Here is a 50,931-nt window from a genome sequence, read left to right on the forward strand (position 1 = left end):
CACAGGAACACCGGAAGAATTGGCAAAAAATAAAAAATCTCATACAGCAAAGTATATTAAAGAAAAGCTGGAGTAGTAAATATTAAATAGAGCGTCGAATTGACGCTCTATTTTTTTTGGCTTAAACACTAATGGCACAAATATTTTTCACTAATATTCACGAATTGATTATTGCGTTTTAAAAATAAAAATCATTTTCTCAAAGCTTTAAAATTGTGTTATTTGTGAAAGTATTAGTGAAATTTGTATTTAAAAAATTAAATATTATACAAAAACGGACTCTGTTTAATAAAAGTTGTATCCTCGATCTGAGAAACCAGAAATTCAGATAAATCTGTAGCACTGATTTTTTCTCCTTTACAATCTTCTAAACTTGTTTCTACAGGGAAACTCTCAGAAGTCGGGATGATTAATGGAAGTCTTACCAACGTCCAGTCTACATTAGAATTTACGAGAATTTCGTATTCGTCCTGTTTGTCTTTTGTTGTTTTTGGATAGTTTTCATACATCCAGTTTGTTGCCATTTTTACCCTGTCATTTTTATGATCAAAAGGAGTGTCAACATTCAAACCTGTGATGGCGATATATCTTGTGATTCCGTGTGAATTCATCGACTGTATCACATTTTTTGTAGCATCAGTGAATATTGACTTCTCTCCTACCGGCTGTCCAATTTTGCTGATCACAGCACTGCAATCTTTGATAAGACGGTCAACCGTATCAAAATCTCTTGCATCACCTTTTACGATTTCAATTAAAGGATTTTCTAAGGTGAAATTTTCAGGAGTTCGAAGTAATAATTTGATGGGATATCCTTTTTCCAAAAGATTTTGAACAAGATATTTTCCGGATTTTCCTGTTCCGCCAATAACGGCAATTTTATTTGTTTTCATAATGATCTCTTTATTTGTGGTAAATAACAAGCCGTAAAAAAGCAATATGCTTTCACCTTTTGATTTTAATGTAATAGATTATTTGGGTTCAGAAAATTTGAACCTTAAAGTTTCAAGGCAAAAGAAATTGCACTTGAATAAATGGTAATATTTATAAAGAGATATTAATGGAATAAAATTAGACCTTTTTTTGTGATGCACAAAGTTTTATCTTTGATTTATATAATCTTTTAACTTAATCATGAAATATAAAGCCATCTCCTTTCTGTTATTAAGCTTATTTTTATTGAACTGTTCTACAAAAAAGACCACACATTCATTCTCGAATTACGAAATAAAGCTAGATACTTTGACGATGTTTGATAAAAATAGAAATCGTAAAATTCCTGTTGCTTTTTATCATCCTGAAAAAGGAATTAAAAATCAACAGGTTGTAATTTTCAGTCATGGTTATGGAGCCAACAAAGGCGGCGACTATTTTGTTTATTCTTATCTGACCGAAAAACTGGCTTATTCCGGATATTTTGTCGTTAGTATTCAGCATGAATTACCAACCGATGAATTAATTCCGACAGATGGGAAGCCACAAATCGTAAGAATGCCTTTCTGGGAAAGGGGTGCCAGTAATATTTTATTTGTTTTGAATGAATTAAAGAAGTCTAAACCCGAACTGGATTATCAACATATAACCTTAATTGGCCACTCCAACGGAGGTGATATGACTGCTTTATTCGCCAATAAACATCCGGATCTGATCTATAAAATCATTACGATGGATAACAGAAGAATGTATCTTCCCAGGACTTCAACTCCAAAAGTTTATACGTTGCGTTCTAATGATTATCCTGCTGACGAAGGCGTTTTGCCTACAAAAGAAGAACAGGAAAAATACCATATTACAGTACAACCTACCGATATCAACCATGGAAAAATGGACGATAAAGGAAGTGACGAAGACAAGCAAACATTATCAGATTTAATTATAAAGTATCTTAATGAAAACTAACAAACAAGTTATCCACAAAAAATTGTTGATAACTTGTGAATTTTAACATTAAATTTACACTTCGTATTAAAATAATAGCTAAATTTACTATGTAATAAAACTGAAATGAATTCTTTTTTTGCCTTTTTCAGCTTTGGAATTGCAATTAAATTTGAAATAAAAATTTAAGCACAGCATTGTCGGCTGTGCTTTTTTATTGTTGTCTAATTAAAAAAATGAGATGTATTTATCTACTGAATCCGCTTCTAAAGAGCGGATTCTTTTATGTTGAATATTTAAATTAAAAAATAAAAAAGAATAACAGGGACTTGGGAATTATTCGTCCCTGCATTCTTCAACACAAACACTAATGAAATTATTTGTCAAAAACTAAATTTGCAGTTAAGCTTTTCTATTTTACTGTTCCTATTGAATGACACATGTTTTTGAAACATTATCAAACAATGATCCTTGAGGACAAGTGAATACATAATAATACATTATACCATTTTGTCTTATACACAAGTAATAGTTTTGAGGATTATTAGGATCAATAAAAGTACCCTCAGTTTTACAAACATATGATGTGATTTCTACCGGTACAGAAAGCGTACATGTTTTTCCACCAATATTGATGGCAAAATTTGCAGGTCCTGCCGAAGTAGGAGTTCCTGTAATTGTATAGGTAAGTGTACCGTTTCCGTTTGCAAAGCTTCCACCTGTTACAGTAGCGGTTAATCCTGCAACTCCTGTAGAAAGTACTGTCTGCCCAGCATGAGAACCACCGTTTCCTCCTGTATAAGATATCGTAGATGCTACTCCTGATGCTGAACTTCCTGCTAATAATGTACCCGTAGTAATAGCTCCTGCACAGTTTATTCCTGAAACAGAACCGACCGGTGCATTCACATTTCTTGTAAGTGTACATATTTTTCCGCCAATATTGATGGCGAAATTAGCCGTTCCGGCAGATGAAGGAGTTCCTGTAATCGTATACATAACAGTTCCGTTACCGTTGGCAAAGTTACCTGCTGATAAAGTTGCTGTCAACCCGGTAACACCTGTTGAAGTTACTGTTTGTCCTGAATGTGAACCTGCGTTTCCTCCTGTATAAGAAATTGTAGATGTTACTCCTGAAGCTGCCGTTCCTCCTGTTAAAGTACCAGCATGAGTGGCACCTGCACAATTCAGAGTTGAAATAACTCCTTCTGCTGCAACTACAGGGCGTGTTAAAGTACATGTTTTACCTCCTATATTAATTGCAAAACTAGCTGTCCCAATTCCTGAAGGAATTCCTGTGATGGCATAGGTAAGCGTACCATTACCATTAACAAAACTTCCTGCCGATAATGTGGCTGTTAATCCGGTTACTCCTGTTGAAGAGACTGCCTGACCTCCATGGGAGCCGCCATTTCCTCCCGTGTAAGGAATAGTTGAAGTTACCCCTGAAGCAGCTGTTCCGTTGGCTAAATTACCAGTATTCGTAGCTGATGCACAGGTTAAACTTAAAACAGTTCCTGGAATAGTTGTGCCGGAACAGTCACCTTTCCATTGGCTTGTATTCCAGTATTGCATACAGTTCAGATCGGTATTATAAATCATCAAACCTGCAGGTTTAGGATTTAGAGCATCTCTCTGTGCAGTTGTCATCCTTGGAGGAAGAAAACCTTTGTTTGTAGAATTAAGATCTAATATTGCAGTGGCAGCAGGTGTTTCCGTACCTATACCTACATTTCCTGTAGGTGTCATTGTAGCTACAGTTGTTATAACTTGGCCAGCATCTCCATAAGTCCCGGAAGCATTAGCTCCAACTTTAAATTGTAATCCTCTTTCTGCTCCTGCAGCATTGATTGACGGAGCAGATGTATTACTTACATCTAACCACATATTATCCCAACTTCCAGAATCAAGCTGTCTTCTGATACCTAATGTATTTCCTACAATATCTACAGTAGATTTTGGGGCACCTGTATTAATACCAACACTATTTCCTGATCTTACCGATACTACTCCGGCAGCAGAATTTGCACTGATTGAGCCTCCTAATGTTACATCACCATTATCATTAAATATCATTCTTCTGATACTTTTTACACGATCTATAATCTCAAAAGAGTTTGAGGCACTTGTTGTTCCCCCTAAACTCGGAGATAATGCCCACACAGAAGTACCTGAACTGAAACGGGATTCACCGCCGTCAACATGTAATTTGGAAGCCGGGTTTACGGTGCCTATTCCCACTCTGTTGTTGGTACCATCTACAGAAAAATTATTGCCCCCCACAGAGAAGCCGTTTGCTGATGTAGAATTAAAGGCTAATGTATTACCATCTTGATTTACAACACGGTTTCCTGTAAGCGTCCCGTTTGAGTTGTAAATATTTGTAGAACCGAATGCCGGTATATTCTTCCAGGTAGCTACACCATTAGCATCTGAAGTTAAGACTTTGTTTTCACCCTGACTTCCGTCAACAATTTTCAAAGCACCTTCTGTAGCAGAGCGAATATCAAGCTTATTTGCTGGTACATTTGTTCCAATACCTATATTTCCGTTGGGGTCAATTCGCATTCTTTCAGCATTTGACGTTTTAAATATAAGGTCTGTAAGTAATGAACTACCATCTCCACGATAATAAGAATTAATGGCAGAACCAGTGGCAACATTAAAAATGTCATTCGACCTCGGACTAAAATAAATTGAACCAATATTATCTCCATTTGCTAAATTAGAAGGAATTGCTGCTGTACCATTAGCCGAAGCTAAAATAAGCGCAGGTTCTTTTGAGCTTCCATATCCTTTAAAATAAAAATTATTTTCAGCATTACTTCCTTTATTATCAGCTACAATTTCAAATAGAGACTGTGGTGTTTTAGTACCAAATCCTACTCTGTTATTTCTTGCATCTACAGAAAATGTAGTGCCGTCTACAGAAAAAGCATCAACGCTATTTCCTGTGAAAGCAAGTACTTTATCATTTTGGGCAACGGTTCTGTTATCGGAAAGAATTCCGTCTGAATTATAGAGATTAATATTTCTCCCTCCGGAATTCAATTTCATCCATACAGAGCCATCAAAATAATAATATCCATTTTCATCGATATTTATTGCTTGCCCTGTTTGTGTTCCTGAAGCAAAATTGTTTATGTAAACTAGATTGGAAACCGGTATGCCGGTCATACTCTGTGCTCTCTCTCTGTCTATTCGGGGAATTAATAGACCATCTATATTATTGGATTTTCCTGTTGCATTTTTGGCGGAAATATCCATTGTTGAAGTTGGTGTCGGGGTATTAATACCTACTTGACTAAAAACTAGTGATGATGTGGTCAACGCTAGTAAAGCGATCATGTTTTTTTTCATTCCTTTCCTTTTAAGTGAATTTTAATTTTTTTTTGTTGAGTGTGTTCTTAGAATCGTATCCCAAATGACTAGTCTGATTGCGGATTGTAGTTGATCAATTACTTTGCAAATTTAGCCCCGAAATAGCCGGATTATAACTACTGCAATGCTACTTTAATTTTTCAACTGATTGATTTTTAGTTATTTGAAAATTAATTTGTGATAAAATGGTTATTCCCTTTATTGTGGTTGTGTAAATTTGTGTATGCTAATTATTCAATATCGAAAGGATTATAAATAATTCGTTTTGGCTTTTAAGCTGCATCTTTTTATTGATTCTATATTTCCTGGCTTCGGCAGCTCTTAAACTTGAATTTGTAAGCTGTGAAATTTCTTTAATGCTAAAATTCAGCTTGATTAATGAACAAAAATTGATATCGGAAACATTAAGTTCGGAATAATTGTCTTTGAGGGTTTTATAAAATGAAGGATACTGCTTTTGAAATTCCAGATAAAAAGTATTGATGTCTTTTTTGGCAAGAAAAACAAGTTCTTTTGTGTCTTCTACTCCATATTCAGACGGAATTTCAGTTTCGTGAAGAGTTTCCGATATTGAAAGATTTAAATTCTGTTTATTTTTGATCTTAATTTTCAACAAAATAATTATCGATATGATTCCAAAAATAACACTGAAAATTATAAGAGAGCATCTTTCTGTTATTTTTTGTTTATTTTTATTGAGAACTTTATATCGTATGCTGTCAATATAATTGATCTCACTTGTTTTATCTTTTACAGTATCAACGCTGTCAAGGATCTGGGCATAGGCATGAGAATAAATTTTTGCTTTTTCAGGAGAATTCAGACCTTCATATGACTCGGAAATCAGCGGATAGATTTCGTAGAGTATATAAGCATTTTTGCTTTCTTTTGCTTTTGAAATGGCAAGAGAAAAATACTTTATAGCCTGATCATAATTTTCATCTGTATTTTCGGCATTCCCCTTTATCACTAAATTTTGAATCACCAAACCTTCACTGGGATAAGCCTTTAAAAGTGTATCAGTACTATTTATATACTTTTTGGCTTCTTTTGTTTTCCCAAATTTCACGAGAGATTCAGTAAGAGATTCGAGGGTATAGATCAGCGTAAGCCTTTTAAGCTTATTGGAGTCTTTAATTTTTAAAGCTTCTGCGTAGGCCTGTTTTTTTAATCTTATGATTTGATTAATGCTGATCATATTTTCATTCAATGCCAATAGATCTGCCTTTCCCAAAAGAATATAAATATCATTAATATTTTTTTCTTCCTGTGAACTTACAAGGTCATTATATTCTTCCGCCTTTGCTAAGATTTGTTTTGAAATGTTTAAATAATCAATTTTAAAAAGCAAATCCTGATATATGAGCAGAAAGCGACACAGTGAATTGTAGTCTTTCTGTGATTTTGCCAGATCAATACCTTCATTAATTTTCACTAAAGTCTTATTTAGATCACCATTAATGAAGTATATCTTTGCCTGCTCAAAAAGTGAAATGATCTGACCTTCCTTGCAACTATTTTCACGTGATAAATAATAAAGATCTGTAAGATTTTTTAGAATAATATTCTCATCAAAGTTACCTTCTATATAACTTTTTTCTATTAAACCGTTAATGCTGTCAATTTTCTTTTTATAATCTTTCTGAGCATAAAAGCAATTGTAAAAAAGAAAAAATATAATAGTAAAAAATGTTCTTTTTACCCTTTTAATCCTTTGCATTTGAGTTGTTTTTTAAGTGGTGTGTGATTAAACTCCTTTTTAAAAGGAATTTTGAATTGTGATATGTGAAGACATGATTGTTCATCCTAAGTATTTTTCATCATAGGATTTTTAAGCCGACGGAAAATTTTAATTAATTTTTTAAACTAAGAATTCAAAAAAATAGAATCTGATTTCTCTTGAAGATATGCAGAAAGTCTTTTTTTTAACTGTCTATAACAGAATAATAAGAATACAGGCGGTTAGATTTCAGGTATTTTGCTTCCGATCAAATAATTTTCATTTCTTCTAATTTTGGGGTGTGTGTATTTTGAATAATACAGTAAAAATTCAGTAGAAAAAATAATGTTTCATTTGAATAATTCACTGCAACTTCTGGTACAAAATTATTGATAGCATAAAAAAACTATGCTACTGCATTTATACTCCAAATTTGAAACAATTTGATTATCAATACCATATACTTATACAGCCATGAAAATGTGATATTTTGGTAAGAACTTGTGTAAATTTGTGCTTCTTTTTTTAATTAATTATTGAAAGAATAATGAAGAGTTCATTTTGATTTTTCAACTGCATTTTTTTATTTATTCTGTATTTCCTTGCTTCAACGGCTCTTACGCTTGATTTTGTAAACTGAGCGATCTCTTTAATTCCGAAATTCATTTTTATAAGCGAGCAAAAATTAATATCAGATATGTTAAGCTCAGGGTATTTCTCCTGGAGCGTCTTATAAAATGTAGGATACGCTTTTCTAAATTCTACGTGAAATGTATTGATATCATCTTTTGCCAGTTCAACTAATTTTTTCGTGACCGCAGAATCATCATTCAATTCATTTGTGTTGCTTTCAGAAATAATATTATTTTCATGAGTTTCTACCCTATCAATTTCCTTCTTTTTAGTTTTTTTTCTGTAAAAAATAAATGCAATTATACCCAACAAAACGATTAAAATTGAAATTATTATATATTTTATCGAGATTTTACTGTCTGCCGGACTTAAAACTTTTGCATTAATTCTATTTACCACCGTTACATCTCCCGCATTTTTCTTCACAATATTAATACTGTCAACCAGGATTTTATATGATTTTGAATAAAATGAAGATCTTTCGTAATCCTTTAATCCATTGTAGGATTCAGAAATTAAGGGATAGGCTTCATATAATTTAAAATAGTTTTTATTTTTCTTTGCAATTGCTGCTGCCTGAGTATAAATTTCTATTGCCGCAACATATTCTTTTTCAGCATTTGCTATTTTTCCCTTTATAATAAAATTTTGAAACCTTAATGCATCACTTGGATAATGTATAAGAATATCATCAATAATTTTAGAATATTTTTTAGCCTCATCCGTCATTCCATAAGAAACAAGTGATAAAGCGAAGGATTCTGATGAAAAAATTACTGTAATAGTCTTTAAAATGTTAGAACTTTTAAGATTCTGAGCATCGGTATAAGCCTGTTTTTTTAGAGCAATAATCTGGTTTTTATCTTTTTTGGCATCATTTATTGCAAGAATATCAGCTTTTGCCAGAAGAATATAAACATTATTTGTTACTTTATCTTCCGTCAACTCTACTAAACCGTTGTATTCTATAGCTTTATATAAAATATCTTTTGATGCCTGAAGATGATCAAGTTCTAAAAGTAATCTTTGATAGATCAGCAGAAAACGACAAAGAAAATTATATTTCTTTTCTGATTTTGCCAGATCAATACCTTCACTTATTTTCAAAAGGGCCGTATCGATGCTGCCATTAATATAATATACTTTGGCTTCCTCAAAAAGAGAAAGAAGCTGAGCATCAACATTTTTATTTTCCTTAGAAATATAATATAATTCTGTCGTATTCTGTAAAATAGCATATTGATTGAAGTTACCCTCAACATACGTTTTCATTATCAAATGAGAAAGACTATCAATCTTTTTTTTCTGATCTGTTTGTGCAAAAGAATACACATGAAAGGTCAAAAAGACAATAATGAAAAAATATTTTATTTTAAAGTTCTGCATTTGAGGATTATTAAAAATAATATACATTTAATACTTTTATTGTCATTTATAACAATAAATCTAAGTTATCAATTAATAATTTGAAATTTAATATTAATACTGATTAATTAAAAAAAATAAAGTACAGTATTGCTGCTGTACTTTATTTTTTTTAATTAATTAATAACTTTGAGTATATAAAGGCCTCATAATTCAATGGATAGAATAGAAGTTTCCTAAACTTTAGATCTTGCTTCGATTCCTGGTGGGGCTGCAAAACAGATAAATATGGGTGTAGCTTATTCAGATTTTTTCTTCTTTTTATAGATTGGTTTTTCTTGAGAAATCCAAAGTCCGCCAATAACATTTTTATCGTGATATACCCAAGTGCTTAAATATTTGTGGGTGGGAATTTTTCATCACTGATATCGTAAACAAACAGCTCAACAGGATCATAATCTTTAGTATAATCCTGAATATAGACTGAATTTAATCCTAAAATTTTTATATTTTCTGTATCTAAACATGCTTTTTCTCTATCTTGGTTTATCTCCTTTTCTATTCTTTTAGAAATAATAAAACCTTTAAATTCTGTATAATCTTTATTTTTACATTTATCCAAGTACTGATTAATAAAACTTTGTGCAACCTGAAGTCTTTCAGGATTTATTTTAGAATCACTAATTTTTGTATAAATTTTTTGTGCGAAACCGAGAGTTGAGAGATTAAGTAATCCCAATGCTATAATTTTTTTCATGCAATTGTTTTTTTTGAACTGCAAAAATAAAATTTTAGCTCAATAAAAAGCAAAATGCCTATACAATTTATAGGCACTTGATTTTAAATCTGAATATTTTTTAATTAAACGACTGCCTGTAAATCAAAGGCGTTGTATCCGTTTTCTTTTTAAATAATTTATTGAAAGATTGCGAATGTTCGAAACCTAATTGATAAGCAACTTCTGCAACAGAGAAATTGGTTGTTGTGAGATATTCTTTTGCTTTTTCGATCAGTTTTTCATGAATATGTTGCTGAGCATTTTGCCCTGTCAAATTACGAAGCATATCACTCAGATAATGTGGCGAAAGATTAAGCTCGGAAGCCAGAAATTCCACCGTTGGAAGACCTTTTGTTAAGGTTTCTTGTTGGTTAAAATAGTTATCCAACAAATCCTCCATTTTAGTAAGAAGATCATTACTGAAACTCTTTCTGGTGATAAATTGTCTCTTGTAAAATCGGTTGCTGTAATTCAATAAAACTTCGACATAAGATACAATTACATCCTGACTGATCTCGTCGATGGCTGTATTTAATTCACCCAAAATATTGTTTAATAATCCAACAACAATTGTTTTTTCCTTGTCTGATAAATGCAAGGCTTCATTGGTGTCATAAGAAAAGAAGCCAAATTTTTTAATGGTTTTCGCTAACGGATAATTTCTTAAAAAATCAGGATGAATTAGCAATGTATAGCCATGATAATACGCCTCTTCATCCGTCGATAAGATCTGATTGGGAGCTGTAAACATCATTCCGCCCTCGTTGAAATCGTAATAACCCTGCCCGTATCCCATTTTTCCGTTCTCAGAAAATTTGTAAGAAATTTTATAAAATTCCATTATAAAATTACGTTTGAGCATGTCTTTATTAATGACCATTTGCGTATTATCTATCAAACTGATCATCGGATGCAAAGGTTTCGGAAGCTGTAATATCTGATGCAATTCCCAGATGGATGAAATTTTTAACGGAGCATTTTCTTTCTTTTCCATAATTTAAAGTTACAAAATTATGTTTGAGAGTTTTAGGGCAATAGTGTTTAAGTGTAAATTACTCATAAATTGAATAAGAACAAGCCCTAAAACTCGTCTACACTTAAACACTCACACCCTATTCACTTAAATAAACTGTTTCCCGAACTGCTCTCTGAAAGCTTCGGCTCCCAATTCCTGACGTTGTGCATATATTGCATTGGCATCTTCTCCAGCTACATATCTCAATTTATTTTTCCCGTCTGTTGCAGCTTCGTAAACAACTTCTGCAATCTGTACTGGTTCAGAAGCTGCTTCCATCATTCCATCCATGCTGGAAAATAGCTTATCTACCATTTCCTGATATTCCGGCTGAGTTCCTACGTCTAAAGAACGGCTTACAAAATCTGTTTTAATTCCTCCAGGAGATACCGTTTTTACATCAATTCCAAATGTATTAAGTTCGTAAGCTAAACTCTCGCTCCAGCCTTCCAATGCCCATTTTGTTGCGTGATAGGTTGATCCTAATGGAAATGCGATCAATCCACCGATAGATGTTGTTGTAATGAACATTCCTTTTCTTTTTTCTCTGAAATAGGGAATAAATGCCTGAGTTACACGAATAACACCTAATAAATTGGTATTCAGTTGTTTTACGATCTGATCATCGTTTAAAGCTTCCAACGGGCCAATCAAACCATATCCTGCATTATTGAAAACCAAATCAATATCACTGATTTCCAATGCTTTTTTTACAGTCGACTGAATCTGTCCAAAATTGGTAACATCTAACGGAAGAACAGATACATTTTCAAGTTGTGTAAGTTCTGTTTCCGATTCCGGATTTCTCATTGTTGCGATAACGTTCCAGCCATTGCTTTGAAATAATTTTGCTGTTGCTTTTCCTAATCCTGTAGAGGCACCTGTTATAAAAATTGTTTTCATTTTTTTTGTTTGTTTAAATTTTACATGACAAAGGTCTGCATTCAGTGAAAGGCTGAAGTTGCCAAATTGGATAAAGATGTAGCCAAAACGGAAATTGATTTTGTAATGAATGAAATCATCAAATATGATTTTCAAAACTGACAATTTGACTCTTTTTGTGTCAAACTCCAGCCTAAAAGAATCAACGTTGAGGTTAAAAGGTTCTTCTTTGAGTATAAAAACCTCAAATTCCAATCAAAAAGACTCAACCGCGACACTAAAAGAGTCGTCATTGAGTATAAAAGGCTCGCGTGAGATATTTTTTGTATGGTTGTTGAGATAAAAAGACTCAACGATGAGGTTAAAAGACTGGCTATTGAAGTTTAAAGTTTCGTTTATAAATAAAAAACCGGAGATTATCAACACCATAATCTCCGGTTAACACTAAAACAAATTTAATCTAAGTAAATATTAGGATTTTTTATCTTTTGTATGATTTTTAAATTTCTTTACCATCATTTTTTTATAAATTTCTCAGAAGTAATACCTTGTAATGTTTCTATTGAAATGATATAGTTTCCGGGTTGCAGGTTTCGAACATCTATTTTGTTATCGTTAAAATGGGTGCTTATTTTTCGTCCCATCATATCAAATATTTCTGCTTTGGATATTTTTGATGCAGATTGTATGGTAAGATAATCTGTAACAGAGTTCGGATAAATACCTATTTTACGTTTGCTCGTTTCCTGAGATCCTAAAACATTAGATTGGGTAATTTTTACATCATCCATAATTAAATAATCCTGTTCACAATCAAAATGCCTGAAATAGATTTTCACGTTTTGTCCTGCAAATGATGATAGATCTATTGTTTTCAATGAAGCTTTTTCGGTATCTGCTACGGTTAATGTTTCTTCAAAAAGAGGAATTTCATTCCCTGTAAAATTTACCGTTGAAGGCAATACATAGACAGCATAATGTTCTGCCGGCACATCTGATCTGGACGTTACAGCATACGATAACGACAGCTGATTGACCAATGGAAGATCAATAGCGGGAGAAACTAGCAAGTTATCTACATTTCCGAATGCGCTGTAAGAAATAGCAACTCTTCCGGAAAATCCCCAATAGACCAATGTTGGTGTCGTATTTGTAAAAAACCACTCTCCTGTATCGCCGTCACGGTCGATCATTTCCCAGCTTGAAACTGTGGGAGAATTATTATCAAATGTTTCCTGAAACACAACCGTTTGTGCGTGAGATATAAAGGGGAGCATTACAAATACTCCTAGTAATAGATTTTTTTTCATAAAATTGATTTTAGTAGTCTAATATGAATTAATATAAAATTGATTTTTTAGTTTCGCCAAAGGTTTTAAATAATAAAGACCTTTGGCGAGGGTACTAAAATGGAAAATCAAGTATTTTTAATATTTTCTTTTATTGATTAATAGGTATTCCCTACACATAATGCTACAGCAGAACCATTCCCAGCACCGTTTGTATTTATTGAGATTTCATCAAACCAAACGCTTCCTAAATTAACTATTATAGAAGAACCTGCTCTCTGGCCTATAAAAATAGGATTAGGTGGATTATTACAGTATACTGATGAACTATATATATTAAAATCACCTGAGCAGTTTCCAGCAGTAATTGTATTTGTTGAAGTAACAATAACATTATTCTTTTTCAATGTAAAGCTAAAATTTTCGTTTCTATTTGCCCCATAAATTGTTATTGCTAGATTGCTTACTTTTCGGCTAAACTTCATCGTTAAAGATGAGGGATTATTATTTCTTCCAAACCAATAATAGTTAGAAGGATAGGAAATACCACAATTTGTTGCATTGGCAGAGGCAATTCCTTGAGTATTGTTTTCAGCAATTAGTGTAGCTGTTACTGATTTATTATTTATGTTTCCTGTAGAAAATTGGTTATATCCTAGCTTTGGTATATTCCATGAACAACCATTGTACCTTGGCACAGGTGGTTCTACAATCTGTCTTGTTAATGTACATGTTTTTCCTCCTATATTAATCGCAAAATATGCTGTCCCAAATGCAGAAGGTGTTCCTATTATAATATAAGTAAGAGTACCGTTTCCATTGGCAAAACTTCCTCCACTTAATATGGCAGTTAAACCTGTAACTCCTGTAGACGCTACTGTTTGTCCACTATGAGGGCCTCCGTTTCCTCCAGTATATGAGATAACAGAAGAGATTCCAGATGCGACAATTCCTGCTGTTAAAGTACCGTAGTTAGTAGATCCTGCACAGTTTAAGGTTGCAATACTTCCTGTTGGCGGAGGGGTAGTTCCACATTTGGATACCCATATTGTATTGTTCCAATTCTGCATACAATTTACTGTTGTATTATAGATCATCAACCCGGGAGGTGGCGAAAGAATGGCATTTCTTTGTACTGTAGTCATTCTTGGAGGAAGAAACCCCTTGTAAGGGGAATTCTGCCCAAATATCATATTAGATATAACTAATAAATAAAATATTATTTTTTTTTTCATCTCTTTCATGAAATTTTTAATCTATTGAAAAAAAAGCCAAAGAGAAATACAGAAACCTATGGCTAAAACACTTAGTATGTAAATTAAATTTCTATTTATTGTGCTGCATTAACACAGAAATTTATATTGGCTTGATTATTAGGGCTAGCTGGAATATCTACCTGTATTTCATTAAACCATACCCCTCCTACATTAGCTGCAACGTTAGGTCCGTTACCTCCCTGATTATAATTAATATTCATTCTTACAGTTCCATTATTAGAAACGGTAAATAAATCTGGACAATTACTTAGTTTTGTATAAGTAGGTAATACATTACTTCCATTTCTTTTTGTAGAAATAGTGTAAGTTACGTTTGATGAAAAATTATCATAAAATCCAACTTTTACGTTACTTACCATTCTACTAAAAACGATTCTTATTCTTCCTGCAGTTGCTGTTCTAGACATAAATATTTGAGGTATATTTGTCATGCTACATCTTGAGTATTGTCCATGAGAATAGAAGGACGATCCATAAATACCCTCCATCAAATTTGTCGTATAAACACTAGCAGTAATATATTGTCCACTTACATATCCTGTAGTAGTGTATTGACTATTACCACTAGCAGTGTTCATAGCAACAGCCCACCCACCACAATAAGCAGAATTGTCTGAAGGAGGAGGATTACCAACAGCCACTGTTCTGGACAATGTACAGGTCCTTCCACCAATATTTATAGCAAAATTTGCAGTACTAGATGTGGAAGGTATTCCCGTAATTGTATAAGTTAAACTTCCGTTTCCATTAGCAAAATTTCCAGCTGCTACAATTGCCGTTAACCCCGCCACTCCTGTAGAAGTAATACTTTGTCCACTATGAGGACCTCCATTACCTCCAGTATACGAAATGTTGGAAGAAACTCCAGAAGCGGCTACTCCACTTGTCAGTGTACCTGTAGAAGTAGCTCCTGCACAGTTTAGGGTTGTAATACTTCCTGTCGGCGGAGGAGTAGTTCCACACTTGGATACCCATATTGTATTGTTCCAATTCTGCATACAATTTACTGTTGTATTATAGATCATCAAGCCGGGACGTGGCGAAAGAATGGCATTTCTTTGTACTGTAGTCATTCTTGGAGGAAGAAACCCCTTGTAAGGAGAATTCTGCCCAAATATAATATTAGATATAACTAATAAATAAAATATTATTTTTTTTTTCATCTCAAATTAAATTTTAATTATAGTTTATCCAAGTAGTACCATTATAATATTGCATGATATTTACAGTTGAATTATAAATCATTAAGCCTGCAGGTTTTGGGTTAATCGCATCTCTTTGCGCTGTTGTCATTCTTGGAGGAAGAAAACCTTGGGTAGTAGAGCTTAGATCTAGTATGGCGCTGGCGTGTGGCGTAGTTGTTCCAATACCCATATTCCCTGACGACATTAATACAGCTTTCGGAGCTCCATCTCTATTTGAATTTGCATGAAAATGTAAATCTCCATTATCACCGATTCCGAATCCATAAAAACCATTTCCATCAACAGCTGAATAGATTGCTAGCTTCTTTCCATTTGGATCCGTTGGACTTGTTCCATATCCGCTACTTAGATCTAACCTGTAATTGGGTGCTGTAGTTCCTACACCTATTCTATTATTAGCTGCATCAATAGAAAATGTACCTCCATCTACAGAGAAAGCATTTACGGCTGTCCCTGTAAAGGCTAATGTATTGGCTCCCTGGGTTACTACACAATTTCCTGAAAGGGTACCATTTGCATTGTAAATATTAGTATTGGTATCTGTAACAGGGTTTTGCCATGTAGCAACACCATTAGCATCCGATGTTAGAATCTTATTATTCCCTTGTGTACCATCTACTATTTTTAAAGCTCCTGCGGTGGTAGATCTGACATCTAGTTTATTCGTAGGAGTGGAAAATCCAATACCCACATTACCATTATTCAAAATTGTCATATATTCATTACTATCTCCTCGAAAAAAACCAAAAGCTCGAGTTCCATCTAACAAACTATCCCAATCAGAATCAAATTTCATCCAACGATTATTAAGCGCAGAACCCTCAGCAGAGATCTTACCTCGATATGAAGATCCTAGTTGCGAACTACCAATTGAAATATTATCTCCTACTACGTCTAATTTTGCTGTAGGAGTTGCAGTTCCTATACCAACATTACCAGTACTCTCTGTCTGAAGTATAATCTTCCCTGTTCCTTTTGCATTAAGATTAAAATCTATATTTGAATTAGTTCCTAAAGATTGAATACCTGCCCATCCAATTCCGATACCTTGAGTTCCATTTGAGTGTGAAAATGAAGCAATACCATTAGCACTTCCATCTACTACAGTCAATTTATTTGTAGGAGCTACTGTTCCTATACCTACCCTACTATTATTTCCATCAACTGAAAAAATATACCCTCCTTTGCTAATATTGCTTACAGATAGACCGTTAACAACATTAGTATCAAATGTCATAAGGTAGTCTCCTTGTGTCACTAATCGGTTTTCAGTAAGTGAGCCACTTGTATTAAAAATATTTTCATTAGTTCCTGAACCTGAGTTTAGCTTGGTCCATTCTATACCATTATAGTAATAGTAACCTACAGCATCTATCCTAGCAGCACTTCCGGTTTGGGAACCCGTAGAAGCATTATTTACATAGATTAAAGTAGAAGTTACTACGTTTGCCATAGATTGCGCTCTCTGCCTGTCTACTCTTGGGATTAGGATACCTTCGGGTAATGTAGATGTTCCTGTAGTATTTTTAGCAGTAACATCTAGAGAAGCTTTAGGATCTGGAGTGTTTATCCCAATCTGGGAAAATGCAGCAGAAGAAAAAGCTAGCATTGATAATAGAATTACTTTTTTTTTCATTTTTTAAAGTTTTAGTGAATTTTTAAATTTTGTTCTTGTTTTCCTTATTGTGTGTTTAGAATCGTATCTCATAAAAATGACCGGTACATCTTATGAAGTTTTCTGAGGCAAAATTACAGTGAGTATAAAGAAAAAGCAGTACTTCAATAGTACTGCATAATTACAATCAACTGAATAATAAACAAATACAAAGGAATAGGTTGATAATTTGATGTATCTGATATGTAAATTTTACACTAAAAAAAATGACTTATTGAGTATAATTTTACTTAAATATCATCATTCTTATTAATAGATATTCCTATTTTTGTATAAAACATAATATGTTCCCAAGCAGTTTCATCATAAGATCAATCTTTCTTTTATTATTTATAAATACTTTCTGCTATTCTCAGAAATATACAGTAGCTGAGCTGGACAGTATTAATCATGAATTAAAAAATAATGGCAAAACTCAAGAGGCTGTAGATCTTAATATTGAAGCCCTACATTACTACAAAGCTGAAGACAATAAAGAAGGTATTGCTTTAGCATTAATACATATTGGGAACCTACTCTCGATACTTAATAAGTTTGAAGAAGGTATAGGTTATCTTGATCAGGCAAAAAAAGAACTAAAAGACATCAAAAATCCTGTACTGGAAGCTAAATTAAGTAACAAGTATGGTATTAATTATTCTTTATTGGGGCTACATAAACAAGCTAATTTAAGTTTTGATAAAGCCATTAAAATAACGAAACAGATATCTGATCAAAAGCAGAAAAATGATATTCTTTATTATAGCTATGGATGGAAATGGTATAATTTCGAAACATTAAATGAAGTAGATTCCATGTACAGTGTACAAAATAAGAGTTTGAAACTTCCTCCAAAATCTTTAGTTTATATTAAAATTGCAAATAGGTTTCTGAGACAAAATAAACATCTGGATTCCGCAGAATACTATTTAAATAAAGCTCTTCCATTAACCCGCAAAGAGGATGTTTATAATAAAGCATCCATGCTTTTCAATTTCGGAGCTCTTTATGCTTTAAAAAATGAAAATGAAAAGGCTTTAGATTATTATTTTCAATATTTAGAGATTAATAAAAAAGCAAAAGTTTACAGAGACATAAGAAATGTTTATCTTGAAATATCTAATGTTTACGGTGCTATGAATATGCCCGATAAAGCTAAAGAATATCTTGATCTTTATAATTCTGCAAGCGAAGAAATTAAAAAAGATGAAAAAAAAACACTTCAAAATGTTGTAGATAAGTTAATTAAAGAAAAAGAAAATGAAAATGAAGAAAAAGCAAAGAAAAATAAGCTCTATATTTTTATCGCTTTAATTGTAACAGCTTTTTCGCTCTTATTATATTTTTTACGCAAGATTTACATTAAAAAACAGAAGAAAAATACTGAAATTATTGAAGAGAAATCTTTAGAAACTGATGTCTTAAAGAAAAAATTAGATTCCTCCTTTGATAAACTGGTAAAATTAGCAAGAAATAAAGATCCTTTTTTTCTAAAAAGCTTTAAGAAACTATATCCTGAATTTTATGAGAAATTAATGACAGTAAATCCTGATCTTACGGATAACGAAATAAAGCTTTGTGCTTATCTGATGCTTAATCTTAACACAAAAGAGATTATTCAGTATGAAAATATTACTGCAAGATCTGTGAAAACAAAAAAATACAGACTTAAAAAGAAATTAGGTTTGGCCTCTGAAGAAAGTCTTATTAAATGGCTTTCAGAATTATAAATTCAAAAAAAACCGACAGATATAGCCTGTCGGTTAGAAAAAAACAAAAATTGATATGGATATGATTAGATATGTGTTTTTAGTTTTTAATAATTTTTTCTGTGATTATTTTTGATTATTGTTCTGAATTTCAATTAAATAAGTTCCAGAAACACGCATTGGTGTAGATTCGTATTGAAGTTGTGAAGTATTGCCATCTACTCCATATTGAAACGTCGGTGTACAATATTGAGCTTCAATAATTGAGCAAAAGGCAATAGCAGAAAGGATAAATGTCTTCTTCATTACTACTTATTTTTATTGAGACAAATTTATATTTATTTAGACTTAATAAAAATAGTAATAATAATGACTTTTGTCAGGTTATCTGTATTTAATTGAAAATCAGATTACAATCTTGTTAATTGATCTAATTTTTTCAATAAAGTGGGAAATCTGTATGAACCGTGCATTTGTTCGATTTTAGGAACCATTTCATCTACATTTACTCCCATTGCAGTAAGAAATAAAGGAGTTTTGCTTTCTCCTCTGTAAATATTTCTTCTTTGAGAATCCGGTGTTGTGAATTCATTTTTTGCAATTCCAATGATTGGATATTTTTGATCTAAAGCTTCGTAAAGATAGCCGCCCAACCCTATTTTCCCATCATTATTCAGCGTTACGTATCCATCAACAATGATTATATCGCCTTCTTTAAGATCAATTTTTTGTAACAAGCTTACAATGCACGGGAGTTCTCTTTTGTAGAACGCTCCACTTTCATAATCGGAAGTGATATTTGTTTTTTCGCTGAAAATTTCAATCTCTTTTTCGGAAGTCCAGTCTTCAAAAGCAATACAGATCGTATTGGCATAATCATCGTAATAATACGTATCGAAAGCGTAAATCATTTATCTAGGTCGTGAATTTTAGTTGTGAATGGTGAAAAAGTAAATTTTGCTTAGCAGTGAATTTCAAATTTATTTATTAAAAAACTCTCCAAAATGCCATAAAATTCCTGAGGGATCGTGTACGAAACATTCTTTTCCCCAATCCATTGTTTTGATGGGTGTTAACTTTACACCTTCATATTTTTCTGTTAAGTTTAAAGATAAAAGTTCTTCCCAAAATTGGTCAACGTTCTCAACTTCAATAAAAAGCATTGTGTTTTCGATCCAATCCTTTACGTAGGCATTTTGCAGATAGAATGCGATATCCTGCTTTTTAAACAAAGAAAGATTATGCTCTAAAACGATTTCTTCGAAACCCAGATCTTTATAAAAATTACTGCTGATCTCAAAATTTTTAGCACCAATAAAAGGTCTGATGGATTTTATATTTTGATTCATGATTTCCTGTTTTTCCAATTGTTGTAAGTCATTTCAAACTTAATTTCTCCTTTTCCGTGCGTTCCGATCTCGTTCCAGCCGGATTTTCTGTAAAAAGTTTCGGCTCTTGTATTGGGTGAAGTTCCGAGCCAAATGTTATCTTTTGTCTGTTCAAAATACCAGTCCAACATAATGTCATGAAGTTTTCTGCCAATTCCTCGATTTTCGAAATCAGGATGCAGAAACAAAGCCCAGATATTATTTTCTTTCAGATCAACAATGGAAAATCCAACGATCTGATAATCAACTTCACCAACCCAGCCTTTTCCTCTTTCAAATAAAAATTCTTCACAGTCTTTATCTGTTACAAGATTAGGATCAGACAACATATTTTCCTTCACAGAATTTCTTACAATCTGAATCTGTGGGATGTCTTCAATTCTGGCTTCACGAATGGTCATACTCTTTAATTAAAGCTTTAATAAAAGCCCATAAAGTTTTATTTAATATAGGCTTATCTATTATTTTTAATGTAACTTATTGTTTTTTATCAACTACAATTCTCTCTGCACGATTGGCAATTTCCCAAGCCGTTGCAAATACCAATTGAGTTCTTTTTTCCAATAGAGAATAGTCAATTTTATCTGGCTTATCCGTCGGTTTATGGTAATCTTCATTAATTCCGTCAAAGAAAAATGCTACAGGAATATTATTTTTAGCAAAATTATAATGGTCTGATCTGTAATACAATCTTTCAGAATCATTTGGATCGTCGTATCTGTAATTCAGTTCGAGATTGTTGGTACGCTTATTTGCGGCTTCATTAATCACTTTCAATTCAGAGCTTAACATTTCAGAACCAATTACATACACGTATTGCTTTCCTCTATTCTCAGGATCATCACGACCGATCATATCAATATTTAAATCCACCACCGTATTCGCTAAAGGAAAAACAGGATTATCAGTGTAATATTCGGATCCAAACAGGCCGTGTTCCTCTCCTGTTACATGAAGGAATAGAATTGATCGTTTCGGACCATTTCCAGCCTTTTTAGCACTCTGAAAAGCTTTTGCAATCTCCATTACGCCAACTGTTCCGCTTCCGTCGTCATCGGCTCCGTTATAAACTACTCCATTTTTTGTACCCACGTGGTCATAATGTGCGGAAACAACAACAATTTCGTTAGGTTTTTCACTTCCTTCGATAAAAGCCAGAATATTTTCAGAATCAGGGAGATTTCCACCGCCTCTTTTCTTCATAAAGTCAGCCGGAACCTTCTGATAATAAGAACCTAAGGCTTTTGGAGAAGAAATCCCTAAAGTTTTATAATAATTAATCATATACTCTCCCGCTTTTTTCTGTCCGGGACTTCCAGTATCTCTGCCGCCCATTTCATCAGAAGCAATTACATATAAGTTCTTCTTTAGATGATCAGCCGTAATCGTCTTGTAAGCAGCAAGAAAAGCTTTATCTCCTTTCGCAACAGTAACAACCGGTGCAGTGGATTTTGAGGTATTATTTGAAACTTTTGAAGTTCCGCAACTTACCAGTAAAGCAACAGAAAATATTGGAATAAGCAGTTTTTTCATTCTAGAATAATTTGTTTAAAAATAACAAAATTTATTTAATCTTTGGCGAATTACAATTTTTCTTATATTTGATTTAAATGCAAAATAGATGGAAAAAATTTACGGATTTACTCATTATTCATTTTTCACCGATATGGCCGAACTCGCTTCAAAACATAATAGTTTTGACTTGTCTTTAGGTCTACCTGATTTTGATATTGACGACCGTTTAAAACAATATTTAAAAGAATCTGCAGACTATAACCATCATAATTATGAGCCACTTGCGGGAAATCCTTTGTTAATTGAAAACATTATTCAATTTAATTTAAACCGGAAAAACAGTATTCAGCTTAAAAATAATGAGGTGACTATTGTTCCGTGTGCAACCTTTGCTTTACATACTTCCCTTAAATCTATTTTAAATCAAGGAGATGAAGTTATTGTAATTCAACCTTCTTATTATACTTATGGGCCTTCAATTGTATTAAATGGCGGAATTCCTGTCTATTATGATCTTGATAACGATTTCACCATAAACTGGGAGAAACTTCAAAATTGTATTTCTCAAAAAACAAAAGCAATTATTATCAATTCTCCACAAAATCCGACCGGAAAAATATGGTCGAAATCTGACTGGAATAACCTTTATAAATTAATAAAAGATCAGGAAATTTATTTAATTTCAGAAGAAATCTATGATATTTACTGCTATGATGGAACTGAACATTACAGTTCCTTTCTTCATCCTGAATTAAAGAAAAGGACTTTCTGTATCTTTTCTTTAGGCAAAATGTTTCATTGCACCGGTTGGAAAGTGAGCTATTTATTGACACCGGAAGAATTAACTTCAAAATTCAGATGCCATCAACAATATATTTCTTACAGTGCGAATGCTCCGGCTCAATATGCTCTGGCAAAATATTTAGAGGTTTTTGATCCTTCAGAAACACAAAAACTCATGCAGAATAAAAGAGATATTTTTAATGAATTGATTAAAGATACTCCGTTTGAAGTTGAGCAAAAGGCAGAAGGAAGTGTGTTTCAGGTGGTTAATTTTAGAAATATTTCTAAAACGATGAGTGATGTAGAATTTTCAAAATGGCTGACTATTGAGAAAAAGGTTTCTTGTCTTCCGCTTTCGGCATTTTATAATTCGAGACAAAATTCTGATTATGTGAGATTTAGTTTTGCTAAAAAGGACGAAGTTATTATTAAGGCGTTGGAGCATTTGAGGAAGAGTTTATAGTTTTTTTTCATTGCAAGAAAAGAAGAAAGCTCTTCATTATGATAATTTTTTTCTCCCGCAGATTTCACAGATTTTCACAGATGATTGCGTATAAAACAAAAGCACCGCTTATTGCAGTGCTTTGATTATATATTTAAAACTTATTTACAGAGAAAGAACTCTTACATCGATTCTTCTGTTTTTTGCTTTACATTCATCGGTATCATTGGCTTCACAAACGGGATGTTGTGAACCGTAACCTTCGGCTTCTATTCTTTCTGCTGAGATTCCTAATTCTAACAATTTAAGTTTAGCCGTTTGCGCTCTTAAATTAGACAGTCTTTGATTGCTTTCTTCATTTCCTGTATTATCCGTGTAACCTCCTAGTTTTACTTTCAAATCAGGATAGGCATTCAAAATTTCAGCTAAATTATTTAATTGAGTTTCTGAACCAGGCTTCAAATCACTTGATCCACTTTGGAAATATAAATTCTCAATCGTATACCAATTATTTGGATCTAAAACAGCTTTATTCTTCAATTTTATGTCATTGTACATTTGATACAATCGACTTTCATGACCTATAGAAATAGATTTTCCCCCTTTTAGTTTAATCTCTTCAATATCTCCCGTTTCATACACAAAATCTCCGTTTTCATTTAAATGCCCTTTTACTTCTCTTGTTAAAGGAACAGCAACTGCTCCTGCAGTAATTTCAGAACTTGAATTATGGTTTGCCATTCCCATCAGGCTTTCAATTTTAGCTTTTCTGTTGGCATCAATTTTATCTTTATGTAAAACTGCTAGTGTAGGCGCAATCACCAACGATACAATCGACATTAATTTGATCAGAATATTCATTGATGGTCCTGAAGTATCTTTAAACGGATCCCCAACCGTATCACCCGTTACTGAAGCTTTGTGAGGCTCTGAACCTTTGTAATAGGTCTGTCCATTAATGTCAACACCTTTCTCGAATGATTTTTTAGCATTATCCCAAGCTCCTCCTGCATTATTCTGGAACATTCCCATCAAAACTCCGCAAACGGTAGCGCCCGCTAAAAATCCTCCTAAAACTTCTGGGCCGAAAATAAATCCGATCAAAAGAGGAGAAACAATCGCGATTGCTCCGGGAAGCATCATTTTTTTAATGGAAGCATCTGTAGAAATGGCGACACATTTTTCGTATTCCGGTTCTGCTTTTCCTTCCAAAATCCCCGGAATTTCACGAAACTGTCTTCTTACTTCCTCAACCATGGCCATTGCGGCTTGTCCAACCGCTGTAATTGCCAATGATGAAAAGATAAACGGAATCATTCCGCCGACAAATAATCCGGCTAATACATCAGCTCTGTAAATATCAATTCCGTCGATACCTGCAATTCCGACAAAGGCTGCAAATAATGCTAAAGCCGTTAAAGCTGCAGAAGCAATGGCAAAACCTTTTCCTGATGCGGCTGTCGTATTTCCTACAGCATCTAAAATATCTGTTCTTTCACGAACTTCTTTGGGTAATTCGCTCATTTCGGCAATTCCACCCGCATTATCTGCGATTGGCCCGAAAGCATCAATTGCCAACTGCATGGCTGTTGTAGCCATCATTCCTGCGGCGGCAATGGCAACACCATACAGTCCAGCGCATAAAAATGAACCGTAAATTCCACCTGCTAATACAATGATTGGGAGTAAGGTAGATTCCATACCAACAGCAAGTCCGCCAATGATATTGGTGGCATGACCTGTGGATGACTGTCTCACTATACTTGAAACAGGTCTTTTGCCCATTGCTGTATAGTATTCTGTGATGATACTCATTAAAGTCCCAACAACCAATCCAACCATGATTGCTCCGAAAACACCCATTTTAGTGAATTCGTGACCTCTTAAAATCATTTTATCCGGTAAAATATAAGTAACCAAGAAATAAGAAGCGACTGCCGTAATAACAATACTTCCCCAATTTCCCAGATTTAAAGCATTTTGAACACTTGAAGTTGATGAACCTTCATTATCATTAATTCTGACAAATAAAGTTCCTATCATTGAAAATATAATTCCTGTTCCGGCAATCAACATAGGTAAAAGAATCGGTGCAAAACCTCCGAATGAATCATCGGAAATTGTTTCTCTTCCTAAAACCATCGTCGCTAAAACTGTTGCAACATAAGATCCAAATAAATCGGCTCCCATTCCGGCAACATCCCCAACATTATCACCTACGTTATCTGCAATTGTCGCTGGATTGCGGGGATCGTCTTCCGGAATTCCGGCTTCTACTTTTCCAACTAAATCGGCTCCAACATCGGCTGCTTTTGTGTAAATACCTCCTCCAACTCTTGCAAAAAGTGCGATAGATTCGGCTCCGAGAGAAAATCCGGTAAGAATTTCAATCGTTGTTTCCATTTCACGGGAATCTACGGTGGCATCGGGTGCAAAAATTTGTTTTATAATTAAATACAAAGATCCCAACCCTAATACAGCCAATCCGGCAACCCCCATTCCCATTACAGAACCTCCTGCAAATGAAACTTTAAGCGCTTTTGAAAGCGATGTTCTTGCTGCTTCTGCTGTTCTTACATTAGCTTTCGTAGCGATTTTCATTCCGATAAAGCCTGCCAATGCCGAAAATATTGCTCCAACCACAAAGGCGAGTCCGATACTCCAATGCGAATTGGCGTTCGTCATTCCCATTACGGCTAATAAAATGGCTACAATAACTACGAAATAGGTTAAAACTTTGTACTCGGCCTTTAGAAAAGCCATCGCACCGTCAGCAATATGTCCGCTGATAATTTTCATTTTTTCATTTCCGGCATTTTGCTTACTTACCCAATTACTTTGGAAAAAAGTATAGAGCAAGGCAATCACACCAAAAATTGGTACTAACACAAATAGATCCATAGTTTAATATTTTTTTGGTAATAGAAAATTAAATATAACAAATAATTCTCACGAAATTGACAAAAACAATTGTAACTGATTAAAAATAAGTGTTTAAACGCTTAAGCTATTACGATTTTTCTTTTCCCACGGATTTCACGGATTTTCACAGATGTTTGTGGATATTAGTGGAGGGAATATTTATGATTTTTATTTTTTTAATTGTAGAAAACCATTAGTGGTATAAAAACTTTTTTAGAATTTGAAATTCTGAAAGGGTTGAATTTTTAAAACAGGTTGAAAGGTGCAGCCCGACTTGAGTGGAGCACATTTTGTAGTTTTTGAGAAGGGAAAAAGCATTGGCAAAACTACAAAATTGCGGGAACGGAAGGCGGAAATAGCTGCCCAAAAATGTATTATTAATTTTATCGTTTGTGGTCTAAATTTCAATAAAAAAGGATAAACGAAAAATTCATTTATCCTTTGATATATTTAATTAAGAGAATATTATCCTCCGAATTTGTCTGCGTAATCTTTTTGAGATGCTTTGATCACTGTTCTAGCATGTTCAGCACCGTAAACCTCTTGAATTCTGCATTTTGCAGGCTCATCCGGAAGGTTTTTGTACGTTAAGAAATAGTGCATTAATCGTTTCACTTCAGCTTCAGGCAATTCTGTGATATCTCTGAAATGTCCGAAAGCGTGATCACCGATCATTACTGCAACAATCTTGTCATCTGCTTCACCTCCGTCGATCATTTTGAAACCTCCGATTGGAATAGCTTCCATGAATAATCCACCTCCGTGAATGTTGTGAGAACTCAAAACACAGATATCCAACGGGTCATGATCTCCCATTGTAACGTCTGTAGCTCCTCTTTCAACCGCCAATTTCATTACTTCATTATCGCAGTATGTTCTTGGAACAAATCCGTACAATGCCGGGATGATATTTGAGAATTTCTGAGGTCTGTCTACCTTTAAATATCCTGTTTCTTTATCTACTTCATATTTAATAGTATCTGAAGGAACGATTTCCACGAATACATTAACAACATTTGGCGCATCTTCTCCTGCAGAAACTCCATGCCATGGATGTGCTTTAAAATTTGGAATCATTATTTATTTTTATTTTTAGTTAAGCTATTATTAAAATTTCTCTTCTCAGGTCTTCTATTGTTGCCGAAATATAGTCTTCATTTTCCATATAATTCATGATGAAAACGGTTTTAAACTCATCAAGATTGGCATTTCCGCTTAATCCGTCATAGGTTTTGTGAAGTAAATCCATCACTGCATTTTTGGAATCAACAATATTTTTCCACGAATTTTTTGTGATGTATAATTGCTGTGAAGAATTATATTCAAACTCTTCATTGATCGTTTTTTCCGTAAGAAAAATGAATTCGTGAGCCGCAAGATCTTTATCAAATCTCTGAATAAGGTTGGAAGGCTTCATCCTTTCCAGAAAAAGTGTCATTCTTTCATAAGACTGGGTCTTATTTTCTGAATTCGATTTTACGGTAAGAAGCTTTATTTCCTGATTTTTAAGATTGATATAATTGTGTACAAACTGCCTCAACAAAACCAAAAAAGGTATTGCGATGATCAATGCAAATGCATATGGTAGGTATCCTGAAAAACTTGTCATAATTTGAGGAAGCAAAATTACTAATATTTTCTGAATTTATGACTGAAAAACATGTCATTATCAACAATAAAATAAGATTAACCGATTTATGAGATTCGCTTTAAAATCTTACTTTCCAAATAACCGTATTCCTGAAGTTCTGCACCAAAACTTTTAAAGAAAACTTCTATCCCGCGAATATTGCTTCCCATGAAATTAAAACTCTTCTCATGAATATAATTTTCTAGAATTTTATCTATTAAAAAAGAGGGGCCATTCTCGTTTTTAAAAGATTCATCATTGATTAATGCCAATAAAGAAAGTTGTTCTTTTTCTGAAATTACAACGGCTAAATTGATCAGTTTTTCTTCCAAATAGGCTCCACAAAGCTTGAGGAAACCATTTTTATTCAGAAATTCTAAATACCTTAAAAACTTTTCGTAATCGGATCTTTTGGGAATTCCTTTATAATTGTTTTCGATGAAATTGATAGAATCGGCGTTTAAATCAATTTCTTTATAAAAAAGATGCTGTGCCCATTTTGCGGTAGATTTTCTTCCTTTAAAATACTTTTTCCTCCTTAAAATTACATAGTCAGAAATAGGAATTACGTAGTTTTTTTTCTTTTCTAATATTTCTCCAAAATCATTGTTTTGATTAAAAGAATATAAAAATACTTTTGAGCTTTTCTTTAAAAAATTTAGAAATTCGGTATTAATTTTACGATCATCTTTTTTTGAAAAAATGCCTAATTGCTGGCAGAAAAGTGGCATCAATACAAAATTAAAACCTATTTTTTTTTTCAATGGAACAGGCATTACCGCTTCATAATCGCCATACACCAAAAGCTGCCAGTTTCCAGAAAGTTCGTCCAGAACTTCTTTATTGGCATACCAATTTCTCTGTTCAGAATTTTCTAAACATTCAGTATATTTTTTGAAATCAATTTCGTTGTATTTCAATCTTCTAATCATAATAATCCTTCGTCTGAGAAACTAAAATATGAGTTCTGTGTAATAATCAAATGGTCTAAAAGCTGAATAGTTAAGGTATTTCCCGCTTCTTTTATTTTTTGAGTAATGTCGATATCTTCTTTGCTTGGCTTCAAATTTCCTGAGGGATGATTGTGGGCAACAATAACTCCGGTCGCAAAATGATCTAGCGCAGTTTTAAATAAAATCCTGATATCTACAATCGACTGATTAATTCCACCTTGCGTTAATTGAGAAATATGAATAACTCTATTGCTTTGATTCAGAAAAATAGCCCAAAATTCTTCTGTTCGTAAATCTGCCAAATGATTTTTAAAAATCTGATAAGCTCCGTTACTGTTGGAGATCATTGGTTTTTCAGGAATTTCCTGATTCGATCTTCTTCTCCCAATTTCCAAAGCTGTTGCAATGGAAATAGCCTTCACCTCGCCTACTCCTTTGAATTTCGTTAAATCTTTCACAGATAATAAACTCAGCTGATGCCAGTTATTATTGACAGAAGCTAGAATCTTCCTTGCCAATTCTACGGCAGTTTCATCCCTACTTCCGCTTCCCATAATAATTGCAAGGAGTTCAGAATCAGAAAGTGAGCCTTTGCCTTTCAGCAAAAACTTTTCTCTGGGTCTGTCGTCTTCTGCAAGGAATTTTATTGACATATTTTTTAGATGGCAGGAATTAGGGTTTGGGGATTAGTTTAATAAAATGCGTATAAAATAATTGGCTGTTTTGATTGATCGATGTATTTCGCCGTTTCGTTGAATGCATCTTTTGAAAGCATTGGACAGCCAAAACTTAAACAAGCTGGATTTACCGATTCTTGATTCGGAACACAATAATAAGAGTGGAGAACGATTGCTCTCGGTCTTGCGTTACTATTTGTTTCATCAAGTCCATCTAAACGGTACGCTTTCCCGAATTTTCCGTTATAGCTTTCACGTATTTCGTATTTTCCCAAAGATGACTGGTGAGAACCGTCAACATTGCTAAACTGCAAATTATTTGAGTTAGCAATTACGGAACCTTCACCATGTGCAACAACTGCTTTCTGTAAAATTTTATCATTTTTCAGATCATAAACGAAATACCTGTATTTTCCTGAATGAATTTTAAAATTGATGAAAACTGCCAAATTTTGATTATAATTTTTCCCTTTAATATAGTTTTTAATTTCCGAAATTTTTGATTTTGGAAGATAATCAACAACATTATTGGCCTGAGATTCAAATTTTGAACAGGAAATAATAAAAAGGAATAAAAAAATAAAGTGTTTCATCATCTGACAGGAATTTACTCGATGATCATTCCGTCTTTCATGACTAATTTTCTGTCAGTAATTTCCGCAAGATTGGGGTTATGCGTTACAATCACAAATGTCTGATTGTATTTATCTCTTAAATCAAAGAATAATCTGTGTAAATCATCTGCATTTTTTGAATCTAAGTTACCTGTAGGTTCATCTGCAAAGATGATTTTAGGAGAGTTAATCAACGCTCTGGCAACTGCTACCCTTTGCGCTTCCCCACCCGATAATTGGTTGGGTTTATGCTGTAATCTCTGTTCGATCTTTAAATCTTCAAACAAAGCATACGCCTTTTCCAATGATTCTTTTTCGTTGGCTCCGGCGATTTTCGTAGGCAACAATACGTTTTCCAGTGCCGTAAATTCCGGCAATAACTGATGAAACTGAAATACAAAACCAATATTCTGATTCCTGAATTTAGAAAGCTGTTTGTCATTCATATTAATAAATGACTCCCCTGCCATTGAGATCTCTGTATCATATTTATTAGAGTTCGAAGGCGAATCCAATGTTCCCAAGATCTGCAGTAAAGTAGATTTTCCTGCACCTGATTCTCCAACAATAGATACAACTTCTCCGGTTTTGATATGAATATCAACCCCTTTTAATACTTCTAAATTCCCATAAGATTTATGGATATTTCTTGCTTTAATCATGAGCCAAAAATAGTGATTTGATTTGAAATATGAGAGAAATTTAAGATGAATTGTGAGTGGAAATTGTGTTTATTATACCAAAGCATCAAGGTTTTTAAAACCTTGATGCTTTGAATCTACAAAATAAATTAAAAACAAAAAAACCTCCCAAAATTGAGAGGTTTTAATATTTCAAAACTTAGAAAATTACAGTAACAAAGTTAAAGGACTTTCTAAATATGTTTTTAAAGTTTGTAAGAACTGAGCACCTGTAGCACCGTCTACCACTCTGTGATCACAAGCTAATGAAAGCTTCATGATGTTTCCAACTACGATCTGTCCGTCTTTTACGATCGGTTTCTCGATGATTGCTCCTACTGAAAGGATTGCAGAGTTTGGTTGATTGATGATACTTGTAAATGTTTCAATTCCGAACATTCCTAAGTTAGAAACTGAGAAAGTAGAACCCTCCATTTCGTTTGCCTTAAGACCTTTAGATTTAGCTCTTCCAGCCATATCCTTAACACCAGCAGAAATCTGAGTATACGTCATCTGATCTGTGTTTTTAAGAACAGGAACAACCAATCCGTCAGGAATAGCAACTGCTACACCGATGTTGATGTTTCCTCTGTGAATCACTTTATCTCCAGCCCAGCTAGAATTAACTTGTGGATGTTTTCTTAAAGCAACAGCAGTCGCCTTAATAATCATATCATTGAAAGAAATTTTAGTATCAGGTAAAGAATTGATTTCTTTTCTAGCCTCAATTGCTTTATCCATATTGATCTCCACCATTAAATAATAGTGAGGAGCAGAGAATTTACTTTCAGCAAGACGTTTCGCGATGATATTTCTTACCTGTGAGTTTGGAGTCTCTGTATCTTCTCCCTGAACAAAACTTAATGCAACCTGAGCTGCCGGACTTGCAGTCGGCGCAGATGCTGCTAGTTTTGTCTGAGATGGCTGATAATTTTCAATATCTTTTTTAACGATTCTTCCGTTTTCTCCAGAACCCTGAATACCGTGAATGTCAACTCCTTTATCCTGAGCCATTTTTTTAGCCAAAGGAGAAATTGCAACTCTGTCGGTAGATGAAGAACTTACAGCCTGAGCCGCAGGTTTTTCTTCTGTTTTAGCTTCAGCTTTTTGTTCTGCAGGCTTTTCTGATGATTGAGCAGCAGGTTTTGCAGCACCAACACTAGAAACATCAGTTCCTTCAGGGCCAATAATTGCTAATACTGAATCAACAGGAGCAGCACCGCCTTCTTCAACACCTTGCTTCAATAATACTCCATTGAATTCAGATTCGAAATCCTGAACCGCTTTATCTGTTTCGATCTCAGCAAGAAGATCTCCTTCTTTTACTGTATCGCCAACATTTTTGTGCCATTTAGCTACTTTACCTTCTGTCATTGTATCAGAAAGTCTTGGCATTGTAATTACTTCTACTCCTGCAGGAACTTCCGCAGAAGTCTGCTCTACGCTTGTAGAATTATTTTCTGTTTTTGATTCTTCTTCAGATTTTTTCTCTTCAGAACCTCCAGAAGCAGGAGCAGCAGCTCCGCCCGTTAATCCTGAAATATCTTCTCCTGCATTACCAATAATAGCCAAAACAGAATCTACAGCAGCAGCATTTCCTTCTTCCACACCAACGTATAGAAGAGTACCATTTAATTCAGATTCGAAATCCTGAACAGCTTTATCTGTTTCAATTTCAGCTAAAATATCTCCTTCCTTTACTGTATCTCCTACTTTTTTATGCCATTTCGCCACTTTACCTTCCGTCATAGTGTCGGAAAGACGCGGCATTGTAATAACTTCTGCCATAATTTAATTTATTAATTTGTTAATGTGATGAAGTGATGATAATAAAAGTGAAAGTTAAAAAATAACACACCATATCATCCTATCAGCAAATTATTATTGATTTTCAAATTTATCTAAGAATGGATAGTTTTCCTGAGAATAAACATACTCATATACTTTATCAACATCCGGGTATGGAGAATTTTCCATGAATTCGATACACTCGTCAACGAAATCTCTTGATTTGTTATCGATCACTTCTAATTCCTGCTCAGTTGCCCAATTATTTGATAAGATTCTTGATTTTACCAATTCGATAGGGTCATCATTTTTATGAATAGCTACTTCATCCTTAGATCTGTAAGGTTCAGCATCAGACATAGAGTGACCTCTGTAACGGTAAGTTCTAGCTTCGATGAAAGTTGGTCCGTCTCCTCTTCTTGCTCTTTCAATAGCCTCGTACGCAGCTTCTGCTACTTTTACAGGATCCATTGCATCTACAGGAAGACAAGGCATTTCGTATCCTAAACCTAATTTATAGATATCTTCGTGGTTAGCTGTTCTTTTAACAGAAGTTCCCATTGCATATTGGTTGTTTTCTACAACGAATACTACCGGAAGTTTCCAGTTCATCGCCATGTTAAACGTTTCATGTAATGAACCCTGTCTAGCCGCTCCATCTCCGAAGAAACAGATATTTACCGCTTTTCTGTCAAAAAACTTATCCGCGAAAGCAATACCAGCACCTAAAGGAATCTGACCTCCCACAATCCCGTGACCACCATAAAAACGGTGTTCTTTACTGAAAATGTGCATAGAACCACCCATACCTCCTGACGTACCTGTAGCTTTACCACAAAGTTCTGCCATGATTCTCTTAGGGTCTACTCCCATTGCCATTGGATGGATGTGACATCTGTAAGCCGTGATCATACTATCTTTAGTTAAATCCATTGCATGCGTGAAACCAGCAGGTATAGCCTCCTGACCATTATACAAATGTAAAAAACCTCTGATTTTTTGTTTTAAATAAAGAGAACGGCATTTGTCTTCAAACCTTCTCCACATTGTCATATCTTCATACCACTTCAGGTATACCTCTTTAGAAAATTCTTTCATGTGTTAGCTCTTGCTTATTTATTATGAAATAGTTGAGCAAAATTATAAAAAAAACTTCATTTTTATTGTATACATACCAATTGTTTTTTTAGTTATAGTATTATATTTACATTATCAAACTTAAATATGGAAGAAAAACAGCCTTCACTCATACATAAAATCTCAAAAATCATCTCAGATTTTTTTAATCCTCTGACTTCTCTGTTTATATTTTTCATCTATATGAGCGTTCGGGAGTATACTTTTGAGGAATCCGTTGCGCACTTTCTTCCTATATTATTAATTGTGATTTTACCTGTGGTGATCTGGCTTGTATGGAATGTAAAGACCGGAAGATATACCAATATGGATGTTTCGAATCGGGTTCAAAGGAAAACTTTATACATTTTTATTGCAGTTTGCGTTATCGGTTACATGATTTTCAATTATATCAAAAACGGATACATTGATTTTATCATGCTTTTTATATTAATTCTTCTTTTTTCTTTACAAATAAGTAATTTTTTCATTAAAAGTTCGATGCACACAGCCTTTAATGTGTTTGTAGCAGCATTATTTTTTGCAATAAACTGGAAAATGGGAATTCTCTGGCTTGGAGTTGCCGCTTTGGTAGGAATTACGAGAATTATTTTAAAGAGACACACCGTAAAAGAAGTATTTATGGGCGCCGGAATAGCATTTCTGGTATCTTTTATTTATCTTTATTGCAATATACAATTTCAACATTAATCATATTATATGAAAATAAATCATCTTACTTCTGCTGAAGAAAACTTAATGAAACTTTTTTGGGCAATGAATTCATTTTATTTAAAAGAAGTTATGGAACAGCATCCTGAGCCTAAGCCGCACCAGAATACAGTTTCTACTTACTTAAAAATATTAGTTGAAAAAGGTTATTTATCAACTGAAAAAGAAGGCAGAATTTTTAAATATACTGTAATTGTTCCTTTTGAAAACTATAAAAAATTCTTATTAAAAGAACTTTCGCATAATTTCTTTCATGATTCAGGGAAAGAGATCTTAGAGTTTTTGATGGTTGAAAAATTAATTTCTCAGGATGATTTAAGAGCCTATTTTGATCTTAAAATGGAACTTAAACCTACAAAAATAAAAGCACCAAAACTGGAAATTGCCAACGAAATTTTAAATCCAAAAAAAGATAAAAAAGGCAAAGACAAGAAAAAGAAGAAAAAATAAGATTAACAAAAAACACCTAAAATCATGAAAACAAAATTCCGGGAAATCATCGGAAAAGCCGGCAATGTGGTATTTCTCTATCCGATGGTTTTGGTCATTGCTCTACTTACTTCGGTTGGAGCTATTTACATGGCTGAAACCAATTATAGCGATAAATTGCTGTTTACCTATTCCAAAATCACCATGTGTTGCGGCCTTGGAATCTCTTTACTGTTTGCTTTAAAAATGCTTTCCCAAAGAATTGGTAAGGCTTTTTTATTGGAATTTTTTGGAGTTATTTTCCTGATTGGCTTCTATTTTGTCTTTCCTGATGAGAAAAAAGAGTTCATAGAAACTTATGGATATATTATCGCCATCACTTTCCTACTCTCCCATTTGCTGGTTTCTTTTATCCCTTTTTTAGCTAAAAATAGAGAGCTTAATTTCTGGCAGTATAACAAGAATCTTTTTGTCAATATTTTCCTTACGGTTATTTTTACGGGTGTATTGACGGGAGGTGTTGAATTGGCTGTTTTGGCGGTTGATAAGCTTTTTGATTTTGATTTCAATAATAAGCTTTATGCAGATCTTTTCTTTGTTCTGGCTATTTTCGGAAGCTGTTTCATCTTTTTATTATTTAATGAAATTGGACTTGATTACCTCGAAAAAGACGGGAAATATCCTGTTATATTGAAATTTTTCACGCAATTTATTTTAATTCCATTATTATTTATTTATGTGATTATTTTGTATTTCTATTCATTTAAAATACTGATCAACTGGCAACTTCCGAGAGGTTGGGTTTCTTATCTTGTTTTAGCTTACAGTATTGTAGGAATTCTGGCTTTGTTGCTGGTTCATCCATTGAAAGAAAATAATACAAAATCTTGGGTTAAAATATTTTCAAAGGTCTTTTATTTCACGATTATTCCGCTTATTATTCTTTTGTTTACTGCGATTTTTACAAGGATTTTAGAGTACGGATATACTGAACCGAGATATTTTGTGCTTCTTCTGGCTTTGTGGCTTTTAAGTATCGTAATTTATTTTGTGTTTAAGAAGAATTCTAGTATAAAATTTATTCCGATCAGCTTATTTGCTTTTGGAGTTTTTGCGTTGATATTTCCTTATCTGAATGCTTTCAGTGTTGCAAAAAGAAGTCAAAAATCTGAATTGCTTAAATTATTAAATGAAAAACAATTATTAAGCAACAACAAAATCGATTTTCAAAAGAAAGTAACCGACACAATCGTTAATGAAATTGGAGATAAATTTGAATTTTTAGCAGAAAGAAAACAAGAAGATTTTCTTTTAGATTTAGTTGATACAAAAAAGAATCACGCCTTAGAAAATGAGATTAAAGTAAATCCATTTTTATCATTAAGATATAGTGTTCAAAGTGAATTCACCAATACAAACAGGACAATAGCTTCTGATTACGAAAGACTTAGCTTAGAATCTGAAAAACAATATATCACGATAGATAACTATCAATATTTCTTTAATTTAAGAAATTATAATGATGATACTAAGGAAATAAATGGTGATAAATTCAATATAATCGAAAGATCCGATAAAGGAATTATATTAAAAGTAGACCTTAATTCAAAAGAAGAAGTAGACTTCACTCCAGGCATTAATAATTTATTTAAAGAATATTCGGGCAGAAAAGGAATTATAAAATTACCCGAAATTTCCCTTGAAAAAGATCTTGGTAAATATCATATCAAAGTGGTTTTTCTTAATATTTCGAATGATAAATCACCATATAATAAAGCAGGTAACATCTATTATGACAATGCAGTACTGCTGATAAAAGAGAAATAAAAAGACATAAAAAAAGCGGCTTAAAAGCCGCTTTCATTGTATTTAGTCCTTAACAATTTTAAATGATTCATCTTTTCCATCAGATTTTACTCGTAGTAAGTAAACTCCTTTTTTAAGATCAGATACATTTACTTGTTTAGAATTATTATCTAATTTTCTTACCAATTGACCTGTCAGAGAGAATATTTCAATACTGCTAACTTTTTTATCAGTATTAATATTTAAAACATCTTTTACAGGATTTGGATAAACTTTCACACCACTGTTTTTAGCAACATCATTAACTGCTAATGTTGCAGAAGCATCAACCACAGAAACATTATCAACATCAATTCCTCTCGCCCAGTTAGAAGTACCTTCTAAAGCAATAAGATAGTTTGCAGATTTATTCGGAAGAGGAATACTTACATCCAGCCAAGCTGCATTTTCTGTAGTATAAGAACTTCCTACCTGAGTCCATGCATCAGATGGGTTTGCTTTATAAAAAATTCTCAATTCATCAATATCGCCAAACCAGTTTACGTTTGCTAAGCTAAATCTAAGTTCAGGATTTGCAAGTGCAGAGATATTCAATGGAGGTAATAATAATTTTGCTTTTTCACCAGGTTCTTCTGTTCTGAATTCAGCCATTCTTGGTGCTGATTTAGGCATAATTGAAGAGTTTCCATTAGTCGTAACATACGTCCATGTAGCTACACCGGCCCCTGAAACCGCTTCATTACCCCAACATGAAGGGATTGTAGCGTTGTCAAAGTTTTGTACATATGGGAATGTTGCCAAAGGAGCACAAGTAGTCGTAAATGACTGAGCAGTAGACCAAGTACTGAATCCGTTGGCTGCACAATTTGATCTTACATAAAATTGATAAGCCGTAGACGGAGTAAGAGATGGAAGCGTAGCAGATGTAGTTGAACTATTTGCAATCGTTCCTGTTCCCTGAGTAAATCCTGTTGGACCATACTCGATTTGATAAGTTGCACCCGGTGTAGGTGATGCTGTCCAGCTGATATTCGCTGAGTTTGATGTAACGCCATTTACAACAATAGAAGATGGAATGTCACATGCAGGTTTCGGGCCAACAAAAACATCATCAACGTCAAAATAGAAAAGATCCGTAGTTGAAGAATAGAATCCGATATAGATCGTCTGTCCTATATAAGCAGAAAGATCATAAGAATATCTGTAAAAGTTTGGTCCACTCGAAGGAGCAACTGTAGCAGCTAACGTATTTGTAAATGCTCCAGCAGTAGGTGTTGTTGTAGAGATTTTCAGACTGATTGTTTCCGGATACAAAGGATCGCGGCTTCTTGCATAAAAGGAAAGGTAATCGCTTACCGCCGCAGTAACCGTGATAGCCGGTGTAACCAAATAATCATCATGAGCAGCAGAATTGAATCTTAATGACGCTGTTCTCGCACCGCTGTATGCTGTAATACTTCCGCCTGTATAATCTATGATTTCCCAAGTGTTTGTATCTCCTCCATTAAGAGCCGTCCATCCTGTAGGAAGCGCAGTAGAGGCTTCAAAATTCTGGAAAAATTGAGCATTCGCAATAATTGGAATTGCGAACAATGCCAAAAGTAGTTGTTTTTTCATAACCTTATTTTTAAATTGAACGTTAACTTACAAATTTCATGTCAGTTTTCAAAATAAAAATGGAAAGTAGTATGAAAAAATGCGCTATAATTAATATTCCATCACAATAGTGCATAAAAAAAGCGGCTTAAAAAAGCCGCTTATATTTTTTTACCAACGATTTCCACCACCGTTACCACCGCCACGGTTGTTTCCACCACCACCGTAACCACTTCCGCCACGGCTGTTTCCACCACCACCATAGCCGCCTCCGCCGCTTCTGTTGTTGTCGAAACTTCTTCTTGGCTTCTCTTCTCTTGGCTTAGCTTCAGAAACGTTAAGCGTTTTTCCGTTTAGTTCGTACTGGTTAAGAGCCTCAATTGCTTGTTTTCCTTCTTCATCACCCATTTCTACAAAACCGAAACCTCTAGAACGACCAGTTTCTCTGTCTGTAACTATTTTAGCAGATGATACTTCACCATAAGCTGCAAATAAATCGTGTAACTCGTACTCTTTAGTTGAGTAATTAATGTTTGAAACAAAAATGTTCATTTTGAATAAAATTAAAAAATTAATAAAAATTTGGTATATAAAAGAAAAGCAACATAAATTAATGAACAAATATTGATTCCAAATATAAACGTATGCAAGATACAATTAAAAATTTCAAATCAAAGTTTTTTTTATCCGTATTTTCTACAATTTTAAAGCTCACAAGGCCTGTATATTAAAAAAAGGCAAATATTTATTGTTTTTCAATAAATATTCATTGATATTTGTATTAAAATTAAGAATTATTTAACATAAAAAACAATCATTAATTCTGAAAATTATATGCCAATAATAGTAAATTTAGATGTAATAATGGCTAAAAAGAAGATATCTCTTAACGAATTGTCAGAAAAAGTAGATATTACCTTATCTAATCTTTCGATTTTAAAAACCGGAAAAGCAAAAGCCATTCGTTTCAGTACACTTGAAGCTATTTGTAAAGCTTTAGATTGCCAGCCTGGTGACCTATTAGAATATAAGGAATAATGTAAATTGCAATATATTTAATCACATTAATATGAAAGAGCATACCACTAACTACATCAATACCTTTATTGAAGTGGCGGAAGACTGCCCTGTTTCAGAAGCACAGATACCGCCGGAAAAGAAGGAAAAATCTTTAGCCAATCTACAATATGATGAAATAGTAAAAAATCCTTACAAATATTCTTCTGACGATATTATTTTCACTTGTTACACGATTAAAAATGATATCTCAAAAAGTGAAGAACAAGAAGAAAGGAAAAAGTTCTTTTCAAAAGGTCAGCCATGTCTTCGTACTTCACCATTAGCAAAAAGATATGGTTTTGGAATTCATCATGATTCAGAAGGGAAAGTAGCCTTATTTCCTGTAGAAAGCAAAGATTATCAGACATTCTTAAATGATGATTCAATAATCAAAGTAAAAGCCATGCGATCAAAAAGAAAATGATTGAGAAAATAAATAATTCTCTTTTAATAACTAAATCTCATTCCTTTGATAAAGCCAGTTTTAAACACTAAATTTGCATCACAAATAATTGAAACATGAATTACCACACTAGAAAATGGGTAAAACCGGAAGATCTTAATCCTAATCATTCACTTTTTGGAGGAAGATTATTGCAATGGATTGATGAAGAAGCTGCACTTTACGCCATTATTCAATTAGAAAATACAAAAGTCGTTACCAAATTTATATCTGAAATTAACTTCGTAAGCTCAGCAAAACAAGGAGATATCATAGAAATAGGAATTGAAGTTTCAACATTCGGCTCAAGTTCTATCACGTTGAAATGTGATGTAAGAAATAAAATGACTCACCAAACCATCATTACAGTAGATAAAATTGTAATGGTAAATCTTGGAGAAGACGGAAATCCTTTACCACACGGAAAAACGAAGGTTGAGTTTGTTAAAGACAGATTAAATAGTCAGTTATGAAAATTTTCATAAAAAATATGGTTTGCGGAAGGTGTATTTCTGCCGTTGAGAATATTTTTAATGATTTTAATATAAAAATAACGTCAATTAATCTTGGCGAGGTCGAATCCGAGTCCGAAGTTTCAAACAACACGCTGGAGTTGCTTGAAAAACGACTGGAAGAAACTGGTTTTGAGAGAATAAAAGATTCCGCGCATCAACTTATCGATAAAATAAAAACACTCATTATAGAAAAGATCAGCGAACTTGATATTGATGAAAACTTCCTAGTTTCCGAATTTTTAAGCTCGAAACTTCACAAAGATTACAGTTCACTTTCAAAAGCTTTTTCCCAAAACGAAAATATTACGCTGGAGCAGTTTTTTATTCTTCAAAAAATTGAAAAGGTGAAGGAACTGCTTTTATATAATGAATTCACGCTAACAGAAATCGCAGGAAAATTAGGCTACAAAAGTGTTCAGCATTTATCATCCCAATTCCGAAACAGCACAGGCTTCACTCCTACTGAATTCAAAAAATTGAAAATTCACATTAGAAAACCTCTAGATCTTGTCTGAGAGTTTGAGTGTCGGAGTGTATTAGAGTTTTTTTGTGTAAACTAACTGTCCATTCTCAAACACTAATACACTCCTACTCTAAAACCCTAACACACCCCAACACTCCCACCTAAAAACCTCTCAAACCAAATTCTATAAACATTATCCTTAAATTTATAACAAGCTTCCACTTTCATTTTGGAAATTTGTAGTATAAATTTAGGATCATGCAACAACAATATAAAATACTCGGAATGACGTGTTCCGGTTGTCAGAAAAAAATATCTGAAAAGCTTAACAGCCTGGAAGATATTAAAACTGATATCAATCTGGAAAACAGCACGGCAACTATCATTTCTGATAAAAAAATAGAACTGTCTACTTTAAATAAAGCATTAGAAGAAATTGGAAATTATAAGCTGGAAGATGCAAACAGCCCTGACAAAGCTTTTATAAAACCTCAAGACCGAGTTTCTCCATCTTCGGTATACTATTGTCCGATGGAATGTGAAGGCGATAAAGTATATTTCAAACAAGGACAAAGATGCCCGGATTGCAATATGTATCTCGTTCCGATCGAAGAGAAATTAGCAAAAGACCCGAATTATAAACCGACTTATTCTTCCACCAACTTACCTGAAAACTTCAAAGACAATATTGCAAAATACTATTGCCCAATGTTCTGCGAAAGTGATAAAGTATATGATGAAAAAGTTGACTGCCCTATTTGCAACATGCATTTGGAGGAGATTAAGGAAGATTTAGTTAAAAATTCGACCTCGCATACACATTCTCATTCTCACGATCACAGTCATAATCATGAAGCTCCAAAAGTTACGGATGAAATGGCGGGAAAATATTTCTGCCCAATGTATTGTGAAGGCGACAAAGTTTACGACAGCAACGTTGGCTGCCCTGTTTGCGGAATGGATTTGGTGAAATATCCAGAGAAAAAAGTGGCAAAATACACCTGCCCGATGCATCCTGAAATCATCACCGATGAACCTGGCGACTGCCCAATCTGTGGAATGGATTTAGTAAGAATGCCCGATACAGATGGTGAAGAAGAGGATGAAACTTACAATATTTTAAAACGAAAATTCATTATTTCTCTGGCTTTTACCATTCCTGTTTTTATACTTTCAATGGGTGGAATGTTCATTAATTTTCCATTTACTCATCAAATTCAGGGAATTATTGAACTAATTTTAACACTTCCCGTTCTGTTTTATTCAGGTTGGTTTTTAATGAAAAGAGGTTACATCTCTTTCAAAACATGGAACTTAAATATGTTCAGTTTGATCGTTTTAGGTGTTGCAGCAGCATTTATTTTTAGCATTATAGCTTTAGTTTTCCCTGATATTATGCCTCATGAAATACGAGGTCACAATCATGAAATTCCGTTGTATTTTGAGGCGGTTACTGTGATTTTAACGCTTGTTATTTTAGGACAGTTAATGGAAGCTGCCGCTCACAAAAAGACAGGAAATGCCATACGTGAATTAATTAATCTTTCTCCTGATGAAGCCAATTTGATGGTGAATGGTGAAGATAAAAAAGTACTTCTTTCTCAGGTGAAAATTGGAGATTTATTAAAAGTAAAACCGGGCGAAAAAATACCTGTTGACGGAAAAATAACGGAAGGAAATTCTATTGTAGACGAAAGTATGATCACGGGAGAACCAATTCCTGTTGAGAAAACGGTCAACGACAGAGTATCTTCGGGAACCATTAACGGAAATCAGGTTTTCATCATGAAAGCCGAAAAAGTGGGTGATGAGACATTGCTTTCACAGATCATTAAAATGGTTAATGATGCAAGCCGAAGTAAAGCTCCCATTCAAAAATTGACGGATAAAGTAGCTAAAATTTTTGTTCCTACTGTTATTTTGATCGCAGTTCTTACGTTCATTTTATGGCAATTTTTCGGTCCGGAAGGTCAAAGAACATTATTTGCTTTTGTAAATGCTGTTGCTGTTTTAATTGTGGCTTGTCCGTGTGCTTTAGGTCTCGCAACACCGATGTCTTTGATGGTCGGAATTGGAAAAGGTGCCAAAAACGGTATCTTAATTAAAAATGCCGAAGCGCTTGAACAAATGAACAAAGTAAACGTTTTAATTACCGATAAAACAGGAACTTTAACGGAAGGAAAACCGTCTGTAGAGCATATTGAACCTGTGAACAATGAAGATAAAAATCAACTCTTGAAATTAGCTTTTTCATTGAATCAAAATTCAGAACACCCACTTTCAAATGCTGTGATCAAAAAAGCAAAAGAACAAAATATTACTGCTGAAAAAGTACAACAATTTGAAAATATTTCTGGAAAAGGAGTGAAAGGAAACATCAATGGAAAAGCAATCTATGTAGGAAATGAAACGTTATTGACTTCCAATCAAATTATAATTCCCGAAAATCTTAAACGAAAAGCTGTTGAAGTTCAGTCAAAAGCTCATACAATTTCTTATGTTGCTGAAGAAAATTTAGTGTTAGGATTCATTAGTTTTACCGATAAAATTAAAGAAAGTTCTAAAAAAGCGGTTCAGCAATTGATCAGCGAAGGAATTGATGTTATGATGATGACAGGTGATAACGAACATACTGCAAAAGCTGTTGCTGATGAATTAGGCATCAAACATTTTAAAGCCAACTGTCTTCCTGAAGATAAATTAAATGAAGTAAAAAAACTGCAAAAAGAAGGTAAAATTGTAGCAATGACTGGAGATGGGATCAACGACTCCCCTGCTTTAGCACAAGCCAACATCGGGATCGCCATGGGAACCGGAACTGATGTTGCGATTGAAAGCTCTGAAATTACCTTATTAAAAGGAGATCTTATTGGCGTTGCGCAGGCAAAATTATTAAGCGAAAAATTATTGAAAAATATTAAGGAAAATCTGTTTTTTGCTTTTATTTATAATGTGTTGGGAGTTCCGATTGCGGCAGGATTATTGTATCCATTTTTTGGAATTTTATTATCCCCGATGATCGCGGCTGCAGCGATGAGTTTCAGTTCATTATCTGTGATCTTAAATTCATTACGATTGAATTCTGTTGATTTGAATATTAAATAAATTTTTAATTCTTTCGCAGATTTTTATTGATCTTAATTTTATAAACAATTGAATTGAATATAATCTGCGAAAGACATAGGTTCTTACATCAATAGGAATGGGCTTTAGCCCATTTAGAAAATATATTCAATCAATTGGCTTTAGCCAAAACTTAAAATATTTAATACATTTCTAAATATGAAAAAAGAAAATCTTTATATCGGTTGTTCAGGGTTTTACAATGCAGATTGGAAAGGATCTTTATACCCAGAAGACGCCAAAAACAAAGACTTTCTTACCCTATATTCTCAAACCTTTAATTGTGTTGAAGTCAATTCTACTTTTTATAGAAAACCAACTGCAAAAACACTTATCAGATGGTTTGATGAAACTCCCGATAACTTTAAATTTTTCATTAAAATTCCAAAAGTGATTTCGCATGAAAAGCGATTGAAAGATTGTAAAGAAGAAGTTTCAGAATTTTGTAATCATATTCAAACTAATTTAAAGGAAAAACTTTCAGGATTTTTATATCAATTTCCTCCATCTTTTAAAAATACTCAGGAAAATATTGATTTAATTTTAAATACTATTGATTTCAACTTTTTAAATGTCATCGAATTCCGTCATGAATCTTGGTGGACAAAGGAAATTTTCGACATCTTAAAAGAAAAAGAAATCGTTTTTTCCGGAGTAAGTTTTCCGGGAAATCTGCCAGAAGATTTTATTATTAATCATTCTGAAATATTATATTACCGACTCCATGGAAAACCCATCCTTTATAAGTCCGAATATTCAAAAGAATTTCTTAATGATTTAGCTAATAAAATTAGAAAATCGCAACATAAAATATTTATATTTTTCAATAACACTTGGGGAACTGCAGCAATTCATAATTCGCTGTATTTGAAGAAAATTCTGGAATAAAAATCAGTTAAAAAATTAAATTAAAAAATCCTTAAAAAGTGAAATTTTAAGAAAATGTGGCATGTAATTTGTTAACATTATTTTGAAAATTTTAACGATTTTTAACAATTTAATTTCCATTTACTTTTATGAAAAAAAACTTTGCGGAAAAGTCTAAAAACGGGACTTTTCTTGGGATGCTTGCATTGATGAGTGCAACTTCGTTTTTATTTAACAGCTGTGATCAGCCAAAAGACAAGAAAAAATCTGAAAAAACGATTTCCACCGTCCATCCCGTCGCAAAGATAGTCCCCCAAATTGATGATGAAGAAGTACCGTCAGACAAAAGGGTTATTTACCTTACTTTCGATGACGGTCCTAATCAGGGAACGGAAAATCTTCTGAGAATTTTAAATAAAAGAAACGTATGCGCCACCGCTTTCCTCGTTGGGCAACATGCTTATGGAAGCAAAAAACAAAAGGACGGTCTTGAATTATTAAGAAAAGATCCTTTGATTGAATTAGCCAATCACAGTTATACCCACGCCCATAATAAATACACAGATTTCTACAAAAATCCTGAGGCTGTAGTCCGTGATTTTGACATTGCAAAAGACAGTTTAAGACTAACCGACAAAATCGCAAGAACTCCCGGAAGAAATATCTGGAGACTTAATAATATTACCGCTACAGATCTAAAAAGCTCTACTCTAGCTGCAAATAGTCTTCAAAAAGCAGGATATAAAGTCATCGGTTGGGATTTGGAATGGAAACCAACCAACAAAATGGCTTTAAAAGGAAACCATCAGGCCATGTTAAAAAAAGTAGACAGTATTTTCTTTAATGATCTTGAAAAAACATCAAGACATTTGGTTTTTCTTACGCATGATCAGTATTTAACTGATGCGGATTCTATTGACGAACTTGATCTTTTCATTGAAAAGCTTCAAAAAACTAATAGATTTGTTTTCAGGAAAATATCTGCTTATCCGAAGATTAATGAGATTTTGAATTAATTCTTTTATTTTCCCACTGATTACACAGATTTTCACAGATGTTTATGTTATATTTTTTATTTAAGAATTGAATTATACACAATCATCTGTGAAAATCTGTGTAATCAGTGAGATTTTAATTTTAAATTCAATATTCGCTAGTTTTTTGCTTTTAAAATTCAGAAATTTGCAATTATGAGCATTACAGAAAACTATCATATTATAAAAAATCAACTTCCAGAAAATGTAGAGTTGGTTGCAGTTTCAAAGACACACCCTGTTTCAGCAATTCAGGAAGTTTATGATCTTGGACAAAAAGTTTTTGGAGAGAATAAAGTTCAGGAATTATTGGAGAAGTATCCCCTACTTCCAAAAGATATTGAATGGCATCTGATCGGGCATTTACAGACCAATAAAGTAAAATATATTGCTGAATTTATCGATACTATTCAAAGTGTTGATTCTGAGAAGTTATTAGCAGAAATTAATAAAGAAGCAGGAAAACACGAACGTAAAATCAAAGTTCTTTTACAAGTAAAAATTGCGGCAGAAGACACCAAATTTGGGCTTGAAATTACAGAAGCTAAGGATTTATTTGAAAAATATATTAATGGAGATTTTCCAAATATCGAAATCACAGGTTTAATGGGAATGGCGACATTCACAGACGACCAGAATCAGGTAAAAAAGGAATTTTTAATACTGAAAAAAGTTTTTGATGAATTAAATCAACTAAAAAATCTCGAAACATTATCAATGGGAATGAGTGACGATTTCCCGACAGCCATTGAATGCGGTGCCAATTCCGTAAGGGTTGGATCGGCTATTTTTGGAAGAAGAGATTATTCAAAATAGAACATTTAGGTACAGTTTTTGCTAATAATTCAATCAAAAAAATTAAATTTGCAACTATGCAAAAAATCCTTATTGTAGAAGACGAAAAAGCAATCTCCGGAGTACTTCACAGTATTCTTTCGGATGAACTTACCAATTATGAATTTGTAATCGCCGAAGATGGTTTAGAAGGCTATAAGCAAGTAGAAAAAGAAGATTTCGCGCTGGTGATCTCGGACATTAAAATGCCAAAACTCTCAGGTACAGAACTTTTAAAGCAAAGTCTGGCTTTAAAACCTGAAACTACTTTTATCATGATCTCAGGACACGCAGACATTGATTCTGCGGTTTCTTGTTTAAGGGATGGTGCATACGACTTCATTTCTAAACCCATTGACATCAACCGTTTGATTACAAGCGTAAAAAATGCCTTGGTTAAAGAAACTTTGAAGAAAGAAAATAAAAATCTTCAAACTGAAAATAAAACTTTAAAGAAAAAAGTTAACAAAAAGTACCAAATGATTGGTCAGTCTGCCGGATTACAGAAGATCCAGGATATGATCGAAAAGGTAGCTGTATCTGATGCGAGAGTATTGATTACAGGTCCCAACGGTGCCGGAAAAGAATTGGTAGCTCACGCTATTCACAATCAAAGTGAAAGAGCAAGAGGACCAATGATTGAAGTTAATTGTGCTGCAATCCCTTCAGAATTAATTGAATCTGAACTTTTCGGACACGTAAAAGGTTCGTTTACAGGCGCTATTAAAGATAAGCAGGGAAAATTCGAACAAGCTACTGGCGGTACGATTTTCTTAGATGAGATCGGAGACATGAGTTTGATCGCTCAGGCTAAGGTTTTAAGAGCTTTACAGGAAAGTAAAGTTTCTCCAGTTGGAAGCGACAAGGAAATTAAAGTTGATGTAAGAGTTCTTGCAGCAACAAATAAAAACATGCAGAAGGAAATTGAAGAAGGGAAATTTAGAGAAGATCTTTACCACAGGCTTTCTGTGATCGAGATCTATGTTCCACCGTTGGATGAGAGAAAAGAGGATATCAAATTATTGGTAGATCATTTCTCGGCTATGATCTCTGAAGAACACGGTACTGCTTTGAAAAAATTTGATGATAAAGCTATTGAAGCATTAAAAGCCCTTTCTTGGACTGGGAATATCAGAGAATTGAGAAATGTTGTGGAAAGATTAATTATTCTTGGTGGAGCTACTGTTTCCGAAGAGGATGTTGCAAGTTTTGTAAGGAAATAATTTAATTATTATTTTAAATATATTAAAAATTGCAGTATCGTTTGTTACTGCAATTTTTTTTGTTTTGAACCACAAAACAATTTGATTAAAACTATATGAATTATAAACTATTATGAACTTTTTAGATAAAAAATACACAAAAGAATGCCTCACTTTGGCTCTTCCTGTCATGTTGACGCAGGTGGGGCAGGTCTCGGTGAATCTCTTCGACAATATTATTGTCGGAAAATTATTAGGAGCCGACGCATTGGCCTCTGTATCTTTAGGAAATGCGGTATTCTTCTCAATGTTTGTATTGGCATTGGGATTTTCTTTTGCGATTCCGCCATTGGTTTCGGAAGCGCAATCCAGAGGTGATCACAAAACGATTAATTCTGTTTTCAGTCACGGATTTGTTATCAATATGACGGTTGGAATTATTTTGATGGGCATCCTACTTTTGGGACTTCCTCTACTCTATCATTCAGGTCAGCCGGCAAAGATTGTTCCTGATACGGTTGATTTCTTAGGAATTATGGCAATAAGTATCGTTCCTTTCATGGCTTTTCAGACATTGAGAGAGGTTTCAGAAGGATTATCTTATACGATTGGAGTTACCAAAGCGACCATCATCGCGAACGTCATTAACATTGTTTTAAACTATGTTTTCATTAAAGGACTTTGGATCTTCCCTGAAATGGGTGTAAAAGGTTCTGCATTAGCGAGTTTAATTGCCAGAATTTTCATGGTGGTTTTCTTGTATTATGTGCTTTTAAAAGAGAAGAAAACAAGACAATATATCAAAGATTTTTCGCTAAAAATTCAAGTTTTCACGAAAGCGATGTTTGAAAAAATGGTAAGATTGGGTTTCCCAACTGCTTTACAAATGTTCTTTGAAGTAACGGCTTTTGCAGGAGCGGCTTTTATTTGCGGATTGATTTCGGCTCATGATATTGCTTCTCACCAGATCGCGTTAAGTATGGCTTCCTTTACCTTTAATTTATGTATCGGATTCAGTGTTGCATCAACCGTGATGATCGGTAAAAAACTGGGTGAACAAAACTTTGTTGAACTAAGAAAAGTCGGGATCAATAACCTGAAAATTGCTTTTATTTTCATGTGTATCTGTGGAGTAATTTTCATTATTGGTAAAGATGTTCTTCCAACTTTTTTCACTAAAAAAGAAGAAGTTGAAGTGATTCAGTTAGCTTCAAAATTAATGATCATCGCTGCTTTATTCCAGCTTTCGGATGGAGTTCAGGTGACGGCATTAGGAATGTTGAGAGGTTTGCAGGATGTTAAAATCCCTTCTATTTATACGTTTATTGCGTATTGGGTGATTACCATTCCTTTAGGCTATTTCCTTTGTGTAACGATGGAAATGGGAGCTTTCGGAATGTGGATCGCATTAGGATTGGGCTTAACGGTTTCTGCCGTGATGCTCGTCAAACGATTTTTAAATATGTCTGCAAAAAGAGTTAAGCAGAATGCATAATTAAATAATAAATTGCTAAAAAAGCTACGCAAGGTCTAAGACTTTCCGTAGCTTTTTTTATTTTTGTTCACTTATTACAATTAATAAAAAATGAAAAAATTGATATTCCTGCTGGCTTTTTATGCAGGTTCATTGTACCAATCACAAACCAACCGATTTATTTATGAGCTTCAGTCTAGAAAAGAGGCTTCCGAAGAGTATAGAAAAACCCTCATGAATCTTGATATAAGCCCGAAATCAGTAAAATTTTATGATACTAAATTTGCTGAGTATGATTCTATAAATAAAGCAAGAAACCAAGAAATTTCTCATTATAGTACAAAAACAGATCAGGTCATCGAAAGGGCTCCCAATTCTTTTCAAAATAAATGGTACCGAGATTTTTTCGAATATTTCGTTGTAAAAACAAATGATGAAATGAAGTGGAAAGTTCTTCAGGAAACCCAAGAATATAACGGATACAAACTACAAAAGGCAACAACCGATTTTGGTGGAAGAACATGGGATGCATGGTTTTCCAATGAAGTTAATATCAAAGAAGGTCCTTATAAATTCAGAGGACTTCCCGGGCTTATTTTTATTCTGGAAGACGCTGATAAAAATTTCATCTATAAGCTGGTTAGTAATAAAAAGCTAGACACCAATTATGATACCCATCAATTTGTAGAAACTCATTATGGTAAACCGGCGATTCCTATTTCCAATAAAAAATTCAATACCTACGTTGAAGATATTTACGAGAATCCAACAAGAATGCTTTCAGAAGGGATAAAAAACGGACAGAAAGCTACATTTAAAAATGAAAGTATAGAATCTATTGAAGAACTCAATAAAAAAAGAGGAATGCTTCAAAATGGTATAAAAAACCGTTACATCTATATTGAAAAGGATAAAGAGCCTATATTTAAAAGCAATTGATTAAAAAAAATCTGCGTGAAGTCTTCTTCATGCAGATTTTTTATTATTAAGCCTGTTTAAACTTTTTATTTTAACCACAAAAGACGCAAAAGCAATGATTGAAAAATTCAAAATTTAACTGTTTTGAAAACAAAAGCTCTCAAAAGAATAAAAATCAAAGATTTTTTTTAAAACTTATGTGTTCTTAGTTTGCTGTTCATTATGATCTTAAATAAATAACATGTTTAATCTTTTGTATCTTTTGTGGTTAAAATAAAAAGTTTAAACAAGTTCATTACATTAATTACTCTTCGCTGTTATTTTCTTTTATTTCCTTCAAAGCCCTGTTCAAGCTCCTTACCGTAATCCCCAAATAAGCTGCCATATCTTCTTTTGAGATTTCCATCTCTTTTGATTTTAAATCAAGAAGTTGGGACAAGGTGTGTTCTGTGGTACGAAGTTGTTGATATGATGCTCTGCTTGAAGTATTAACGATACGTTCTGCGAAAACATCGAGTAGTAAATTATTCAAAGTCAAATCGCTTTTAATTAATGCTTGAAAATAAGGAATTGACATTGAATAGACGCTTACTTCCGTCATTGCTTCGATGCTACAAAGACAGGAAACATTTTTAATAACTTCGATTTCACCTATAATCTCACCTTTTCCCAAAAACTCTACGATATATTCTTTGTCGTCTTCTTCAACAAAATAACATTTCGTAATTCCGCTTTTGATGAGCATTATTTTAGTTGAAATTTCATTCTGTGTTAATATCCTATCTCCTTTTTCAAAAGATTTCAGGGTAATATCGTCTTTATTTTCCTGCTTATTGTAAAGCTCTTCCAGATAGTCTAAAAATAATGGATTCGTACGTAACATATTCTTGTTTGGGACAATCGTCCTCTTCTTTTTTAATTTTTATACTGAATTTTGTCGACCGAAAATTACAAAAACTAAAGTAAACAGAATATGAACAATGATATAACAACAATTGCTTTTGATGTAGAGTTTTTTTTGAATTGAAGAAGATTGATTGGATTGTTTGACTCTTAACTAATTTTGAAAGAAAAGGCAAAATCCCTAGCCCCGATTGCAGCTTTGTTTGAGCTCATTTTGAGGGTTTCGGGGGGGGGGGTTGG

General features: G+C 33.5%; 46 protein-coding genes and 1 tRNA gene (1 of these 47 running past the window's edge). 19 read left to right on the forward strand and 28 right to left on the reverse strand.

The annotated features are described in order from the left end of the window. A protein-coding gene (gene uvrA / locus AC1Q7L_RS03690; protein ID WP_492305385.1) for an excinuclease ABC subunit UvrA crosses the window boundary here: on the forward strand, nucleotides 1-76 show its 3' portion. The gene continues 2,714 nt to the left of window position 1, outside the view; only the last 76 of its 2,790 coding nucleotides appear in the window; its start codon lies beyond the left edge, outside the window; it ends in the stop codon at nucleotides 74-76. A 181-nt stretch (nucleotides 77-257) separates the two neighbouring features. Here the strand turns inward: uvrA and AC1Q7L_RS03695 are convergent, their stop codons facing one another. Beyond that, nucleotides 258-893: an NAD(P)-dependent oxidoreductase gene (locus AC1Q7L_RS03695; RefSeq protein ID WP_492305384.1), complete on the reverse strand. Its 636-nt coding sequence runs from the start codon at nucleotides 891-893 to the stop codon at nucleotides 258-260. 241 nt (nucleotides 894-1,134) lie between these two features. Here AC1Q7L_RS03695 and AC1Q7L_RS03700 point away from each other — a divergent pair, with 241 nt between their 5' ends. Continuing rightward, nucleotides 1,135-1,899, forward strand: coding sequence for an alpha/beta hydrolase (locus AC1Q7L_RS03700; protein ID WP_492305383.1), 765 nt, complete (start codon nucleotides 1,135-1,137; stop codon nucleotides 1,897-1,899). A 405-nt stretch (nucleotides 1,900-2,304) separates the two neighbouring features. Here the strand turns inward: AC1Q7L_RS03700 and AC1Q7L_RS03705 are convergent, their stop codons facing one another. From AC1Q7L_RS03705 to AC1Q7L_RS03715, 3 genes are all read right to left on the reverse strand, one after another. Then, nucleotides 2,305-5,238, reverse strand: coding sequence for a phage tail-like protein (locus AC1Q7L_RS03705; protein WP_492305382.1), 2,934 nt, complete (start codon nucleotides 5,236-5,238; stop codon nucleotides 2,305-2,307). A gap of 247 nt (nucleotides 5,239-5,485) precedes the next feature. Further along, entirely contained in the window at nucleotides 5,486-6,979 is a 1,494-nt protein-coding gene (locus tag AC1Q7L_RS03710) for a helix-turn-helix transcriptional regulator (RefSeq protein WP_492305381.1), read from the reverse strand. A 525-nt stretch (nucleotides 6,980-7,504) separates the two neighbouring features. After that, nucleotides 7,505-8,998 (reverse strand): helix-turn-helix transcriptional regulator, encoded by a 1,494-nt coding sequence (locus tag AC1Q7L_RS03715; protein ID WP_492305380.1) that lies wholly within the window; start codon nucleotides 8,996-8,998, stop codon nucleotides 7,505-7,507. Nucleotides 8,999-9,179: 181 nt separating this feature from the next. Here AC1Q7L_RS03715 and AC1Q7L_RS03720 point away from each other — a divergent pair. After that, nucleotides 9,180-9,251: transfer RNA gene (locus AC1Q7L_RS03720), tRNA-Arg, on the forward strand. A gap of 117 nt (nucleotides 9,252-9,368) precedes the next feature. Here AC1Q7L_RS03720 and AC1Q7L_RS03725 read toward each other — a convergent pair. From AC1Q7L_RS03725 to AC1Q7L_RS03755, 7 genes are all read right to left on the reverse strand, one after another. Further along, the gene (locus tag AC1Q7L_RS03725) at nucleotides 9,369-9,734 is read right to left on the reverse strand and encodes a hypothetical protein (protein ID WP_492305379.1); all 366 of its coding nucleotides are present in this window, start codon (nucleotides 9,732-9,734) and stop codon (nucleotides 9,369-9,371) included. Nucleotides 9,735-9,834: 100 nt separating this feature from the next. Beyond that, nucleotides 9,835-10,749: a helix-turn-helix domain-containing protein gene (locus tag AC1Q7L_RS03730; RefSeq protein WP_492305378.1), complete on the reverse strand. Its 915-nt coding sequence runs from the start codon at nucleotides 10,747-10,749 to the stop codon at nucleotides 9,835-9,837. 126 nt (nucleotides 10,750-10,875) lie between these two features. Further along, nucleotides 10,876-11,673 carry an SDR family oxidoreductase gene (locus tag AC1Q7L_RS03735; RefSeq protein WP_492305377.1) on the reverse strand — a complete coding sequence of 266 codons (798 nt, stop codon included), beginning with the start codon at nucleotides 11,671-11,673 and terminating at the stop codon, nucleotides 10,876-10,878. A 494-nt stretch (nucleotides 11,674-12,167) separates the two neighbouring features. Next, complete coding sequence (locus tag AC1Q7L_RS03740) at nucleotides 12,168-12,962, reverse strand: choice-of-anchor J domain-containing protein (RefSeq protein WP_492305376.1); 795 nt, start codon at nucleotides 12,960-12,962, stop codon at nucleotides 12,168-12,170. 137 nt (nucleotides 12,963-13,099) lie between these two features. After that, a complete protein-coding gene (locus AC1Q7L_RS03745) occupies nucleotides 13,100-14,176 on the reverse strand; it encodes a phage tail-like protein (protein WP_492329373.1) in 1,077 nt (358 codons plus the stop codon). Between the two features lie 95 nt (nucleotides 14,177-14,271). Beyond that, nucleotides 14,272-15,381, reverse strand: a complete 1,110-nt coding sequence (locus AC1Q7L_RS03750) for a phage tail-like protein (RefSeq protein ID WP_492305375.1) — start codon at nucleotides 15,379-15,381, stop codon at nucleotides 14,272-14,274. A 13-nt stretch (nucleotides 15,382-15,394) separates the two neighbouring features. Then, nucleotides 15,395-17,059: a phage tail-like protein gene (locus AC1Q7L_RS03755; RefSeq protein ID WP_492305374.1), complete on the reverse strand. Its 1,665-nt coding sequence runs from the start codon at nucleotides 17,057-17,059 to the stop codon at nucleotides 15,395-15,397. A gap of 323 nt (nucleotides 17,060-17,382) precedes the next feature. Here AC1Q7L_RS03755 and AC1Q7L_RS03760 point away from each other — a divergent pair, with 323 nt between their 5' ends. Continuing rightward, a complete protein-coding gene (locus AC1Q7L_RS03760; RefSeq protein WP_492305373.1) occupies nucleotides 17,383-18,807 on the forward strand; it encodes a hypothetical protein in 1,425 nt (474 codons plus the stop codon). A 105-nt stretch (nucleotides 18,808-18,912) separates the two neighbouring features. Here the strand turns inward: AC1Q7L_RS03760 and AC1Q7L_RS03765 are convergent, their stop codons facing one another. The 5 genes from AC1Q7L_RS03765 to AC1Q7L_RS03785 all read right to left on the reverse strand — a co-directional run bounded on the left by AC1Q7L_RS03765 (nucleotide 18,913) and on the right by AC1Q7L_RS03785 (nucleotide 21,707). Further along, the gene (locus AC1Q7L_RS03765) at nucleotides 18,913-19,092 is read right to left on the reverse strand and encodes a hypothetical protein (protein WP_492305372.1); all 180 of its coding nucleotides are present in this window, start codon (nucleotides 19,090-19,092) and stop codon (nucleotides 18,913-18,915) included. 104 nt (nucleotides 19,093-19,196) lie between these two features. After that, complete coding sequence (locus tag AC1Q7L_RS03770) at nucleotides 19,197-19,697, reverse strand: endonuclease V (RefSeq protein WP_492305371.1); 501 nt, start codon at nucleotides 19,695-19,697, stop codon at nucleotides 19,197-19,199. Between the two features lie 69 nt (nucleotides 19,698-19,766). Further along, entirely contained in the window at nucleotides 19,767-20,135 is a 369-nt protein-coding gene (locus AC1Q7L_RS03775) for a VOC family protein (protein ID WP_492305370.1), read from the reverse strand. Further along, nucleotides 20,132-20,575: a GNAT family N-acetyltransferase gene (locus AC1Q7L_RS03780; protein ID WP_492305369.1), complete on the reverse strand. Its 444-nt coding sequence runs from the start codon at nucleotides 20,573-20,575 to the stop codon at nucleotides 20,132-20,134. Before AC1Q7L_RS03780 ends, AC1Q7L_RS03775 begins: the two co-directional genes overlap by 4 nt. 76 nt (nucleotides 20,576-20,651) lie before the next feature. Continuing rightward, entirely contained in the window at nucleotides 20,652-21,707 is a 1,056-nt protein-coding gene (locus AC1Q7L_RS03785; RefSeq protein WP_492305368.1) for a M28 family metallopeptidase, read from the reverse strand. 88 nt (nucleotides 21,708-21,795) lie between these two features. On the opposite strand from AC1Q7L_RS03785, the gene AC1Q7L_RS03790 reads away from it, so the two are divergent. After that, nucleotides 21,796-22,935, forward strand: coding sequence for an aminotransferase class I/II-fold pyridoxal phosphate-dependent enzyme (locus AC1Q7L_RS03790; RefSeq protein ID WP_492305367.1), 1,140 nt, complete (start codon nucleotides 21,796-21,798; stop codon nucleotides 22,933-22,935). Nucleotides 22,936-23,079: 144 nt separating this feature from the next. On the opposite strand, the gene AC1Q7L_RS03795 is transcribed toward AC1Q7L_RS03790, so the two are convergent. The 9 genes from AC1Q7L_RS03795 to pdhA form a co-directional block, all read right to left on the reverse strand. Continuing rightward, entirely contained in the window at nucleotides 23,080-25,815 is a 2,736-nt protein-coding gene (locus AC1Q7L_RS03795; protein ID WP_492305366.1) for a sodium-translocating pyrophosphatase, read from the reverse strand. Nucleotides 25,816-26,301: 486 nt separating this feature from the next. Continuing rightward, a complete protein-coding gene (locus tag AC1Q7L_RS03800) occupies nucleotides 26,302-26,913 on the reverse strand; it encodes an inorganic pyrophosphatase (RefSeq protein ID WP_072406609.1) in 612 nt (203 codons plus the stop codon). A gap of 19 nt (nucleotides 26,914-26,932) precedes the next feature. After that, the gene (locus tag AC1Q7L_RS03805; protein ID WP_410690356.1) at nucleotides 26,933-27,445 is read right to left on the reverse strand and encodes a DUF7935 family protein; all 513 of its coding nucleotides are present in this window, start codon (nucleotides 27,443-27,445) and stop codon (nucleotides 26,933-26,935) included. An 86-nt stretch (nucleotides 27,446-27,531) separates the two neighbouring features. After that, nucleotides 27,532-28,398 (reverse strand): hypothetical protein, encoded by an 867-nt coding sequence (locus tag AC1Q7L_RS03810; RefSeq protein WP_492305365.1) that lies wholly within the window; start codon nucleotides 28,396-28,398, stop codon nucleotides 27,532-27,534. Further along, on the reverse strand, nucleotides 28,395-29,072 hold the full coding sequence (gene radC, locus AC1Q7L_RS03815; RefSeq protein WP_492305364.1) for a RadC family protein: 678 nt from the start codon (nucleotides 29,070-29,072) through the stop codon (nucleotides 28,395-28,397). The genes AC1Q7L_RS03810 and radC overlap by 4 nt, the downstream gene beginning before the upstream one ends. Before the next feature lie 38 nt (nucleotides 29,073-29,110). Beyond that, entirely contained in the window at nucleotides 29,111-29,689 is a 579-nt protein-coding gene (locus tag AC1Q7L_RS03820; protein WP_492305363.1) for a murein L,D-transpeptidase catalytic domain-containing protein, read from the reverse strand. A gap of 14 nt (nucleotides 29,690-29,703) precedes the next feature. Continuing rightward, the gene (locus tag AC1Q7L_RS03825; protein ID WP_410690349.1) at nucleotides 29,704-30,372 is read right to left on the reverse strand and encodes an ABC transporter ATP-binding protein; all 669 of its coding nucleotides are present in this window, start codon (nucleotides 30,370-30,372) and stop codon (nucleotides 29,704-29,706) included. Nucleotides 30,373-30,558: 186 nt separating this feature from the next. Beyond that, nucleotides 30,559-32,178: a dihydrolipoyl dehydrogenase family protein gene (locus tag AC1Q7L_RS03830; RefSeq protein ID WP_492305362.1), complete on the reverse strand. Its 1,620-nt coding sequence runs from the start codon at nucleotides 32,176-32,178 to the stop codon at nucleotides 30,559-30,561. 93 nt (nucleotides 32,179-32,271) lie between these two features. Continuing rightward, nucleotides 32,272-33,276 (reverse strand): pyruvate dehydrogenase (acetyl-transferring) E1 component subunit alpha, encoded by a 1,005-nt coding sequence (gene pdhA / locus AC1Q7L_RS03835; RefSeq protein ID WP_066758706.1) that lies wholly within the window; start codon nucleotides 33,274-33,276, stop codon nucleotides 32,272-32,274. A 126-nt stretch (nucleotides 33,277-33,402) separates the two neighbouring features. Here pdhA and AC1Q7L_RS03840 point away from each other — a divergent pair, with 126 nt between their 5' ends. Genes AC1Q7L_RS03840 through AC1Q7L_RS03850 form a run of 3 tightly spaced genes read left to right on the forward strand, consistent with a single transcriptional unit; the run spans nucleotide 33,403 to nucleotide 36,282 of the window. Beyond that, on the forward strand, nucleotides 33,403-34,005 hold the full coding sequence (locus tag AC1Q7L_RS03840) for a phosphatase PAP2 family protein (RefSeq protein WP_492305361.1): 603 nt from the start codon (nucleotides 33,403-33,405) through the stop codon (nucleotides 34,003-34,005). Nucleotides 34,006-34,014: 9 nt separating this feature from the next. Then, the gene (locus AC1Q7L_RS03845) at nucleotides 34,015-34,476 is read left to right on the forward strand and encodes a BlaI/MecI/CopY family transcriptional regulator (protein ID WP_492305360.1); all 462 of its coding nucleotides are present in this window, start codon (nucleotides 34,015-34,017) and stop codon (nucleotides 34,474-34,476) included. A 24-nt stretch (nucleotides 34,477-34,500) separates the two neighbouring features. Next, nucleotides 34,501-36,282 (forward strand): DUF4153 domain-containing protein, encoded by a 1,782-nt coding sequence (locus tag AC1Q7L_RS03850; RefSeq protein ID WP_492305359.1) that lies wholly within the window; start codon nucleotides 34,501-34,503, stop codon nucleotides 36,280-36,282. A gap of 42 nt (nucleotides 36,283-36,324) precedes the next feature. Here the strand turns inward: AC1Q7L_RS03850 and AC1Q7L_RS03855 are convergent, their stop codons facing one another. After that, a complete protein-coding gene (locus AC1Q7L_RS03855; protein WP_492305358.1) occupies nucleotides 36,325-37,878 on the reverse strand; it encodes a T9SS type A sorting domain-containing protein in 1,554 nt (517 codons plus the stop codon). 150 nt (nucleotides 37,879-38,028) lie between these two features. Beyond that, complete coding sequence (rbp, locus tag AC1Q7L_RS03860; protein WP_410690341.1) at nucleotides 38,029-38,409, reverse strand: RNA-binding regulator; 381 nt, start codon at nucleotides 38,407-38,409, stop codon at nucleotides 38,029-38,031. Nucleotides 38,410-38,691: 282 nt separating this feature from the next. On the opposite strand from rbp, the gene AC1Q7L_RS03865 reads away from it, so the two are divergent. The 11 genes from AC1Q7L_RS03865 to AC1Q7L_RS03915 all read left to right on the forward strand — a co-directional run bounded on the left by AC1Q7L_RS03865 (nucleotide 38,692) and on the right by AC1Q7L_RS03915 (nucleotide 49,809). After that, nucleotides 38,692-38,895 carry a helix-turn-helix domain-containing protein gene (locus AC1Q7L_RS03865; RefSeq protein ID WP_492305357.1) on the forward strand — a complete coding sequence of 68 codons (204 nt, stop codon included), beginning with the start codon at nucleotides 38,692-38,694 and terminating at the stop codon, nucleotides 38,893-38,895. Between the two features lie 31 nt (nucleotides 38,896-38,926). Beyond that, entirely contained in the window at nucleotides 38,927-39,340 is a 414-nt protein-coding gene (locus AC1Q7L_RS03870; protein ID WP_492305356.1) for a DUF6157 family protein, read from the forward strand. 95 nt (nucleotides 39,341-39,435) lie between these two features. After that, the gene (locus AC1Q7L_RS03875; protein ID WP_410690338.1) at nucleotides 39,436-39,831 is read left to right on the forward strand and encodes an acyl-CoA thioesterase; all 396 of its coding nucleotides are present in this window, start codon (nucleotides 39,436-39,438) and stop codon (nucleotides 39,829-39,831) included. Continuing rightward, nucleotides 39,828-40,388 carry a helix-turn-helix domain-containing protein gene (locus AC1Q7L_RS03880; protein ID WP_492305355.1) on the forward strand — a complete coding sequence of 187 codons (561 nt, stop codon included), beginning with the start codon at nucleotides 39,828-39,830 and terminating at the stop codon, nucleotides 40,386-40,388. The genes AC1Q7L_RS03875 and AC1Q7L_RS03880 overlap by 4 nt, the downstream gene beginning before the upstream one ends. Before the next feature lie 206 nt (nucleotides 40,389-40,594). Then, complete coding sequence (locus AC1Q7L_RS03885; protein ID WP_492305354.1) at nucleotides 40,595-43,441, forward strand: heavy metal translocating P-type ATPase; 2,847 nt, start codon at nucleotides 40,595-40,597, stop codon at nucleotides 43,439-43,441. A 177-nt stretch (nucleotides 43,442-43,618) separates the two neighbouring features. Continuing rightward, nucleotides 43,619-44,347 (forward strand): DUF72 domain-containing protein, encoded by a 729-nt coding sequence (locus tag AC1Q7L_RS03890; protein WP_492305353.1) that lies wholly within the window; start codon nucleotides 43,619-43,621, stop codon nucleotides 44,345-44,347. Between the two features lie 128 nt (nucleotides 44,348-44,475). Then, nucleotides 44,476-45,342 carry a polysaccharide deacetylase family protein gene (locus AC1Q7L_RS03895; protein ID WP_492305352.1) on the forward strand — a complete coding sequence of 289 codons (867 nt, stop codon included), beginning with the start codon at nucleotides 44,476-44,478 and terminating at the stop codon, nucleotides 45,340-45,342. Between the two features lie 174 nt (nucleotides 45,343-45,516). Beyond that, the gene (locus tag AC1Q7L_RS03900; RefSeq protein ID WP_492305351.1) at nucleotides 45,517-46,176 is read left to right on the forward strand and encodes a YggS family pyridoxal phosphate-dependent enzyme; all 660 of its coding nucleotides are present in this window, start codon (nucleotides 45,517-45,519) and stop codon (nucleotides 46,174-46,176) included. Nucleotides 46,177-46,232: 56 nt separating this feature from the next. After that, on the forward strand, nucleotides 46,233-47,417 hold the full coding sequence (locus AC1Q7L_RS03905; protein ID WP_066758733.1) for a sigma-54-dependent transcriptional regulator: 1,185 nt from the start codon (nucleotides 46,233-46,235) through the stop codon (nucleotides 47,415-47,417). A gap of 112 nt (nucleotides 47,418-47,529) precedes the next feature. Next, nucleotides 47,530-48,891: an MATE family efflux transporter gene (locus tag AC1Q7L_RS03910; protein WP_492305350.1), complete on the forward strand. Its 1,362-nt coding sequence runs from the start codon at nucleotides 47,530-47,532 to the stop codon at nucleotides 48,889-48,891. A 90-nt stretch (nucleotides 48,892-48,981) separates the two neighbouring features. After that, the gene (locus AC1Q7L_RS03915) at nucleotides 48,982-49,809 is read left to right on the forward strand and encodes a GLPGLI family protein (protein WP_492305349.1); all 828 of its coding nucleotides are present in this window, start codon (nucleotides 48,982-48,984) and stop codon (nucleotides 49,807-49,809) included. A gap of 283 nt (nucleotides 49,810-50,092) precedes the next feature. Here AC1Q7L_RS03915 and AC1Q7L_RS03920 read toward each other — a convergent pair whose 3' ends face one another. After that, a complete protein-coding gene (locus AC1Q7L_RS03920; RefSeq protein WP_492305348.1) occupies nucleotides 50,093-50,671 on the reverse strand; it encodes a Crp/Fnr family transcriptional regulator in 579 nt (192 codons plus the stop codon). Nucleotides 50,672-50,931 lie beyond the last annotated feature (260 nt).

It is taken from the genome of Chryseobacterium sp. GW823-FHT05E08 (assembly GCF_058795655.1).

Coding starts and splice junctions, on each gene's coding strand:
- AC1Q7L_RS03775 (WP_492305370.1), bottom strand. CDS start 20,135: ATGAATCAAAATATAAAATCCATCAGACCTTTTATTGGTGCTAAAAAT.
- AC1Q7L_RS03755 (WP_492305374.1), bottom strand. CDS start 17,059: ATGAAAAAAAAAGTAATTCTATTATCAATGCTAGCTTTTTCTTCTGCT.
- AC1Q7L_RS03745 (WP_492329373.1), bottom strand. CDS start 14,176: ATGAAAAAAAAAATAATATTTTATTTATTAGTTATATCTAATATGATA.
- AC1Q7L_RS03750 (WP_492305375.1), bottom strand. CDS start 15,381: ATGAAAAAAAAAATAATATTTTATTTATTAGTTATATCTAATATTATA.
- AC1Q7L_RS03850 (WP_492305359.1), top strand. CDS start 34,501: ATGAAAACAAAATTCCGGGAAATCATCGGAAAAGCCGGCAATGTGGTA.
- AC1Q7L_RS03715 (WP_492305380.1), bottom strand. CDS start 8,998: ATGCAGAACTTTAAAATAAAATATTTTTTCATTATTGTCTTTTTGACC.
- AC1Q7L_RS03885 (WP_492305354.1), top strand. CDS start 40,595: ATGCAACAACAATATAAAATACTCGGAATGACGTGTTCCGGTTGTCAG.
- AC1Q7L_RS03765 (WP_492305372.1), bottom strand. CDS start 19,092: ATGAAGAAGACATTTATCCTTTCTGCTATTGCCTTTTGCTCAATTATT.
- AC1Q7L_RS03870 (WP_492305356.1), top strand. CDS start 38,927: ATGAAAGAGCATACCACTAACTACATCAATACCTTTATTGAAGTGGCG.
- pdhA (WP_066758706.1), bottom strand. CDS start 33,276: ATGAAAGAATTTTCTAAAGAGGTATACCTGAAGTGGTATGAAGATATG.
- AC1Q7L_RS03865 (WP_492305357.1), top strand. CDS start 38,692: ATGCCAATAATAGTAAATTTAGATGTAATAATGGCTAAAAAGAAGATA.
- AC1Q7L_RS03790 (WP_492305367.1), top strand. CDS start 21,796: ATGGAAAAAATTTACGGATTTACTCATTATTCATTTTTCACCGATATG.
- AC1Q7L_RS03725 (WP_492305379.1), bottom strand. CDS start 9,734: ATGAAAAAAATTATAGCATTGGGATTACTTAATCTCTCAACTCTCGGT.
- AC1Q7L_RS03695 (WP_492305384.1), bottom strand. CDS start 893: ATGAAAACAAATAAAATTGCCGTTATTGGCGGAACAGGAAAATCCGGA.
- AC1Q7L_RS03875 (WP_410690338.1), top strand. CDS start 39,436: ATGAATTACCACACTAGAAAATGGGTAAAACCGGAAGATCTTAATCCT.
- AC1Q7L_RS03780 (WP_492305369.1), bottom strand. CDS start 20,575: ATGACCATTCGTGAAGCCAGAATTGAAGACATCCCACAGATTCAGATT.
- AC1Q7L_RS03915 (WP_492305349.1), top strand. CDS start 48,982: ATGAAAAAATTGATATTCCTGCTGGCTTTTTATGCAGGTTCATTGTAC.
- AC1Q7L_RS03845 (WP_492305360.1), top strand. CDS start 34,015: ATGAAAATAAATCATCTTACTTCTGCTGAAGAAAACTTAATGAAACTT.
- AC1Q7L_RS03840 (WP_492305361.1), top strand. CDS start 33,403: ATGGAAGAAAAACAGCCTTCACTCATACATAAAATCTCAAAAATCATC.
- AC1Q7L_RS03705 (WP_492305382.1), bottom strand. CDS start 5,238: ATGAAAAAAAACATGATCGCTTTACTAGCGTTGACCACATCATCACTA.
- AC1Q7L_RS03800 (WP_072406609.1), bottom strand. CDS start 26,913: ATGATTCCAAATTTTAAAGCACATCCATGGCATGGAGTTTCTGCAGGA.
- AC1Q7L_RS03770 (WP_492305371.1), bottom strand. CDS start 19,697: ATGATTTACGCTTTCGATACGTATTATTACGATGATTATGCCAATACG.
- AC1Q7L_RS03710 (WP_492305381.1), bottom strand. CDS start 6,979: ATGCAAAGGATTAAAAGGGTAAAAAGAACATTTTTTACTATTATATTT.
- AC1Q7L_RS03900 (WP_492305351.1), top strand. CDS start 45,517: ATGAGCATTACAGAAAACTATCATATTATAAAAAATCAACTTCCAGAA.
- AC1Q7L_RS03830 (WP_492305362.1), bottom strand. CDS start 32,178: ATGGCAGAAGTTATTACAATGCCGCGTCTTTCCGACACTATGACGGAA.
- AC1Q7L_RS03855 (WP_492305358.1), bottom strand. CDS start 37,878: ATGAAAAAACAACTACTTTTGGCATTGTTCGCAATTCCAATTATTGCG.
- AC1Q7L_RS03760 (WP_492305373.1), top strand. CDS start 17,383: ATGTTCCCAAGCAGTTTCATCATAAGATCAATCTTTCTTTTATTATTT.
- AC1Q7L_RS03910 (WP_492305350.1), top strand. CDS start 47,530: ATGAACTTTTTAGATAAAAAATACACAAAAGAATGCCTCACTTTGGCT.
- AC1Q7L_RS03805 (WP_410690356.1), bottom strand. CDS start 27,445: ATGACAAGTTTTTCAGGATACCTACCATATGCATTTGCATTGATCATC.
- AC1Q7L_RS03905 (WP_066758733.1), top strand. CDS start 46,233: ATGCAAAAAATCCTTATTGTAGAAGACGAAAAAGCAATCTCCGGAGTA.
- AC1Q7L_RS03920 (WP_492305348.1), bottom strand. CDS start 50,671: ATGTTACGTACGAATCCATTATTTTTAGACTATCTGGAAGAGCTTTAC.
- AC1Q7L_RS03700 (WP_492305383.1), top strand. CDS start 1,135: ATGAAATATAAAGCCATCTCCTTTCTGTTATTAAGCTTATTTTTATTG.
- AC1Q7L_RS03740 (WP_492305376.1), bottom strand. CDS start 12,962: ATGAAAAAAAATCTATTACTAGGAGTATTTGTAATGCTCCCCTTTATA.
- AC1Q7L_RS03820 (WP_492305363.1), bottom strand. CDS start 29,689: ATGAAACACTTTATTTTTTTATTCCTTTTTATTATTTCCTGTTCAAAA.
- AC1Q7L_RS03735 (WP_492305377.1), bottom strand. CDS start 11,673: ATGAAAACAATTTTTATAACAGGTGCCTCTACAGGATTAGGAAAAGCA.
- rbp (WP_410690341.1), bottom strand. CDS start 38,409: ATGAACATTTTTGTTTCAAACATTAATTACTCAACTAAAGAGTACGAG.
- AC1Q7L_RS03730 (WP_492305378.1), bottom strand. CDS start 10,749: ATGGAAAAGAAAGAAAATGCTCCGTTAAAAATTTCATCCATCTGGGAA.
- AC1Q7L_RS03890 (WP_492305353.1), top strand. CDS start 43,619: ATGAAAAAAGAAAATCTTTATATCGGTTGTTCAGGGTTTTACAATGCA.
- AC1Q7L_RS03880 (WP_492305355.1), top strand. CDS start 39,828: ATGAAAATTTTCATAAAAAATATGGTTTGCGGAAGGTGTATTTCTGCC.
- AC1Q7L_RS03785 (WP_492305368.1), bottom strand. CDS start 21,707: ATGAAAAAACTGCTTATTCCAATATTTTCTGTTGCTTTACTGGTAAGT.
- AC1Q7L_RS03795 (WP_492305366.1), bottom strand. CDS start 25,815: ATGGATCTATTTGTGTTAGTACCAATTTTTGGTGTGATTGCCTTGCTC.
- AC1Q7L_RS03810 (WP_492305365.1), bottom strand. CDS start 28,398: ATGATTAGAAGATTGAAATACAACGAAATTGATTTCAAAAAATATACT.
- radC (WP_492305364.1), bottom strand. CDS start 29,072: ATGTCAATAAAATTCCTTGCAGAAGACGACAGACCCAGAGAAAAGTTT.
- AC1Q7L_RS03895 (WP_492305352.1), top strand. CDS start 44,476: ATGAAAAAAAACTTTGCGGAAAAGTCTAAAAACGGGACTTTTCTTGGG.
- AC1Q7L_RS03825 (WP_410690349.1), bottom strand. CDS start 30,372: ATGATTAAAGCAAGAAATATCCATAAATCTTATGGGAATTTAGAAGTA.